Below are 57,142 nucleotides of genomic sequence, written 5' to 3'. Positions count from 1 at the left end.
ATTGCTATTGTCATATCATGATTTTTAATCGGCAATAAATTGGCAATATGGGAAATAACAAACTTTTCGTCAAATTTTTTTAAATCATCATTAATCACACTGTCTTCTTTCTGATTGGAAAATGAATCATGAATAACCATCACGTCTTTATTTAAAAATGCTAATGATTCTTTCACTGCATGACTCACGCCAACCAACTGATCTGCACGGTAATATGGCAATCGAGAGAAATAAGTTTTTTTTACTTTTTTCTCCATTCTTCGAGTAATAACGACTTTTGATGAAAAAAGAGACTTCATCAGGTTGGCAAAATGCACACTCCTACCATCATGTGCATGAATAATTAAATTTGACCGATGTTTACACGCCAGCTTTAAAACGCTATACGTTGATAGTGTTTCAATCAATTCACATTGACGATGGCACTCAGATTCAAACACGCTGCCTTTTTTAACATAAATAAACTGCTGTAAATCAGATATATTTTTAATGAGGTTCAACGTTTGCACTTCGCCGCCGCCAAATCCGGAGGCTAGATTCATATGCAGTACTACTTTGTTCTTGTTCATCGCCATTCTGTTAATTTCAATCGGGTTCATTTTTAATAAGCTACTATGTTAGTATATAAAACATCAACCACTACCTATCCTTTTCCTATGACAACACGTGTGATTTATCCTGGCACTTTTGATCCCATCACCAATGGACACCTTGATTTGATTGAACGCGCCGCTGCTATGTTTGATCATGTGGTCGTCGGTATTGCCTTCAATCCCAGCAAGAAACCCTTGTTTGATTTGGAAGAGCGCGTTGCATTAGCGAAAGCGATCACCCAACATTTAAACAATGTTGAAATTGTTGGCTTCTCTGGCCTGTTGGTCGATTTTGCCAAAGAATACCAAGCCAACATCTTGGTGCGTGGCCTGCGTGCGGTCTCTGATTTTGAATATGAATTCCAGCTTGCGAATATGAATCGCCGCTTGATGCCAGAATTAGAAACCGTGTTCCTGACGCCGGCTGAGGAGAACTCCTTTATCTCTTCAACTATCGTCAAAGAAGTCGCCTTGCACAAAGGGGATGTGAGCCAGTTTGTCGATCCTGTCATTACGGATGCCCTGCACGCCAAGCTTAACGCCTAATCAAACACCAAAAAGCCAGTGTCACCACTGGCTTTTCTTTACTGTTATTAGTCTTGGTTTTGCCTGATCGCACGAATGATTTCTGTCGTCGAGCAACCATCAACAAAATGTAAGACCTCAACCCTTCCTCCCGCAGCAATGACCTCTTGTCCTCCTGCGATGTCTTCTGGTTTATAGTCTCCACCTTTGACGAGAATCGTCGGTAATACTTCGCTAATTAATCGCAGTGGTGTTTCTTCCGAGAAAGGTACCACCCAATCCACCGCCCCTAATCCTGCAAGCACCGCCATTCGACGATCTTCTGGATTCACAGGACGCCCCGGACCTTTTAATCCCTGTACGGAACTGTCCGAGTTCACTGCAACAATCAGTCGATTACCCAACTTGGCCGCTTCATTCAAATAGGCCACATGACCGGCATGTAAAATGTCAAAGCAGCCGTTAGTCATGACCACTTGTTCGCCACGTGCGCGAGCAGCCTGTACAGCCAGTATCAATTGCGCCTCTGTCACCACGCCAAATCCACTGTCCTGGCTTCCGTGAATCGCATCCATCAACTCAATCGTAGACAATGTCGAAGTACCCAGTTTACCGACCACAACACCAGCCGCGGCATTGGCTAACTTACAAGCATCCGCCAATGGCTTACCCGCAGCTAAAGACGCGGCGAGAACAGAAATCACGGTATCACCCGCCCCGGTGACGTCATACACTTCTTTTGCTTGAGTAGGCATGTGTAAAGGCTCGGCATTATCACGCTGCAATAACGTCATGCCATGCTCACTCCGCGTGACCAACAGCGCCTTTAAATCATACTGCTGGATCAACGCTTGTCCTTTCGCGACCAGATCCTCATCAGAGCGAACGGAACCCACAACGGCTTCGAACTCTGACAAGTTAGGCGTCAATAACGTCGCGCCACGATAGCGTTCAAAATCGGTGCCTTTCGGATCGACCAGCACGGCGATATCCTGCTGACGCGCCTGTTGAATCATCAGCTGTACATGTTCCAACGCCCCTTTGGCGTAATCCGATAGAATCATCACGCGAGCCGATGGCAACGCCGATGCAAGGCGCGGCAGAATGACATCACTCGGCACCTGATGAAACCCTTCTTCAAAGTCCAAGCGGATCATCTGTTGACCGCGACTCATCACGCGTAATTTCGTGATCGTCGGGTAATCGGGCAAAGCCACAAAATCACAATGCACCGCAAGTGAGCCCAGCTTTTCGCTTAACACTTTTGCCGGTTCATCAATCCCGGTAAAACCAATCAGGTGCGCATGGCCGCCTAACGATGCAATGTTCATTGCGACGTTTGCCGCCCCACCTGGACGCTCTTCAATGTGATCCACTTTGACCACAGGTACAGGGGCTTCAGGGGAAATTCGGCCTGTTGCGCCGCCCCAATAACGATCCAACATCACATCGCCAACCACCAGCACACGGGCCTGATCATAGTCAGGAAGAGTCAGTTTCATTTTTTTCTCCGGGATGAATTTAACGCATCCATTCTACCACAAAGCTCTCGCACCTATATCCTTCGGCGCATTTGACCTTAGCGCTCAAACAAAAAGGAGGCATTACGCCTCCTTTGATTTTACTTCTCTTGTTTTACTGCCCAGCATTAACACTGGTAATACGCACGGTACCAATCCACAAAGGCCTGTACGCCTTCTTTTACTTTCACCGCGGGTTGGTAATCAGTCGCCGCGAACAAGTCTTTCGTATCGGCATAAGTCGCATATACGTCACCCGGCTGCATGGGCATGAAGTTTTTCTTCGCTTCCATACCTAGTGCGTCTTCCAGTGCTTCGATGAAGTCCATCAATTTCACTGGGCTACCGTGACCAATGTTATACACACGGTACGGTGCTGAACTGGTCGCTGGCGAGCCAGTTTCCACCGTCCAATCGCTGTTTTTCTCAGGGAGCACCGCCTGAATGCGGATAATGCCTTCTACGATATCGTCGATGTAAGTGAAGTCTCGGCGCATATCGCCGTTGTTGTACACATCAATAGTTTTGCCTTCCATGATGGCGTTGGTGAACTTGAACAACGCCATGTCCGGACGTCCCCACGGGCCGTACACGGTAAAGAAACGCAAACCCGTGGTCGGCACACCGTAAAGATGGGAATAGGTGTGTGCCATCAGCTCATTGGACTTTTTGGTCGCCGCATACAAAGAGATCGGGTGATCGACACTATCAGCGGTATCAAACGGCATCTTCTGGTTCAGGCCGTACACTGAGCTTGAAGAGGCGTACACCAGGTGCTCGACCTTGTTATGGCGACAGCCTTCCAAAATTGTCAGGTGACCCACCAAGTTACTGTCCGCATACGCCATGGGGTTATCAATCGAATAACGCACACCCGCTTGTGCCGCTAAGTGGATCACTCGGGTAAACTGCTGCTCAGCAAACAGGTTCGCGATACCGTCACGGTCTGCCAAGTCCAGTTCAATGAACGTGAACTGTGGGTGGGCGATACGCGCCAGACGCGCCTGCTTCAGTGACACCTCGTAGTAATCGTTGAGGTTATCAATCCCGACGACTTCGTGTCCCATCGCACACAAACGCTCAACCACCGCGCTGCCAATAAACCCGGCGGCGCCGGTAACCAGATATTTCATCATCTGCGTAAACCTTTCAATGATGCCTAATTAGCACAAAAAATTACTATCAATGACAAGATCATAGCACCGCCTCAGAGAGGTGGGTATGCTTGCCGAGGAAAAACGGCATCAATATTATTGAGCTATGGGTTAAGCGCCGCTGAATCCGCCCCACTTTTCTCTCGTATTACGCTTTTTCTCTAGGTAATCACGTGCGACTGATGACAAGTACTCACTACTTCTGACAATCACTGCAATACACACTGGCGCGTTGGCCGATTTTGGCCTCACTCAAAGGCTTGTCGCAGCGTGGACACGGCTGCCCCGCCTTACCGTACACTTGCAGCTCCTGCGCGAAATAGCCCGGCTTACCATCGGCGTTTTTGAAGTCTTTCAGTGTGGTGCCACCTTGCTCAATGGCAAACGCCAGCACCGCTTTGATCTCATCCACCAACACCGCTAGACGGTGTGCCGAGACCTTACCGGCTTCGCGCTTCGGGTGGATGCCTGCACTGAACAGCGATTCATTGGCATAGATATTTCCCACCCCCACCACCACGTGATTGTCCATAATGAAGGATTTGATCGCTGTGCGTTTCGCGTGGGCTTTTTCCTGCAAATACTCAGCATTGAAATCGTCACTGAGCGGCTCCGGTCCCAGCTTGGCGAATACGCGGTGTTCACTGCCTTTGTCTTGCCACAACCACGCCCCAAACCGACGCGGATCGTTGTAACGCAGTAACTCACCACTGGCCAAACAGAGATCCACGTGATCATGTTTCTCCGGTGGGATCCCTATGGGTAACACCCGCAAACTGCCCGACATGCCCAAATGAATGATGGCCGTGCCGATATCGGTGTCCAGCAACAAATACTTCGCTCGACGGTGCACGCGGCGGATCACCTGCCCCTCAATCAGATGCAGTTCTTCAGGGATCGGCCAGCGTAATTTAGGGTTGCGTACCACCACATGGGTAACGCGCTGATCCAGCACATGCGGCGTAATCCCCATGCGGCTCACTTCGACTTCCGGTAATTCAGGCATGGTTTACTCACTGACGATTGATGAATGGGTTGCAGACGGAAACAAGTACGCTTCCGCCACGGAAACAGCCAGCCACTCGCCCTGTCCGTTTTGTAATAACCAAAACTGCGGCAACTGATAGACGGTCACCGACACGGCGGTCTGCTGCCCCGCCAACTCAAATTCGACATGACGAGGCGCCGACAACTGAGACGTGAGTTGCTGCATGATCTCCGCACTCACCGGCGTGCCTTCCAACGTCAACCAATGCGACAACAAGGTATGTGCCGGCAAGGCCACCAGCGGCGCAGCTTGCCAGCCTAACGCGCTGTTTGTCAGTGTCGTTTGCGGGAAGACGACCCGCTCAGGCAGGGCATCAAGGGGCAATAAACGGGTTAACACCGCCGGAGCATCCGCAACGGATGACGATGATGACGTCGCACGGTTTTTCACCCATTCGGGTAACTGGATCATCGCGATAAACGCAATCACCGCAAAAATAATGACATTGTTCCATCCCCGACGTGACAGTCGCATAGCGATACCCTTCCTGTTAGCAGAGCGGAAATCATAGCATGGTTACAACAAGATACGAGATTGCGAGAAAATCGCTTAATGGTCAGAGGAAAAAAGCAGAGGGAGTGGCTGAAAATAAGAAGATAAAGAGGTGAAGAGGTGAAGAGGAATTTTAGGTATAAAAAAACCCAGCATAAACTGGGCTTTTATCAAAAAAACATGAAATCAATTACTTGATTTTAGCTTCTTTGTACATAACGTGCTGGCGAATTACTGGATCAAATTTCTTGATCTCAAATTTGCCTGGCATGTTACGCTTGTTTTTATCAGTAGTGTAGAAGTGGCCTGTACCAGCAGATGATACTAGACGGATCTTCTCACGAATGCCTTTAGCCATTCTTCAAATCCTCTTAAACGTTCTCGCCGCGAACACGCATCTCTGCAAGAACGACATCAATGCCTTTCTTGTCGATGATACGCATACCTTTAGCGGTAAGACGTAGTTTAACGAAGCGTTTTTCGCTTTCTACCCAGAAACGATGAGTTTGCAGGTTCGGCAGAAAACGACGCTTGGTGGCATTGCGCGCGTGTGAACGGTTGTTACCCGTTACAGGACGCTTGCCAGTTACTTGGCATACTCGGGACATTACTGTCTTCTCCAAATCGTTTCAGCTCGATATCTACCATGGTTTATTCAATGTAAAAATATTTTTTCACATCTAACCACAGCTATCAAAGGTCGCGCATTATACTAAGTCAAAACCAGTTGCTCAAGTCCCGAGCAGTCCTTTCTCAACTTTTTAGGCAAATTTTGGCTATTTTATAGCCATCCTCGCTCAGCGAATGAAGTAATTTCTCCATCACCGACAACAAAGTGATCTAGAACCCGAATATCAACCAACGCCAGTGCATCACTAATGCGTTGGGTAATTCGACGATCTGCTTGACTTGGTTCAGCGACGCCTGACGGGTGATTATGCGCTAAAATGAGCGCGGCTGCATTAAGTTCCAGTGATCTTTTTACAACTTCTCGTGGATACACGCTCGCAGCATCAATCGTTCCTTCAAATAATACCTCTCCGGTAAGCACCCGATGCTGGTTATCGAGAAACAGGACATAAAACGCTTCACGATGGCGATCGCGCAATAATTGCGTCAAATAACGACGGGTATGATCCGGACTCGTTAAGGCATCCCCTTTTTTCAAGGTTTCCTCTAAATGACGCTGACTCATTTCCAACACGGCCTGCAACTGGGCAAATTTGGCTGGCCCGAGTCCTTTATATTGGCAGAACGCGGTTTGGTCGGCGGCCAACAACGCCCGCAGCGAACCAAACTGATGCAAGAGATCCGTGGCCAGCTCAATCGCATTCATCCCTGTGATGCCAGTGCGCAAGAAAATCGCCAGCAATTCCGCATCCGAGAGTGCCCCTGCGCCCCGGGCTAATAACTTTTCTCGGGGCCGTGATTGTTCCGGTAACAGTTTGAGTGACATATCTCCCTCCTTATAGCGGCCAGCTAATACCTAGAGAGCATGATCAACAAGCCTTCCCCCTCAAGATCGCAGCCAGCACGAGAAAAACCGCCCCTCACGCCGCAACACGGCGTGCCGAACTGCCAGATACATCACAGACCCCCGCCGGATTTACCGCCGTCGATCATGGCGGTCACCTCAGGCTTGATCGGGCGCAAGGATGCATGCTTTCTTTTGGTGAGCGCCTTTTTTTGATGGTAAGGTGTGCCGCATTCATATTCCGGATATCGATAGCAGGCAAGAACAATGCAGACTCTGGCAGGGAAAAAAATACTTCTTGGGATCAGCGGTGGGATCGCCGCCTACAAATGTGCCGAACTCACGCGCCGACTGATTGAACGTGGCGCGCAAGTGCAGGTTGTAATGACCAACGCCGCCAAAGAGTTCATTACCCCTCTTACGATGCAAGCCGTCTCAGGTCGCCCGGTCTCTGACAGCTTATTGGATCCCGCAGCGGAAGCCTCGATGGGACACATTGAGTTAGCGAAATGGGCTGACTTGGTGTTACTGGCACCAGCAACGGCCGATTTAATCGCCCGTATGGCTGCTGGCATGGGTAATGACTTGCTCACCACCTTATGCTTAGCCACCGACGCACCGATTGCAGTCGCGCCTGCGATGAACCAACAGATGTACCGCAACATCGCGACACAAGAAAATATCGCGACGCTGGCCCGCCGTGGTTGCACCATCTGGGGGCCAGCCAGTGGCGAGCAAGCCTGTGGCGATGTCGGCCCGGGGCGCATGCTGGAGCCTATGCAGTTAGTGCATCAGGTCGAAGCCTTCTTCCAGCCTGCCGACTTGGCGGGTATCACGCTGACCATTACGGCAGGCCCCACCCGCGAAGCGATTGATCCGGTACGCTACCTGACTAATCTCAGCTCCGGTAAGATGGGCTACGCCATTGCGGCGGCGGCGGCACAGCGAGGCGCGAACGTTATCTTGATCAGCGGCCCAACGAACCTCGCTACACCTGCGGGTGTCGAGCGTGTGGACATTGAAAGTGCTGAGGAGATGTTCCAAGCGGCGCATACCCATGCCCCACAGAGCGATATCTTTATTGGTTGTGCCGCTGTCGCCGACTTCCGTCCGGCTCATGTCGCCACGCAGAAGATGAAAAAGCAAAGCGATCAGGATGAGATGGTGATTTCGCTGGTGAAAAATCCCGATATCATTGCCAGCATTGCGCAACTGACCGAACAACGTCCGTTCACGGTCGGTTTTGCCGCCGAAACGCAAGAGGTGGCGCAATACGCACAAGGCAAACTGCAGCGTAAAAACTTGGATCTGATCTGTGCCAATGATGTGTCGCAGCAAGACCAAGGCTTCAACAGTGACAGTAATGCCCTGCATCTGTACTGGCCTCAAGGCGATAAAGCCCTGCCACTGACCAGCAAAACCCTGCTGGGCCAGCAGTTGATGAATGAAATCATCGCGCGCTTTCACGCCCGTCAGGCGTAATCGTCTTCACTCTGCTGCTTAAATAGAAGCCCTTCCCTTCAGGTTGGGCTTTTTTGGCCGATAAAGCACTCAGTATCGCCCGAGAGTGCTTTTCACCGTCAGGCTCCACCGCTAAGATAGGCGGGTTTCACGCTGTCAGAGACAGTCTTATTTTGAAAAGGAACGGTTATTCATGGCTGGCAACAAGAAAAACAACCGCCGCGAAGAAATTTTGCAAGCATTAGCTCAAATGCTGGAATCGGCCCAAGGTAGCCAACGTATTACCACCGCGAAACTGGCCGCGCAGGTGGGCGTCTCGGAAGCCGCGCTTTACCGTCACTTTCCAAGCAAGGCGAGAATGTTTGAAGGGTTGATCGAGTTTATTGAAGACACCATTACTACCCGCATTAATCGCATTCTGGATGATGAAAAAGACACCCTGAATCGTCTGCGCATGGTATTACAGTTGATCTTGACCTTTGCCGAGCGTAACCCGGGCCTGACCCGCATTATGACCGGCCACGCGTTGATGTTTGAACAAGACCGTCTCCAGTCACGTATTAACCAACTGTTTGAGCGCATTGAAACCCAGCTTCGCCAGGTACTGCGTGAGCGCAAACTGCGTGAAGGCAAAGGCTTCCCGGTCGATGAAGGCATTTTGGCCGCTCAGTTGCTAGGCCAAGTTGAAGGCAGCCTGAACCGTTTCGTTCGCTCTAACTTCAAATACAAGCCCACGGCCAACTTTGATGACTACTGGCGTTTGCTCAGTGCAGAGTTAGGCTAAAGGTTCGAGGTTCGAGGTTCGAGGTTCGAGGTTCGAGTAGAATAAAAAAACAAAAAGCGAGCGTCAATGACACTCGCTTTTGTTGTTTCTCGGGCAGAGAAAACGCCCCGCGCTTCCTCGCCGACTCGAAACGCGTCCCTAAAGACTTACACCCCGTACTCTGCACGGTAGGCTTTTACTGCCTCTAGGTGTGCGTCCATCCCCGTTTGCTCTTCCAAGTAACGTACCACATCACCCAAAGACACAATCGAGATCACGGCACAGCCAAAGTCGCGCTCCACTTCCTGAATCGCAGACAGCTCACTCTTGCCTTTTTCCTGACGGTCAATCGCCACCAACACGCCCGCCAAATCCGCGCCATTCGCTTTGATGATTTCCATTGATTCACGGATTGCCGTACCGGCAGTGATCACGTCGTCCACCAACATGATGCGGCCTTCCAGTGGGCTACCCACCAAGTTGCCGCCTTCACCGTGATCTTTGGCTTCCTTACGGTTGAAACAGTAAGGGGTGTCGATATCGTGCTGATCCGCCAACGCCACCGCGGTGGTCGTCGCAATCGGGATCCCTTTGTACGCCGGGCCAAATAGCACATCGTACTCAATGCCCGCGTCCACTAAAGCTTCAGCGTAAAAACGACCCAGACGTGCTAAATCACGACCTGTATTAAACAACCCGGCATTGAAAAAATACGGGCTCTTACGGCCAGATTTCAGTGTGAACTCACCAAATTTCAATACGCCTTTTTCAAGGGCGAATTCAATGAACTGACGCTGATATGCTTTCATGGTTTTTCCTTATTTTATGAAACGTATAGTCATACTCGGGCTGTCAGACAGGCGACATCCGCCCCGACAGCCAAAAAAAAGCGGCTCCAATAGGAACCGCTTCAAAATCAATCCATCAACGCTTGCTTCTGCACGTTGATAATGTCTTCAATGCCCTGCTTGGCTAGCGCCAGCATCGCCAGTAATTCGTCGTGGCTGAAGGCTTCCCCTTCGGCCGTGCCTTGAATCTCGATCATCTTACCGTCTTCGGTCATGACCACATTCATGTCGGTTTCTGCTGCTGAATCTTCAAGGTACTCTAAATCACAGATCGGCTCGCCGTTGTAGATACCGACAGAGACTGCTGCCACCATGCCTTTCAGTGGGTTTTTCTTGATCATGCCTTTTGCCAGCATGTAGTTGATCGCATCCACCAACGCCACCATTGCACCTGTGATAGACGCGGTGCGTGTGCCACCATCCGCCTGAATCACATCACAGTCAATCGTGATCATTTGCTCACCCAGCACGTCAAGATCCACCGCAGCACGTAGGCTACGCGCGATCAGGCGCTGAATTTCCATGGTACGACCGCCTTGTTTACCGCTTGCCGCTTCACGGCGGTTACGCGAATGGGTCGCGCGCGGCAACATGCCGTATTCTGCTGTCACCCAGCCTTTGCCTTTACCTTTCAGCCAACGTGGTACTGACTCTTCCACACTTGCCGTACAGATCACTTTAGTATCACCAAACTCCACCAACACTGACCCTTCAGCATGGGCCGTAAATTGACGAGTAATAGTGATTGGACGTACTTGGTTAGCATTTCTTCCGCTTGGACGCATCGGGGATTCCCTTTGGCTGGCTGATATTAACCGGCGATTATAGCGATAACCGCCGATCAGTGCACGCGAAACCCTTTGCGTGACACGTACGCAAACGATCGCCGCCGTGTCGAGACAAACGTGTCAAAACAAAAGGATTAACGCACGCGAGACTCTTATTGCGCTGCTGTGTCAGTACTCACGGGCGCAGCTGCGTTCGTTGCAACAGGCGTCGCAGCGTTCACTGCTGCAGGCGCTGACATATCCGCCATCGTAGGCTCGGTCACCGCAACGGCTACCGGACGCTGACAGTCATAGGCATTACCCAGCATCGTTACCGATCCCAAGAAACCAAATGGCTGGTACAAGTACAAGGTATCCGCTTGCATCTCGTGCGCTTTGATACGCATTTCATTGAGCGTACCCCACACCATGTCGCGATCGGCGTGCATCCAGTAATCATAGAAATGGCCTTGCGAACCCAATACTGTGCCTTTTAGGGCACAACCTTGGAGTGCCTGCGTATCATCCCAGATCACCTGCACATGGCGAGAATCCGCGGTTGGAAAGGTCACACACCCTGTCAAAGACAGGCCTAATAGCGCTAACGCAAAGTACTTTTTCATGGAATAAAGGGTTCACAAAGTAAAAAATGACGGCGGAGTGTAATCGTAAGTGGCACGAAGTGCACTCAAAAAATGCACACTGTTCACACGACACCCTCACCTATCTTTTCATCGGTAGGCTACGTTATAATCAATGCACTACGACAACTGCGCCGTATCCTGTATTGCACGGCTCTTAGCGCCCCGCGTTAACAGCCAGTAAGCAGTTATCTTCTTTCTACATAAGGGCCCTCCGCCAATGATCCATAGCATGACCGCCTACGCCCGTCGCGAAGTAAAAGCTGACTGGGGCACCGCTGTTTGGGAAATCCGTTCGGTTAACCAACGCTACCTTGAAACGTACCTGCGTATGCCTGAGCAGTTCCGAGGCCTTGAGCCAGTACTGCGCGAGCGTTTCCGCCAGCGTCTTGCACGCGGTAAAGTTGAGTGTAACTTGCGTTTTGAAGCGAACCCTGCCGCTAACGCTGCGTTGAACATCAACCAGACATTGGCCAGCCAAGTGATCAATGCGGCAGAGCAAATCATGGCGCTGACCGGCGAGAAAAGCCGCATTAACCCGTTCCAAGTCATGCAATGGCCGGGGGTGATGGAAGCGTCTGAGCAAGATTTGGATGCCATCAACAAAGATCTACTGACAGGCTTTGATGCCGCGATTGAAGATTTCTTGGCTGCACGTGCAAGCGAAGGCGCCAACATGAAAGATCTGATCGTGCAGCGTTTGGATGCGATCAGCGAAGAAGCGGCCAAAGTTCGCGCCCACATGCCAGAAGTGATGGCATGGCAGCGTGAGCGTCTGCTCAGCCGTTTTGAAGAAGCGAAGATTGAGCTGGATGCGACCCGCGTCGAGCAAGAGCTGATCGTGCTGGCACAAAAGAGCGATGTGGCGGAAGAGCTGGATCGTTTGGACTCACACGTGAAAGAAACGCACAAAGTGATGAAGAAAGGGGGCGCCTGTGGCCGTCGTCTGGACTTCATGATGCAAGAGTTCAACCGTGAGTCAAACACGCTAGCATCGAAATCCATCAACACCGACATCACCGCCTCTGCGGTGGAACTGAAAGTATTGATCGAGCAAATGCGCGAGCAGATCCAGAACATCGAATAAGATCGCCTTATTCACCTGCCCGGTCAGAAATTGCCGCTAATCCTTGATTGGCGGCGAAACCACTATCGCCTCCCCCTCCACGATCGCGTCAAACAGCTTCTCTGCCGCCCATGGCTTATCGACCAAATAAGTACTCGTACCAATTTCTTCCTGCGTATCCACCACACTTGAATCAAGCTCGATGAGCATCCCACTACTGGAAAGGATCAGTTGCTGCCAGGCATAATCTGGGTGTTCTGACACTGGGACAATCCAGAGTCGTTTCTGTTGTGGCCACACCAAGTACGCCACCATCTCGTCGGGGGAATACGGCGTGATATAAAAAGTCTGTGGCCCACCCACATTCGGCTGCTGTATCACCACCTCCTGCAGTGCGGCCACTAACAGGTGATAATTAGACAATGCCCGTACCGATAGCGTTGAATGTGCCGCGGAGTCAGGCGATGCCGTCTCTGGCACCGAGTCCGCCGCCAGTCCGGCGACGGAGGCCTGTACGACTGGCGCAACGACTGCCGATGCCACGGCGACCGACATCGCCACGGTGCTTACCGTCATACCCAGTGCCACCAATAGCCGCCACATGCTGCTCCGTTGTTTCCCTGTGCCAGTTACTGTCATGGCCATCTGCTTCTCCCTGGCGTCGCTGCCTCTCCTCACCGCGATGCCAACGTCGCGGTCTACCGCAGGGTGTCTAACGTAAGGTGATGCACATTGCCAGTGCATCCTGCCGGTTTACGCCCATTTTCTGAAGGTTCACCGCGCCGTGAACAGGTGCAATGCATCCCTTTCATCACAATTGTTATCACGCCCGCAAAGTGGGCAGCGGATCCCGTATTTCGCAAAAAAGCCGCCCACGGCGTATAGTTAACGATACGCATCAGAAAAAGATGAATTTTCAAGCAATCCGCTAATTTCAATTAAGCGCAGTTCATGATAATCTGCGCGCCCTTCTATCACTGAGCGAAAATAGGCAATGAGCAAAGGTACTCTATACATCGTGTCGGCCCCAAGCGGTGCTGGTAAATCAAGTCTGATCAACGCCCTGTTGGAAACCAATCCGACCTATGACATGAAAGTATCCGTCTCTCACACCACGCGCGGTATGCGTCCAGGCGAAGAGCACGGCGTTCATTACAATTTCGTTAGCGTAGAAGAATTTACGGACCTTGCTGAACAAGGCGCTTTCCTTGAGCACGCTGAAGTGTTTGGTAATTACTACGGTACTTCACGTCCTTGGATCGAACAGCAGCTGAATAAAGGCATCGATGTCTTCTTGGATATCGACTGGCAGGGCGCGCGTCAAATTCGCAAGCAAATGCCACAAGCCAAAAGCTTGTTTATCTTGCCACCTTCAAAAGAAGAGCTGGAGCGCCGACTGAATGCCCGTGGTCAAGACAGCGATGTTGTGATTGCCCGTCGCATGCAGGAAGCCCGTTCAGAGATTTCTCATTACAACGAATACGATTATGTGATCGTTAATGATGATTTTGATGTGGCACTAATGGATTTAAAAGCCATTATCCGTGCAGAACGATTGAAGCAAGATAAGCAAACTGCTAAATATAACAGCATGCTGAATGCCCTGCTGGCAGATCAGTAAGTATTTTTGTACAATTTTCCATCTTTATTTTTATAACCACTGGAGCCCTCCATGGCACGCGTAACCGTTCAAGACGCAGTTGATAAAATTGGCAACCGTTTCGACCTGATCCAAATTGCTTCTCGCCGCGCTCGTCAAATGCAAACAGGCGGTAAGGATCCATTGGTTCCTGAAGAAAACGACAAATACACTGTTATCGCCCTTCGTGAAATCGAAGAAGGTCTGATCACAAAAGAAATTCTTGATGCTCGTGAGCGTCAGGAAGTTCAAGAGCAAGAAGCAGCAGAGCTAGCCGCTGTTAGTGCTATTGCTGGCGACAACCACCGTTAATTCAGGGAACCGGGCGCATTGTATCTTTTTGATAGCCTGAAAGAAGTCGCAACACAATACCTGCCTGAGTCTCAAATTGAGGCGCTCAGGCAGGCTTATTTGGTTGCGCGCGACGCACACGAAGGGCAGACACGCTCTAGCGGCGAACCCTACATCATCCACCCCATTGCTGTTGCTCGTATTCTGGCGGAAATGCGCCTGGATTACGAAACCCTCATGGCAGCCCTGCTCCACGACGTCATTGAAGATACCGAGGTCACCAAAGACGATCTCGATAGCCGCTTTGGCTCCACCGTGGCTGAGCTGGTCGATGGTGTCTCGAAGCTAGACAAACTCAAATTCCGCGATCGCAAAGAAGCGCAAGCTGAAAACTTCCGCAAAATGATCATGGCCATGGCCCATGATATTCGCGTGATCCTCATCAAACTGGCTGACCGTACGCACAACATGCGCACGTTGGGTGCCCTGCGCCCGGACAAACGCCGTCGGATCGCCCGCGAAACGCTGGAAATCTTCTCTCCTTTAGCCCACCGTTTGGGTATCCACAATATTAAGACAGAGTTGGAAGAGCTCGGCTTTGAAGCCCTCTATCCCAACCGCTACCGCGTCCTGAAAAACGTGGTCGCTGCTGCCCGTGGAAACCGCAAAGAAATGATCAATAAAATCCACGCTGAAATTGAGGGTCGCCTCAACGATGCGGGGATTGAAGGTACGGTACTGGGACGCGAGAAAAACCTTTACTCCATCTATAACAAGATGAAGAACAAAGAGCAGCGTTTCCACACCATCATGGATATCTACGCCTTCCGCGTACTGGTCCATGACCTCGATACTTGCTACCGCATTCTCGGCCAAGTGCATAACTTGTATAAGCCGCGCCCAAGCAAGATGAAAGATTACATCGCGATCCCGAAAGCCAACGGCTATCAGTCATTACACACCTCCTTAGTTGGCCCGCATGGCGTGCCGGTGGAAGTGCAGATCCGTACCGAAGACATGGATCAAATGGCCGATAAAGGCGTCGCGGCACACTGGGCCTACAAAGACGGCGAAAGCTCGAGTACCACGGCGCAGGTGAAAGCACAGCGCTGGATGCAAAGTCTGCTCGAACTGCAGCAAAGCGCCGGCAGCTCGTTTGAATTCATCGAGAACGTGAAATCCGATCTGTTCCCAGACGAGATTTACGTCTTCACCCCGAAAGGCCGCATTGTGGAATTGCCGGTCGGGGCGACCGCCGTCGACTTTGCCTACGCGGTGCACACCGATGTGGGTAACGCCTGTGTCGGTGCCCGTGTGGAGCGCCAGCCTTACCCGCTGAGCAAGCCACTGAAAAACGGCCAGACCATTGAGATCATCAGTGCACCTGGGGCGCGTCCTAACGCAGCCTGGCTGAACTATGTCGTGACCTCACGCGCGCGCACCAAGATCCGTCAGGTGCTGAAAACCATGCGCCGTGAAGAGTCCATCACACTGGGTCGTCGTCTGCTTAATCATGCTCTTGGGGCGCTCAATATCGACCAAGTCGATCCGGGCAACCTGCAACAAGTGCTGACCGATCTGCGTTTGGTGGATTTGGAAGATTTGCTGGCTGAAATTGGCTTGGGTGAGCTGATGAGCGTGGTGATCGCCCGCCGTCTGCTGGGCCGTGCCGATGAACTGACCGAGAAAGAAAATGACCGTCGCTTGCCTATTCGTGGCGCCGATGGCATTTTGCTGACCTTCGCCAATTGTTGTCACCCGATCCACGGTGACCCCATCATGGCCCATGTCAGTCCGGGCAAAGGCTTGGTGATCCACCGCGAAGAATGTGCCAACATCCGTGGTTACCAACGTGAACCGGACAAGTACATGGCGGTCGAGTGGAGCGAAGACTTCGAGCAAGAATTCGTCACCAGCCTCAAGGTGGACATGCAAAACCACCAAGGGGCACTGGCCGATCTGACCAACACCATCGCGGCAACCGGCTCGAATATTCAGGGCTTGGCGACCGAAGAAAAAGATGGCCGTCTGTACACCATCACGGTACGCCTGACCACCAAAGGGCGGATCCATCTGGCCAATATCATGCGCCGGATCCGAGTCATGCCCAACGTGGTGCGGGTATCGCGTCAGAAAAACTGATCCCGGTAACGGGGATATCCCTGCTGCCGACTTATACTCTAAACGCCCGTTCTCGGGCGTTTTCTTTAGGTCGCTTTCTTTAAGCACTAGCTTTAGGTAACAACGCACCATGACACCCGATCGTTTCCAGCGTATTCATGCTGTCCTTGCCACCCGCCAGCCGGATCTGACGGTGTGCATGGAAGAAGTTCACAAACCCAACAATGTCTCCGCCATCATCCGTACCGCCGATGCCGTTGGCGTGCACAAGGTCCACGCGGTGTGGCCGACCAAAGCGATGAAAGTGCATAGCCACACCTCCGCAGGAGCGCGTAACTGGGTCGAACTCGACACGCACGATTCCATGGTCGAGGCGATGGCAGCAATGAAAGCCCAAGGCATGCAAGTGCTGGCCACCAACTTGTCTGAGACCGCGGTGGATTTTCGTGAAATCGACTACACCAAACCGACCGCGATTATTCTGGGCGGCGAGAAAAACGGGATCTCCCCACAAGCCTTAGCCATGGCCGATCAAGATATCATCATTCCGATGGTCGGCATGGTACAGTCATTGAATGTCTCCGTGGCCAGCGCCTTGATCCTGTACGAAGCGCAGCGTCAGCGCCAAAACGCCGGCATGTACGATCGCACAATCACCCAATTACCGGATGAGGTGGTCAACCGCATTTTGTTTGAACGCGGTCACCCAGTACTGGCTAAAGTCGCACGCCGCAAAGGGCTGCCTTACCCACCGCTGGACGAACACGGCCAGATCGCCGCCGATGAAAGCTGGTGGAAAACCATGCAGGCGATTGAGCCGAAAAAGAAAAAAATTCTACCTTGAGAGTAAGCGGACGGACTCATGAGCGGACAACTCCTTGATACCATCGCCTTGACAGAGCTGTCAGGGGTCGGGGCCAAAATGGCCGACAAACTGGATAAGATTGGCCTGCGCACGGTGCAGGACTTGCTGTTCCATTTACCGCTCCGCTATGAAGACCGCACGCGGATCTGGCCGATGGCGCAAGTGATGCCCGGCCAACACCTGACCGTTCAAGGCGAGGTGCTTAGCTGTAACATCACCTTCGGCAAACGCCGTATGATGACGGTGAAGATCAGCGATCACACTGGCACCGCCACGCTGCGCTTTTTCAACTTCACCGCCGCGATGAAAAACAACTTCACCGAAGGCAAGCAAGTGAAGGCCTACGGGGAAATCAAACGCGGCCAATACGGGCTGGAAATCATCCACCCTGACTATCGCCTGTTTTCCGAGCCCACCGAATTAAGCGTGGAAGAGACCCTGACGCCGGTCTATCCGACCACCGATGGCCTGCGCCAACTCACCTTGCGTAACCTGACCGATCAGGCCATGACCTTGCTCGACAAAGCCGCGGTGCGTGAACTGCTGCCTGAAGGCCTGTACGACCGTCAGATGACATTGGCACAAGCGCTGCATCTGATGCACCGTCCCACGCCGGATGTGTCGCTCGATCAACTAGAGGAAGGCAAACACCCCGCACAACAACGCCTGATTTTGGAAGAGCTACTGGCACAAAACCTGTCAATGCTGGCGGTGCGTAACAACAGCCAGCAGCATGCCGCGTGGCCGTTGGCCGCACCGGACGCGTCAACACAAGACACCCTCAAACAACAACTGCTGGCCAGCCTGCCATTCAGCCCAACCGGCGCCCAGCAGCGAGTGGTGGCCGACATTGAACGCGATTTGACCCAGCCTCATCCGATGATGCGCTTGGTGCAGGGAGACGTTGGATCCGGCAAAACCTTAGTCGCGGCGCTGGCAGCACTGCGTGCCATTGAACACGGCTATCAAGTGGCCTTAATGGCACCGACCGAATTATTGGCCGAGCAGCACGCCATCAACTTTGCCCAGTGGCTCAATCCATTGGGTATCGACGTGGGCTGGCTGGCCGGTAAACTCAAAGGTAAAGCCCGCGAGAGCGAGCTCGCTAAGATTGCCAGTGGCGAGGCCAAAATGGTGGTCGGCACCCACGCCCTGTTCCAAGATCAGGTCGTGTTTCAGAATCTGGCGTTGGTGATCATTGATGAACAGCACCGCTTTGGTGTCCACCAGCGGTTGGAGCTGCGCGAGAAAGGCGCTAACGAAGGCCGCTACCCGCACCAACTGATCATGACCGCGACTCCGATTCCACGCACCTTGGCCATGACGGCTTACGCCGATTTAGAAACCTCGGTGATTGATGAGCTGCCACCGGGTCGTACCCCGATCCAGACTGTGGCGCTGCCCGATTCACGCCGTCCCGATATCATCGAGCGTATTCGTGCCGCCTGCATGAACGAAGGCCGCCAAGCCTACTGGGTATGTACCCTGATTGACGAATCGGAAGTACTGGAAGCCCAAGCGGCCTCTGATACCGCCGATGAACTGACCGCGCAACTGCCCGAATTGAACATCGGGTTGGTGCATGGCCGCATGAAACCGGCCGAGAAGCAGGCGGTGATGCAACGCTTCAAAGCCGGTGAACTGCACCTATTGGTCGCCACCACGGTGATTGAAGTCGGCGTGGATGTACCCAATGCCAGCCTGATGGTGATTGAAAACCCGGAACGCTTAGGTCTAGCGCAATTGCACCAGTTGCGCGGCCGCGTTGGCCGAGGCCAAGTGGCGAGTCACTGTGTGCTGCTCTACCATGCACCGCTGTCGAAAACTGCCCAGAAACGTCTCGGCGTATTGCGCGAAAGCAGCGATGGCTTTGTCATCGCCCAGCGCGATTTGGAGATCCGCGGCCCCGGTGAACTGCTCGGCACCAAACAAACCGGTATCGCCGAGTTTAAAGTGGCCGACTTAGTGCGCGACCAGCACCTGATCCCACAGGTGCAAAAGCTGGCGCGCTACCTGTTTGATCACTACCCCGATAACGCACAAGCCATCATTGACCGCTGGCTCGGCCAACGGGAAAATTATTCCAACGCCTGATCCTCGCATCGCCTCTGCGTATAAAAGCTCCCAGAACAGGTCGCCTTGCGGCCTGTTTTTATTTTCGCAATATAAGATTGTAAATACGCAAATTCAATCCCTGTAAAACCCACACGCAAACGATTGCCTTTTGCTGATGGATCACTAAAATAGCGCCAAATTCTATCTACCCCTTCTCTCCCGTGGCGTTCTGATCTGAGTAACAGCAATCACAGAGCTATTCAGGCCCACACGTTGACCGCCCATTCAGCGCAGTGAACAGGATAAAGAGAAACACAAGGAAGCCTTGGCCATGACTCGCCAGCACAGCACCGTTGAAACACCGCAAAAATCGGATTTGATCTACCGCCTTGACGATCGTCCACCGCTGCCGCAAACCCTGTTTGCCGCTGCCCAGCATTTGCTGGCGATGTTCGTTGCCGTGATCACCCCTTCATTGATCATCTGTCAATCGCTAGGTCTCCCCGCCAGTGACACCAACACCATTGTCAGCATGTCACTGTTTGCCTCAGGCATTGCTTCTTTTATCCAAATTCGTACGTTTGGTCCAGTTGGCTCAGGCCTGCTGTCGATCCAAGGTACCAGCTTTAACTTCTTAGGCCCTATCATTGGTGCAGGCTTGGCACTCAAAGCCGGTGGCGCTGATATTCCGACCATGATGGCCGCTATCTTCGGTACCATACTGTTTGCCTCGCTGACCGAAGTGTTTATCTCACGCGTGCTGCAACATGCCCAACGTGTGATCACCCCGCTGGTCTCTGGCATTGTGGTGACCTTGATCGGCCTGACGCTGATCAACATCGGCCTGACCTCCATCGGCGGAGGCTACGCCGCGATTGAAAGCGGCACCTTTGGTAGCTTGGATAACCTGATGCTGGCCGGTACCGTATTGGGCTTTATCGTACTGCTCAACCGCATGAAAAACCCGTACCTGCGTGTGTCTTCCATTGTGATTGCGATGGCGGCCGGTACGTTGCTGGCGTGGATCATGGGCATGGTAGATACCAGCCGCATGACCGAGAGCGAGTTCATCGCCATTCCTATCCCGATGCAATACGGCATTGGTTTTGACTGGGGCTTATTGATCCCCTTGATGATTGTGTTTGCCATTACCTCACTGGAAGCGATCGGTGACATTACCGCGACCTCTGAAACCTCAGAGCAGCCCGTGGCAGGCCCGGTGTACATGAAGCGCATCAAAGGTGGCGTACTGGCTGACGGCATCAACTCCGCTGTTGCGGCACTGCTGAACAGCTTCCCGAACTCCACGTTCAGCCAGAACAACGGCATCATCCAGCTAACAGGCGTGGCCAGCCGTTACATCGGTTTCTTCGTCGCGGGCATGTTGGTACTACTGGGTCTATTCCCTGGCGTAGCAAACTTGGTGCAGCTGATCCCTGAACCGGTACTGGGCGGCGCGACCATCGTGATGTTCGGTACCATCGCCGCCTCCGGTGTGCGTATTATCTCGCGCTGCAAACTCGACCGCCGCGCCATTTTGATCATGGCGCTGTCATTCTCAATGGGTCTGGGTATCGCCCAGAAACCGGAAATTCTGCAGTTCCTGCCTGACATTGTGAAAAGCATTCTGTCATCCGGCATGGCCGCGGGCGGTATCACAGCAATTATCCTGAACTTGGTGTTGCCGGAAGACCGCGACTAGGTTCGAGCTTCGAGCTTCGAGCTTCGAGCTTCGAGCTTCGAGCTTCGAGTAGAATCGTAAAAAAAAAGCGCGTGCCCATGGCACGCGCTTTTTCGTTCTATCAATAACAGGTTGGGTTTAGCTTACTTACGCACAATCAACGGCAGAGTGATCTGCACTTTCAACCCGCCTTCGTGGCGGTTAGACACCTGAATCGTGCCTTCATGCTGATCAATAATGCGCTTCACAATCGCCAGTCCTAAGCCGGTGCCTTCAGTATCCGTGCCCCGCGCGGTATCACCCCGTGTTAGCGGCTGGAACATCCGTGCCACCTGATCCGGTTCAATCCCCGGCCCGTCATCTTCGACGCAGAACCAGACATGCTTGCGATCCGCGGTGACGCCGCTGGAAATTTTCACCCAGCCATTACCGTAACGCAGCGCGTTCACCACCAAGTTCGCCACCGAGCGTTTAATCGACACCCCATTGGCACTGACGACGCCTGGGATCTCAGCCAAGTCCTGTTCAATCCGGCGCTCGTAACCGCCTTCAGATTCGGCCACTTCACTCAACACCACATTCAGATTGAGATCTTCCTCGTCCTGCTTCTTGGTTGATTTCAAGTAATCCATGAACTGACTGATGATCGCATTACACTCTTCGGTGTCTTTGATCATACTCTCAGCCAAATAACCGTTTTCCGGCGACATCATCTCGGTCGCCAAGCGAATACGGGTCAACGGCGTACGCAAGTCATGGCTGACCCCGGCCAATAACAAGGCTCGGTCATCTTCCAACTGCTTGATCCCCGCCGACATCCGGTTAAACGCCTTGGTCACCGCCCGAATTTCCGATGCGCCCCGCTCCGGCAACACCGGCGGGTTTTCTCCCTTCGCCACCTGCAACGCTGCTTTTTCCAGTGCCACCAACGGCCGGTTCTGGATCCGAATGAACAACCAGCCGCCAGCCAGCGCCATAAAGGCAATGATCAGGCTGTAATGGAACAGCGGCGAAAAGTCATCTTCCTGCAACTCCGACAACGGAATACGCATCAGGTAATGGGGGATCGCATCACTGCGCAGCCACAACACATAACTGTCTGCGCCCAGCACCAACCGCACTTCCGTCGGCGACTCCAGTTCACGGCTCATCTCGTCACTGAGATATTCCACCACCGTCGCCTTCTCATACTCTTTCAATTCTTCACCATGAATCGCATCGCTACCATCCACGGCGTGCAGCGTCACCCCAAGCTGCTCAAGCAATTGGCGACGTAACGGGGTGTCTAAATGAAAGGTATTGCCATCGGCCATCTCAACGTCTTCTTTGAGCATCAACCGCACTTCATAGGCGAGAATACGATTGAACTGCTGCAAGCTGGGCAGCAAAGCGTAATTGAGCACCGCAAGGTAGGAAAAAATCTGGCTTGCGATCAGCAAGCCAGCGAGCAAAATCAATGTACGGGTGAACGTACTGCGTGGGGATAACCGCATGGCTTACGCCTCGCTACCGTCCGGTACAAACACATAGCCCAGACCCCACACCGTTTGGATATAGCGCGGGCGGCTTGGATCTTCTTCAATCATGCGGCGCAAGCGTGAGATCTGCACATCAATCGAACGTTCCATCGCGGAATATTCACGGCCACGGGCCATGTTCATCAGCTTATCGCGCGACATCGGTTCGCGGGCATTGGTGACCAACGCCTTCAATACCGCAAATTCACCCGAAGTCAGTGGCATCGCTTCATCACCACGGAACATTTCACGCGTGCCCAAGTTCAAACGGAATTCGCCGAACTCAATCACTTTGCTGTCAATACTTGGCGCGCCAGGGGCTTCCACGGTTTGACGGCGCAGTACCGCACGGATACGGGCCAGCAACTCACGCGGGTTAAACGGTTTTGGCAGGTAGTCATCCGCACCGACTTCCAGCCCGACAATGCGATCAACTTCATCGCCTTTGGCGGTCAGCATCAAAATCGGCAGCATGTTATTGGCGTTACGCAGACGACGGCAAATCGACAGGCCATCTTCTCCCGGTAGCATCAGATCCAGCACCATCAGGTGGAATGTTTCACGTGAAAGCAAGCGATCCATCTGTTCACTGTTCGCGACGCTACGCACCTGAAACCCTTGTTCAGACAAATAACGTTCCAAAAGCGCGCGCAGGCGCATATCATCATCAACAACCAGAATCTTATAATTTTCCTGCATAAGTCACCTTACTTGCATCGATCAACATTATCGTGCTTTGTGCGTAGTTTACGCGACCCATCCAGCGCCTCGCTGAATTTTGCCGCTAAAATACGGGATAAATTGTTACGGTTTATGTCCACTCCGCGGCGTTTTCGCGCCGCCGTCCGCCAGCAAAAAAGACGGATTACCGTTTACTGGCCTTTTAAACTAACCTAAATTCAAACAACTATCCAAAATTATACCCACAATGCGAGGCTGATACGCGATGCCGTTCGCGCCACTCGTATTGCGCACCACCGGGTTTGTGACAGCAAGGAGCCACCAGCGACCATGAAAACCAACCTCATCACCCGTGAGGGATACACCAAACTCAAAACCGAACTCGATTTTCTGTGGCGCGAAGAACGCCCGGAAGTGACCAAGAAGGTCACGTGGGCGGCCAGTTTGGGCGATCGTTCCGAAAACGCCGATTACCAGTACAACAAAAAACGCCTGCGCGAAATTGACCGCCGTGTGCGCTTCCTGCGCAAACGGCTGGAAGTGATCCAAGTGGTCGATTACTCCCCCCAGCAAGACGGTAAAGTGTTCTTTGGCGCTTGGGTAGAAATTGAAAATGATGACGGCGAGACCAAAGCCTTTCGCATTGTCGGGCCGGATGAAATCTACGGCCGCAACGACTACATTTCTATCGACTCACCGATGGCCCGTGCTTTGCTGAAAAAAGAAGTGGATGACGACGTGGAAGTGAACACGCCTTTGGGCAAGAAAGAATGGTTCATTAATTCAATCCGCTATGACACAGCATCAGCCTGAAGCCCGTACAATACCCCCAACAGTGAGTGGCAGAGGCAACACAATCTCCGGTTAAAACTGGATTTTTGCTGATCTGCCCTTATATATAAACCATCGATACTACAATAGAGACCCCACGGATGAGCCAAGCTATCTGTCATTTGATTGCTCAGGAACTCAACGTTCGCCCCGAGCAAGTGACTGCCGCCGTTACCCTGATTGATGACGGTAACACCGTTCCTTTTATTGCCCGTTACCGTAAAGAAGTGACCGGCGGATTGGACGATACCCAACTGCGTAATTTGGAATCCCGCTTGGGATACCTGCGTGATATGGATGACCGCCGTCAGGTGATCCTCAAAGCCATCAATGAGCAAGGCAAACTGACGCCTGCCCTACAGGCTGAAATTTTGGCGGCTGACAGCAAGACCCGCTTAGAAGATCTCTACCTGCCGTACAAACAAAAGCGCCGTACCAAAGGCCAGATCGCGATTGAAGCCGGCCTTGAGCCGCTGGCTGACAGCCTGTGGACCAATCCAAGCCAAACCCCAGACGCTGCCGCCCTGGCCTTTACCGATGCCGATAACGGCTTTGCAGACAGCAAAGCCGTGCTTGACGGTGCCCGTGCGATCTTGATGGAGCGTTTTGCTGAAGATGCAGCACTACTGGAAAAAGTGCGCCGCCATCTGCTGCAACAAGCCGAACTCACCGCCCGCGTCATCGACGGCAAAGAGGAAGAAGGCGAAAAATTCAAAGACTACTTCGATTACAGTGAAGTGTTGAAAAGCGTGCCATCACACCGCGCCTTGGCCCTGTTCCGTGGCCGCAACGAAGGCATTTTGCAGCTGTCGTTGAATGCCGATCCCAATCAGGAAGCCGGTGTACGCGGCTCCTACTGTGAAGTGATGATTGCCGATCACTACGGCGTGACACTGGGTACCCAACCGGCTGACGCGTGGCGTAAACAAGTGATCAGCTGGGCATGGCGCATCAAGATTTTGATGCACTTGGAAACCGAGCTAATGGGCGCCTTGCGCGAAAAAGCCGAAGACGGCGCGATGCAAGTGTTTGCCGATAACCTGAAAGATTTGCTGATGGCGGCACCGGCCGGCCCGCGTGTCACGCTGGCACTGGATCCGGGTCTGCGTACCGGCTGTAAAGTGGCCGTGGTCGATGCCACCGGTAAACTGTTGGATACCGCCACCATCTATCCACACACCGCCCGTGCCCGTGTGGCAGAAGCCGAAGCCACCACGCTGGCACTGATCCACAAGCACAATGTTAATTTGATTGCGATCGGTAACGGCACTGCTTCACGTGAAACAGACAGCTTTGTCGCCGCGCTGCTCAAAGACAACAACCTGAAAGTGCAAACCGTGATGGTGAGTGAAGCCGGTGCCTCGGTGTACTCGGCCTCAGAATTAGCTGCGAACGAATTCCCCAATCTGGATGTGTCACTGCGTGGCGCAGTGTCGATTGGTCGTCGCCTGCAAGATCCATTGGCCGAGCTGGTGAAGATTGACCCGAAATCCATCGGGGTGGGCCAATACCAGCACGACGTCAGCCAGAGCATGCTGGCCAAGCGCTTGGATGCTGTGGTGGAAGACTGTGTAAACGCCGTGGGTGTGGATGTGAATACCGCGTCTGCCGCCCTGCTGACCCGCGTGGCAGGTTTAAACACCACCATTGCCCAGAACATCGTCAACTACCGTGATGAAAACGGCCGCTTTGACGCCCGTACCACGCTGAAAAAAGTGGCACGTTTGGGGCCAAAAGCGTTTGAACAGTGTGCCGGTTTCTTGCGTATCATGAACGGCAAAAACCCACTGGACGGCTCAGCGGTACACCCTGAATCGTACGCCGTGGTGAAAAACATTGCCGCGGCCAACGGCAAAGCACTGGATGCCATCATCGGTAACAGTGACTTCCTGCGAGGCCTGAAAGCCACCGAGTACACCGATGACAAATTCGGTTTGCCGACCGTGACCGACATCATCAGCGAGCTGGATAAACCGGGGCGCGATCCCCGTCCTGAATTCAAAACCGCGACCTTCGCTGAAGGCGTGAATGAAGTGAAAGACTTGATCCCGGGCATGGTGCTGGAAGGCGTGATCACCAACGTGACCAACTTCGGTGCGTTCGTGGATGTCGGCGTGCACCAAGACGGTTTGATCCACATCTCTGCCCTGTCTGACAAATTCGTGTCGGACCCGCGTGAAGTGGTGAAAGCCGGTGACGTGGTAAAAGTGAAAGTAATGGAAGTGGACGTGAAGCGTAACCGTATCGGCATGTCGATGCGCTTGAACGACGAACCGGGCCAAGAAAAACCGGCCCGTAAGCCACAAGAAAACCGTTCTCAAGCACCACGCACAAGCACGCCGCGTCAACAGCAACACAACCATACCCCGCGCAATAGTGCCCCACAAGGCAATGCTGCGATGGGTGGTGCCTTTGCCGCTGCCTTTGCTAACGCGAAGAAGAAATAAGCGAAAGAGTTAGCGAGTTTCGAGAATGAAGGGACGCGGGACGAAGAAAAGATAAAAGCGGAGGACGTCAGTTCTCCGTTTTTTTATGCGTGTTTGATAGCGATGAGATACGAGTGCCTGAAAGGGTCCTGTGGTCCTGTGGTCCTGTGGTCCTGTGGTCCTGTGGTCCTGTGGTCCTGTGGTCCTGTGGTCCTGTGGTCCTGTGGTCAGGATGCCGTTGAAAATTTTATATGCAAGCTATTCCGCTCTCGATTTTTCCATAGGGCCATAGGATCTTAGAACCGCACTTAACCCGCTCTTACTAGCCACTCGCCTCTGCTCTTCTACAACACCACCAAATACTCGGTCGGCGGGTTGGGAACAGTGGCTTTCGCATACTTGTGCGCCACCACGCCACGGGTGCGATCGGCATCGTTGAACGCAGCCAACTCTTCCAGTAACGCGCGGGGTAATTTGATGTGCATGCTATAGCCTAACTCGCTGTCAGCAGCCATATAGCGATCCGCCGACAACGCGGTGACCAGTTGCTCCAGCTCTTGCTGATACCCATAGCGTTTCGCCGCGATGGCATCGTGATAGTCAGGGTGTTCGCTGGGGTCCCACCCCGGTTTCTTGAATTGCTTCTCGTCACTGGTCAGGCGTTTTTCCGGCTGCGCGGCCGTCGATTCTGTCGGCGGCACAATTTTATCGCGCACGCGATTATCCCGCGCCGCTTGTTCCGTCGGCGGGTTTATCGAGGGGGCTATCGTGGGCGCCCCAACCTGAACCGGTGACACAAGCATGCCGCAATGATCCTTTCTCTCAGAGTTCGTTCACTAGGCAATCGCCAACAACACGGTCGCTACCGTACCTAAGGCCGACAACACCTGCCCGGCGGTATAAAATTCATCGCTATTGGTGCTGACATCATCCGGGTGATCCATGCCCAATGCCCCGTAGGCAAATGACTCGGCTTTCTCTTGAGTGCTCTCGCTGCTGTCGCTCTGTTTAGCGTCAGTGTGCGTCGACGTTAATGCCGCATCGGCAGCCTGCTGCTGACGCGCCGCTGCAGAAATAGAGACAGAGGAATCGGTGGCCGCTTGTGGCGCACGCGCCACACTGTCTGTGGCCGTGTTCGCATTCTGTGCGGTCGCCGCTTTCAGACTTGCCGGCGTATAAATCACGGTATTGGTTAACTTTCCGATCATGATGAAGGCTCCTGCTTTTGCTCAGCAACGCAATGGTCATACCCAACACCCTCAAGCGGCTGGGTATATCGTTATCGGCCAACGTGGATAAACATTTAATCTGATCTCCGCCGACCAGATGAGCGCAGGGTATCCGGTCACTGGCCACTCAGCGGGCAAGAAACGGCAGTAACGTTGCCACAAACTCATCAGGGTGCGAAATGAACGGCGCATGCGACGCCGAGGCAAACACTTGCCGCTGTGACTGCGGCGCTAACGCATCCAGCGTGTCAGCCACTTTCACCGGCACTAACCCATCTAAGCGACCATACAAACGCAACCACGGCATCGTCACCGCGGCCAATTGCGGACGTAAATCAACCTCCGCCAGCATCTGTAACCCTGCCGCCAACGCGGCCGGTTGCGGCGCAGGACGCGATAAGACCGCCTCTTTCAATGCACGCACATCTTGCCGTGCGGTCGGGCTGCCCATTGCCTGCAAGGCCATGAACCGCGCCACTGTGGCATCAAAATCCAGATCCAACTGCTGACGAAAATCCGCCAGCACGGTCGGTTTGATCCCCCGCCATTCGCCCTGTGCCGCAAAACACGGTGAGCTAGAGACCGTGACGAGTTGCCGCACTTTTTCCGGTGCAAGTAAAGCGGCACGGGTCGCGACCAATCCCCCTAATGACCACCCTATCCACGTAGCGGCTGTCGGTGAATGTTCAAGCAACAACTGTGCCATTTCATCAAGATGGTGGGCTGATAGGCCCTGACTGAAACCGTAACCGGGCAGATCCACCACGTGCACCCGATAATGCGCGGTCAATTGCGGTAACAGATGCTGCCACACCGCGCCGTTCATGCCCCACCCGTGAATGAGAACCAGATCATCCCCTTGGCCTTCCGTTTGCCAGTACAGTGCGGTTGTCATCTATATTTCCTTTATCTGCCCTTTTGGAAGCGACGATGGTATCCCTATTTCAGTCAATCACCAACCGCCTGCGGGCATCTCACCACTGCCCGCACTGCCAACTCCCCACCGCCTCGCGCGATCAGTTTTGGTGTACACACTGTCTGGCGCACATTCCCCATCGTCCGTATTGCCACCGCTGTGGCCAAACCCAACTGACCGACACACGCCATTGCGGGCACTGCTTGCATTCACCGCCCCCTTGGCAACGGGTATACCGGCTGGGTGAGTTCCGCTTCCCGTTGCGCCAGTGGGTGCATCAATTCAAATTCCAACGTCAGTTCTGGCTGGCGGATCCCTTAGCGGCACTCCTGGTGCCTCACATCGACAACCCCGCCCCGGTCTTATTGCCGGTGCCGCTGCACCCGATACGTCGCCTGACGCGCGGATTTAACCAAAGCACCTTGTTGGCTGCCGCCATCGCCCGACGCACCGACAGCCAGTGTTGGTCACACGTGCTACGTCGCGCCCGCCATACGCCCAGCCAACACACTTTGAGCAAGGCACAACGCCAGCACAATCTCCGCGAAGCCTTCCACTTGCGTGACTGCGCCTTACCGGATCATGTCGCCCTCGTCGATGACGTGATCACTACCGGCAGCACAGTCTCTGCGCTGGCGCAGTTATTACAGCAACACGGCGTGAAGCAAATTGATGTGTATTGTTTGGGCTATACGCCGGTTGAAAAAAATCACAAAAAAAGGGCAGATTTGGGATGAAATCATAGATGGAACGATTAAGGGATGATAGAAAGAGCATCACAGAGTAGAATAGAATTAATCTTACTAAATAAGTCAGGTATTACGTCGTGTCTATGATTACTATTACTGAAAATGCTCAACAGCACTTCGGCAAGCTTCTGGCGCAACAGCCAGAAGGCACTCACATCCGTGTGTTCGTGGTTAACCCAGGAACACAAAGCGCAGAATGCGGCGTATCCTACTGCCCGCCTGAAGCCGTTGAAGCTACGGATACAGAACTGAAATTTGAACTCTTTTCTGCGTACGTCGATGAACTGAGCCTGCCGTTCCTTGCCGATGCAGAAATCGATTTTGTCACCGACAAAATGGGCTCACAGCTGACCCTGAAAGCCCCCAACGCAAAAGTGCGTAAAGTGTCGGATGATGCCACACTGATGGAGCGCGTGGATTACGTGATCCAAACCCAAGTGAACCCACAGCTAGCAGGCCACGGCGGTAACGTCTCACTGGCTGAAATCACTGAAGATGGCGTGGCTATCCTGCAGTTTGGTGGCGGTTGTAACGGTTGTTCAATGGTCGATGTGACTCTAAAAGAAGGCATCGAAAAAGAGCTTCTTGCCCAGTTTGTCGGTGAACTGACTGGTGTGCGTGATATTACGGAACACGCCCGTGGTGAGCACTCTTACTACTAAGACGAAGACGGTCTGCGGCAGCCCTTGCGTTGCCGCCCTTCTGGGCAATGTTTCACGTGTAACACACGGCTCATGACCCCAGAAACCGTACAGACAGACAACAAAAAAGTCAGCCGAAGCTGACTTTTTTTATGCCTTGCGGATGAATAAACATCGCAAACGTTAGGATTTCACTACGGTAATGGTGACATTGCGGCGTCCCCAATTACGGGCCGCTCTCACATCTTTCCCCATGTAGATATCAATCTTATTGCGCCAGCGTTTATTCATTTTATCCAGCACGACATACTCCCCCGGTAAACCCGAGATTTTGACTTTGGTGCCGCGTTTAAAACCGCGCCCCAAAAAGTCACGAGAAATCGCAATGGACTTCATGCCAGGCTTCAAGCGGTCGCCCCAAGCAGCAATAGAGGGATTGCCATCGGTTTGCCCATGAAGTGAGTTATACGCTGTCGCGGTCACTTTGTATGATTTACCGGGTGTCGCCGCCATCGCGGGCGTCATCCAGCTCAATGTCATTACGGCGAACAACAACCCTATTAGTGCTTTTTTCATTACGCTTCCACCTTACTAAATCGGTCGCAATTTAAACAGAACAGTACGCGCTTTAACAGGCTTTTTTGCTGCAAAAACGAACAAATCCAGACGATAAGTTCTAACTAGTTGTTTGCATTGGCCGGCTCAAGAAAAATATCTTTCTTCCATTGGTAAGCAAATATGACGGCCAGCCCCAAGCCGCGCATACCCATAAAGCACAGCATCGCCGCCCACAACGCATGGTTGCCGTAATCAGACAAACACCACCACACGAAAAAGAACACGCCAATCGCCACAAACATACTGTTACGCATTTCACGGCCACGGGTAGCGCCAATGAAAATCCCGTCCAGCAGGAAACACCACATCGCGATCAACGGTACGGCCGCCAACCACGGCAAGTATTTGAAGGCTTCATGCTGTACCGCCGGAATGTTGGAGATCAGCCCGATGATGTCGCGCCCAAACCCAGCAAACGCAATCATGATCACCAGCGAGATCATCAAGCTCCAGAACGTGGTGCCGATCAAGGTGCGCCCTAACTCTTCACGGTTACGCGCGCCGATAGCCTTGCCCACCATGGCTTCCATCGCATACGCAAAGCCGTCCATCGCGTACGACACCAGCATCAAAAAGCTCATCAACACCGCATTGGCGGCCACGACATTATCGCCCAGTGTCGCGCCCTGAAACGTCATAAAGGTAAACGACAGCTGCAAGCACAAACTGCGCAGGAAAATGTCTCGGTTGAGTTTCAGCAACCGCCCCATGCCCGCGCGCACGGTGCCGATTTTCTCACGCAACGGCGGTAACGCCGCAGCCAGCCACTGACGGGAAACGAACCACAATCCCAGTATCAAACCGCTGTATTCCGCTAACACCGAGGCCGCCGCCGCGCCTTGTACTTTCCAGCCAAAGCCGAGGACAAACAGCACATCCAGCGCGATATTCACCACGTTCGTGATGATCAACAACCACATGGGTTGGCGAGCGTTTTGGGTACCCAACAGCCAGCCCATGATCACAAAGTTGGCTAAGGCCGCCGGTGCGCCCCAAATACGGATCGAGAAATATTGCTCTGCATAGACCTTCACTTCAGCACTCGCGCTACTGAACTGAAAAATCACTGACGCCACGGGCTGATGCAACACAATCAGCGCCAACGCCAATACCCACGCCATCGCAATACCTTGCAGGAACACGGTGGCTTGCGCGTCTTTATTCGCCGCGCCGTAAGCCTGTGCACTCAGGCCCGTGGTCGCCATGCGCAAAAAGCCCAATAGCCAAAAGGTCACGTTGATCATCGTGCCGCCGACCGCTACCCCGCCTAAGTACCAAGCATAATCAAGGTGGCCAATCACCGCCGCATCCACCAACCCCAGTAACGGCACCGTAATATTGGACAGTACCATGGGTAACGCTAACGCAAACACCTGGCGGTGCAACGACATATCCCGTAACGCTTTGAACACAACAACCTCGACCCTGAATAATTGAAGCGGCGATTATCAAGGCATTACCCCCAAATAGAAAGCCCCCAGCATAAAATAGCAGGGGGCTAACGATTACTCATTTAGCGTAGCGCTAACACATTGAGATAAAGCAGTTTTAACTAAAGGCGATCCGCACCCAGTGATCCGCTAACAGCACCACAAATAAGGCTAACAAGTGCCAAATCGAAAAGGTGAACGTCGACCAGGCATACCCTTTTTTCACCGCATTGTCGGCAAATTTCAACTGGCACGCATAGCCTATAAAGGCGAGGTTTAATGCGCTACTGCCGATCAGGTACAGCATGCCACTCATTCCGGTTAGCCACGGCAATAAGCCCACGATCGCCAACATGACGGTATAGAGCAACACCATGGTTTGGGTAAACGCGATACCATGCGTCACGGGAAGCATCGGGATCCCTGCCTTGGCGTAATCATCACGACGGTGGATCGCCAATGCCCAGAAATGGGGCGGCGTCCAAGTGAAGACCAACATCACAAGCAGTAAAGCATGCGGGTCTAGCTGCCCAGTCACCGCCGTCCACCCCAACAAGGGCGGCGCCGCACCGGCCAAGCCGCCAATCACAATATTCTGTGGCGTAGCATGCTTCAGCCACACGGTGTACACCACGGCATAGCCAATCAAACTGGCAAACGTCAGCCACGCCGTCAGCGGGTTAAGTTGCCACAGCACCCCAAAGCCCGCCACCATCAAACTGGTCGCAAATACCACCGCGTGATGCGTCGGCACCCGCCCTTTAGCGAGCGGGCGGTGATACGTCCGCGCCATCTTGGCATCAAACCGGCGATCCAACACATGGTTAAACGCGGCGGCGGCCGCAGATTGCAACCCGATCCCCATCAAGCCTAATAGCACCGCTTTCACCGGCGGGATACCCGGCACCGCCAGACACATCCCCACCAACGCGGTCAGCAATAACATGGCCACCACTTTGGGCTTGGTCATGGTGAGGTAATCCTGCCAGACACGATAACGTGTGACCGCTTTGAGCGTTCCTGCTTTTTCTATCGACTGTACTTTTGCCATGAGCAAGCCCTCCTTTGGCAACGGGTAACACAATAAGATGGCGCATTAGGCGCGCGCCGGACGCCACCCTCGCGCCCCTTGGCGTTGACGGTAGATCTGCACATTCAGCGCGACCACGCTGAGCAGTAACAACACGCCGGTCACGTTATGGGCGACGGCAATGGTGAGCGGCAAACTAGCGACCACGTTGGTGATCCCCAATGCCACCTGTACGCTCAGCAACAGCAGCATCCCCGCGGTCGCACGGCGCAAGGCTGGTACCCGCCATGCGCGCCATGCCAACAGCAGCAAAATGACACTGGTGATCATGGCACCAAGACGGTGAGAAACATGAATGGACACGCGCTGGGCAAAATCCAGCACCCCATATTGGTAGGTATCATGCACCGGTTGGATCAGCGAAAAGGCCGAAGGGTCAAACTGCTGTTGCCAATCCACCTCACAGATCGGCAGTTGAGTACACACCAATGCCGCATAGTTCGCCGCCGTCCAACCGCCTAACGCAATTTGACCGATCACGGTCACCAAACCGAATCCAGCCAACAGCGATAAGCCTTTCCCAACCTGACGCGTTGTGGGCACATACCCTGCGGCCGATGACACATGCACTTGATTAGCCGACGAAAAGACTGACAGGCACAACGCAAATAACAAGGCTGCGGTGGTAAAGCCCCCCAGCAAGTGCCCCATCACCACGACTGGCATTAACGAGAGGGTGACCGTCCACATACCAAGTGCCGCTTGAAAGATCACCACGACCAACAGCAGAGCCGGTAACAGCTTGGGGCGAGGCGGGAGAGGATGAGCAGGACGACGCCATGCCAATATATTAATGAGCAAAATCAGTAACCCGAGCGCCCCGGCCACATAGCGGTGTAGCATTTCATTCCAAGCTTTGTGGTGCTCCAACGGCGCATCCGGGAAACGCGCGGCAGCCTCCGCCTGTTGCACAGCGGTCTGCGGCACCCCGGCAAAGCCATAACACCCCGGCCAATCCGGGCACCCCAATCCCGCCTCGGTTAAGCGGGTATACGCCCCCAGTGCAATCACGCCCAGCGCCAGCACAAAAGTCAGTAAGACCAGATAGCGAAAACGATCACGGTGCATCCCTTTCTCCTTTCTTCCTTGTATCAAGCAAGCGACTTATCGAGTCAGTCACGCCCTCGTTCAGCCGATTTTAGAGATCTTCAATAAACGTTTCAGATCCCGCAGTACGTCTTTCCCTTGCGCCAGAATCGCGGCCTTTCCCGCCACTAACGGGTACGCCAACATCACGTTGCCCAAGGGATCAGCCAAATAAATCGCGTGTGTGCCGTACTCCAGCGTGTGCATTTGGGCCACCACCTGCGCCGACACGGTTTGTTGCGACAGGGCATTTAACTGCTTTTTCACCAAGGCGGGGTAATCGGCGGCCGGATCAACACGGAGCAACACACTGTGGACCCGATCTTTTTCCGCCCCGACCGCCAAGGGGATCTGGTGCAGGTTAAACAAGGCCCCTTGGCATTTTTCATCGCAGGCCTCAGGCAATAAATAAATCAACTGCCACTGCGGGGAGTCCCCCAACCACGCTGACGTCACGGGCGCCGCGAGCAGCTTGCCCCGATTGGTCACCCCCCCTTGATACCAATTAAGATCGAGCACCAATTTCGCCAACACCACCGGCAAAACAAACGCCCCCAGCAATAACAGTAAGGTTCCTTTCTTCTTCATGCTTTCCTCCTTTTAAGCCACCACAAAGCCAATCCCGACACGGCTAGCGCCAATAAAAACCACTGCAGGGCGTAGGCATAATGTTTCTGTGGTCCCATCACAACCGGGATCCAGTTTTGCTCCAAGGCCAACGGACTGTCGGGATCAATCTGTACAATCCACGGGGCCAAGTTGACCCCCATCAGCTGGCTCAAGGCTTCAATATTGATGTTTTGCACCCGTAGCGGGTATGCGGCATCCCACTGTTCCGGAGCAAGCGCGATTAACATCGACGGCGGGGCAATCATGCCGCGCACGGTCAGTTCACCATGGTGTTCAGGTAAGACGGGAATTTGTTCGCGGTAGGCAGGAGCAGCAATCCAGCCCAGATTCACCAGCAGCCAGCGGTCATCCACCGCAAAGGGATACAGCACGTGATACCCCACTTGGCCGCGGTAGGTTTGGTTATCCAGCAGCACCGCGCGGCTGTGATCAAACGTGCCACGCAAGGTCACGCTGTACCAACGCGGGTCGGCGGGTAAACTGGCTAAGCTGTAATACATTTGCTCACTGCGGAACTTGAGCGCGTGGCTCAAGCTTTCTTTTTCCTGTGCCCGTGACATTTGCCAGAAACCTAACTTGACCAATGTCACCAGCACCGCCACAGTAAAAAGTATGAAACCGATCCGTCGCATGTGTCTCCTTCGAGCGAGTGCTCTGTGTGCGAGTAACACGCTAAAGCCACACGGCTTTCCCTATTCTTAGCCCCTATCGGGAGGTACGCTATGCTGCTCAAAGCCTTACTCATCGGCTTGCTGATCTTCATCCTGTTCAATCTGTTTCGCGCTTTACCCGTGATGTTGAAAGGGAACGCCAATCCGTCGTCGTCCTCCGATAAACCCCTGTCCCACTATCTCGGGCGGCGCATTCTGTTTTCCGTTTTATTGTTTGTATTACTGCTGATCGCGGTCGCCACCGGCTATATCGAACCGAATCCACGACCGTTTTAAGGATCAACGCGGGGGTCTAGATCCTCGCTCCTAGCACCCAGTCCCTTGTACCTAAGACCTAGTCCCTAGACACTCGCCCCTAGAGACTCGTCTCTCGCCTCTAAAAAATGTACACAAACATAAACAAGCCGAGCCACACCACATCGACGAAATGCCAGTACCAAGCGCCCGCCTGAAAAGCGAAATGCTTCTCGGGGGTGAAATGGCCACACAGTACCCGCAGCCAGACAATGAACAGCATGAGGGTGCCGAGCGTCACATGCAGGCCATGGAAACCCGTCAGCATAAAGAAGGTGTTGCCGTACACGCCGGCATCCAACGTCAGCCCCATCTCTTCATAAGCATGGATGTACTCGACCCCTTGCAGGTAGATAAACAGGCTGCCGAGCAGCACCGTCAACAGTAAGAACAGGGTCAGGCGTGGGCGGTTATTTTGCTCTAACGCCACATGCGCAATGTGGATGGTGACAGAGGAGGTCAGCAGGATCAGGGTGTTATACAGCGGTAACCCTAATGGCCCCATGGCTTGGGTTTCGCTGCCATCCGGTGTCATGATTAAGGGCCATTGGGCAATAAATTCAGGCCATAACACGGCATTGGTCATGGCATTGTTGCCCGCCCCGCCCAGCCATGGCACGGCAATCATACGGGCATAAAATAGCGCCCCAAAGAACGCGGCAAAGAACATCACTTCCGAGAAAATGAACCAGCTCATGCCTTGGCGAAACGAACGATCCATCTGCTGACTGTACAAGCCTTGCATGGATTCGCGGATCACATCTCGAAACCACCCCACCAGCATGATCAGCAGTAAACCGACACCCGACAGCAAGAACCACGGCCCTTGCCCGTTGAACAAATTACCGACCGTGGCACCGGCGCCCAGCGCAATGAGAAATAACGCCACCGCCCCGACAATGGGCCACCCACTGGCGGCAGGCACATAGTAATTTTCATGCGGGGGCGTCACGGATTGTTCATGTTCTGAATAGGGATTCGCCATTCTTCAACCTCATTGCGTTTGCGCCAGCGTGGCCGGCTTGGCGTGAAACAGAGTATAGGCCAGCGTCAGGGTGTGAATGTCTGCCGGCAGATCAGGATCGACATAAAACACCAACGGCAGCGCTGCGTTTTCCCCAGCCCCTAACGGCTGGTGGTTAAAACAGAAACACTCGATTTTATTGAAATACTGCGCGCCCAATCCGGGACTGACCGACGGCACGGCTTGGCCAATGGTGGCTTGCGTCCCCAAATTATGGGCTTGGTAGTTCACGGTGTGGGTTTGCCCTGGGTGCACCACCAAGGTTCTCACTTCCGGCTCAAAGGTCCAGCGCACCCCGGGCGTGATGTAAGCAACAAACTCCACCGTGACTTCCCGCGAGGTATCGACACGGGCTGAGGACGTGGTCGGGGTATCGGCGGTTTTGCCGTTGATCCCCGTGATATCGCAAAACACGTCATACAAGGGCACCAAGGCAAAGGCAAAACCAAACATTCCGATTGCCATGCCCACCAGTGACCACGTTGAGCGTCGTTGACGCTGCTGTTGATCGTGGTGCTCCGTCGGATTCGACGACGTGTCCTTGTCCTTCCCTTTTCCCGTGTCCTTCTCGTTGTCCTTTTCGTGGTCCATAGCGCGCCTCCTTAGTCCACTTTCGGTGGCGTCGAGAACGTATGGTGTGGCGCCGGTGAAGGGACACTCCACTCCAAGCCTTCTGCCCCATCCCACGGTTTCGCTGCGGCTTTTTCACCGCCGCGCACACACTGGATCACCACGGCCAAGAAGATCAGCTGTGACAACCCAAACAAGAACCCGCCGATACTGACCACCGCATTGATGTCGGCAAACTGCAAGGCGTAGTCCGGGATACGACGCGGCATACCGGCCAGCCCCAAGAAATGCATAGGGAAGAACAAAATGTTGACCGAAATGATCGAACACCAGAAATGCCACTTGGCCAACGTTTCATTGAACATGTAGCCGGTCCACTTCGGCAGCCAGTAATACGCTGCCGCCATGATGGAGAAAATTGCCCCCGACACCAGCACGTAGTGGAAATGTGCCACCACAAAATAGGTGTCGTGGTACTGGAAATCCGCTGGGGTAATGGCCAGCATCAGGCCGGAAAAGCCGCCAATGGTGAACAACACAATGAAGGCAATGGCAAACAGCATCGGCACTTCAAAGGTCATCGACCCGTGCCACATGGTCGCCACCCAGTTAAACACTTTCACCCCGGTGGGCACCGAGATCAGCATGGTGCAGTACATAAAGAACAGCTCGGCGGCAACTGGCATCCCCGTGGTGAACATGTGGTGCGCCCACACCAAGAAACTCAGGCCGGCAATGGACGCTGTGGCGTACACCATCGAGCTGTAACCAAACAGTTTCTTACGGGAAAACGCAGGAATAATGGCAGAAATGATCCCGAAGCTCGGCAAAATCATGATGTACACTTCTGGGTGTCCGAAGAACCAGAAAATGTGCTGGAACATCACCGGATCGCCCCCGCCCGCGGCATCAAAAAAGCTGGTGCCAAAGTATTTGTCGGTCAGCACCATGGTGACCGCCCCCGCCAACACAGGCATGACCGCAATCAGTAAGAAGGCCGTGATCAGCCACGTCCACACGAACAACGGCATCTTCATGTACGTCATGCCCGGTGCACGCATGTTCATGATGGTCACAATCACATTGATGGCGCCCATGATGGAGCTGATCCCCATGATGTGAATCGCAAACACAAACAAACCGGTACTTTGCGGGCTGTAGGTGGTCGACAGCGGCGCGTAGAAGGTCCAGCCAAAGTTCGGGCCGCCCCCTTCCATGAACAACGAGGCCAGCAACAAGCTAAAGGCGAACGGCAGGATCCAAAAACTCCAGTTATTCATTCGCGGCAACGCCATGTCTGGCGCCCCAATCATCAGCGGGATCATCCAGTTGGCCAGGCCGGTAAAGGCCGGCATCACCGCCCCGAACACCATGATCAGGCCGTGTACCGTGGTCATCTGATTAAAGAAATTGGGCTCAACCAGCTGCAACCCAGGCTGGAATAACTCCGCGCGGATCACCATCGCCATCGCGCCGCCGATCAAAAACATGGCAAAGCTGAACATCAAATACAGCGAGCCAATGTCTTTGTGGTTGGTGGTCAGTAACCAGCGCTTTATGCCCGTTGGATGCGGGTCATGGCCATGATGGTCGGGGTGCGCGATATCATCAGCCAGTACTTGGCTCTGTTGATTTTGCGCAGTTTTTGCGTCGTCGATGTCCGTTGATTCACGCAACATGTCCGTCATTGTCACACTCTCCCTTTACAGATCCTGACCGTCCATCACCGCCTGCACTTCCGCAGCTTGTACGGTTTCACCGGTATTATTGCCCCACGCATTACGCTCATAGGTGATCACCGCGGCCAGCTCTTTCAAGCTTAACTGTGGCCCAAACGCCTGCATGGCCGTGCCGTTACGGCCATGAACCACAATACTGATGTGTTCCAATTTGGCCGCCGGATCGATAGACACCCCCTGCCCAGCCAGTCCTGGGAAGGCACCCGGCAACCCTTGTCCATTCACCTGATGACACATCGCACAACGGGTGTTGTACACCGTCTCACCCAACGTCATCAGCTCATCCATGCCCATTTCCATGTCCAGCAAACGCTGCTCTTCTTCACGGGCTTGTTGCTGCGTAACGCGGGTGGTCGCCAGCCATTCATCGTAGTCAGCCTGCGCTTTGGCAATCACCACAATCGGCATAAAGCCGTGGTCTTTGCCACACAACTCGGCACACTGGCCCCGGTAAATGCCCGGCTTGTCGATTTTGGTCCACGCTTCGTTAATGAAACCGGGGTTGGCATCTTTCTTCACCGCAAAATCCGGCACCCACCACGAGTGGATTACATCTTGCGAGGTGATCAAAAACCGCACTTTCTGCCCCACCGGCAACACTAACGGGCGGTCGACCTCTAACAAGTAGTTGTCCCGCTTTTCCCGTTTATTGGCAATTTGGGCAGAACTGGTGGCGAGCAACGAGTAGAACTCAACGTCTTGATCGAAATAGCGGTAATGCCATTTCCACTGCGAACCGGTCACTTGCACGGTCATGTCAGGTTTGGAGGTATCTTCCATCGCCAGCAAGGTTTGGGTGGCGGGTACCGCCATCACGATGAGGATCACGAAGGGGATCAGCGTCCAGAGGATTTCAACTTTGGTGCTTTCGTGGAAGTCAGCAGGTTTGGCCCCTTTGGATTGGCGGTGGTGCCAAATGGCCCAGAACATCGCGCCGAACACCACCAGACCGATGGCCACGCAGATGTAGAAGATGATCATGTGGAGCTCGAACACGCGCTGGCTGACATCCGTCACCCCCTTCGTCATGTTCAATGGCATGGATTCATTCGCGGCCATGGCAGATCCTGTCAGCCATACGCCGAGACAGCACGTCAAAAGGCGAAATATCACCAAGGCTCCCTCCCTATTCCTTTTCTATCCATAACGGCCTGATCGTCCGTGGTTATGCGGTTCGCTCAGGCACATCACACACTAATGGGTATCGGTTTGAACAACCGGCAAGATGCAGTGATTTCACCGTCTTAGCGCCCATTCATCGAAATGAACAGGATAAAAAAATGCGAAACGGTTAACACTTTGTTTACAATTAACTTAGAAAGGATCAGCGCAATGTGCAATAAATTGACGTGAAAAAGTCCCGTTTTCATCCCCCTCTCTATCATTCAAAGCAGCGAACAGGAAACACGGGGCAGGCGCAGGAAACGCAGGCAGTAAACAAGAAAGGCAGTAAAGCACACGCAGCGAAAAACAGACGGTGACACCTGAATCGACTGTTACAACTGGATCGACAGCTGCACCGGCAATAGCCGGTATTTCAACCCGGGAATGCAGGTCACCCAACGGTGTCCTTCCCGCCAACGGGCACAGGGCGTGTCTAACGGGCTGTGGCATGTCACATCCGCCGCCCACGGCAACCACTGCCGCACCTGCTGCTTGGCATTACGGAACCCATGGGCATACGTTCCCGCGACACCGAATCGGCGTGATAACGGCCAGTGACAGCGATCCCCCGCCAACACCACATTCAAGATTAACTGACCAAAATGACAGGCAACGGCGTGGAAAAAACGGGATAACGCAGCCGCATCGTGCGCGAGCAACGCCTGATCACACACCAACATCACGGGGGTGTTTTTCATGGCAGGCAACAGGTGTAACCACGCGAGATCATCAATCGACCCGGGCAACATGCGGTAGCGTTCGCTACGGTGAAACAAGCGCTGGCGCCAAAGCAGGTGTTCATTCACATCGATATCGAACCAACGGCACAAGCCATTATCGACCCGATAAAAACGGGTATCCAGTCCCCCACCAATGTTGAGAATATGGCCATTGGGGTAGCGACGGAGGAAGTGTTGGACTTGGCTGTCGCACTGCATGGCGAGCATGGCATGCAAGAGTTGTTGTTCAGTGATATTGCCGGAGAGGCAGGTAGGTTGGAGGCGACACTGACGGCAAGCCGCCGCCGCGACAGGATCGTAGAGTAAACGATCGTCAGCAAGGCTTTCTCGACTGCGCAGCCACAACGGCTGTAACAAGTCGGATGGGACATCATAACGTGAAGAGTCAGTCATTATCACCTCCATGGCTCACCATGAAATGATAATGACTCTCATTATTAATTGCAAAGATTTCGCACGATACGTGCCGATTACATCCAGTCGCAGTTACGGATCACGCCAACGGCAATCCCTTCAATTGACAGGTGCTGGGTATTTAGATCGACCACAATCGGGGCAAATTCTTCATTCTCAGCATGCAATAATACTTGCGAGCCTTTGCGCTCCAAGCGTTTCACGGTGACATCGTCTTCGACGCGGGCAACGACAACTTGACCATTGCGCACATCTTGGGTTTTATGCACAGCCAGTAAATCGCCGTCCATGATCCCGATGTCTTTCATGCTCATGCCATTGACGCGTAGCAGAAAATCCGCACGCGGCTTAAACAGCGCAGGATCGACTTCATAATGGGTTTCAACGTGCTCTTGGGCCAAGATTGGTTCACCGGCGGCCACTTGGCCGATCAGCGGCAATCCGCGCTCTTCATTGCTGTCATTGTCCACCAACAGGCGGAGACCACGCGAGGCACCCGGAATGATTTCAATCACCCCTTTACGGGCCAAAGCTTTAAGGTGTTCCTCCGCCGCATTGGCGGAGCGGAAACCGAGTTCACGGGCTATTTCAGCACGTGTAGGCGGCATTCCAGAATCTTCAATTTTTGCTTTGATTAAATCAAAGACTTCTTGTTGACGCGGCGTTAACGGCTTCATGACTCACCCTGTCTTTTTATACAGTTCACTGTGAGTATATCCAGTGTTAACACGCTTGGAAAGGCTATTGTTTAGGAAATCAGCAGTTTTGCTGTGAATTCGCCACTTCCCCTCTTCTCTCGCCATGACGGGCGCCACGTCGTCACTTGGCCGCTGTCACGATCCTGATTTACCGGGTCCAATCTCAACAAATCCGCATATAACCGCGTCAATGCGGTATTTCGCTGCTTATCGCTACGTGTTTTCTGCTAGACTTGCGACGCATTAAGAATTCGAGGCTAGTAAAAAGATATGTCAAGTTGGCAGAAAATCTACCAAAAAATACTGGATTTGCCGCTTTCTCTGCTGGTTAAAACCCATTCAATTCCTTCCGATCCGATTGCGGATCTGGAACTCGACCTTGAACGGCCGATCGTCTATATCCTGCCGTTCCGTTCGGTCACGGATCTGCTAACGCTGCGCAGCAGTACCCAAAAATTGGGTCTGCCGGATCCCCTGTCGCCACTGGACATCGGCGGCCAATCGTATTGCCGTTACGTGTACATCGCGTCAGCACCGAGTGTGTTTGGCTCTGATGGCGAACTGCCACAAGCATCGATTGACCTGTTCACTGCCCTGCTTGAGCAACACAACCAAGATCCAACCTTGGATGTTCAAGTGGTGCCGGCATCGATTTTGTGGGGCCGTAAACCGGGTAAAGAAGACAATCAAAAACCGGTGTTACGTGCGTTAAACGGACCGGAAAAATTCTTCACCATTCTCGGCCATGGCCGTGATTGTATGGTGCGCCTGAGCCCGGCGGTATCGCTGCGCTACATGGCTGATCACCACGGCACGGATGACTCCATTGCCAACAAATTGGCCCGTGTGGCACGCATCCACTTTTCCCGCCAGCAATTAGCCGCGTCGGGGCCAAAATTGCCGGATCGCCAAGCCTTGTTCAAGCGTCTGCTCGAATCGAAAGCGATTGAAAAAGTCGTGGCCGAAGAAGCGGCCAGCCGGGATGTGCCGATCGAAAAAGTACGCAAAGAAGCCATCGACATGATGGAAGAAATTGCGACCGATTTTTCTTATTCCTTGATCCGACACGGTCAACGCTTTTTGGGCTGGCTGTGGAATCGCCTGTACCAAGGCCTGAACATCCACAACGCCAAGCAAGTGCGCAAACTGGCACAAGATGGCCATGAAATTGTCTATGTGCCGTGTCACCGTAGCCACATGGATTACCTGCTGCTGTCGTATGTGCTGTTCCGAGAAGGCATGGTACCGCCACACATCGCGGCCGGTATTAACCTGAACTTCTTCCCGGCGGGTCCGATTTTCCGTCGTGGCGGCGCGTTCTTCATTCGCCGTAGCTTCAAAGGCAACCGCTTATACTCCACGGTGTTCCGTGAATACTTGGCCGAACTGTTCGCCAAAGGCTATTCGGTGGAATACTTCAGTGAAGGCGGCCGCTCCCGTACCGGTCGATTGCTGCCCGCGAAAACCGGCATGCTGTCGATGACCATTCAAGCCATGCTCCGTGGCCTGAACCGCCCCGTGACACTGGTGCCGGTTTACATCGGTTACGAGCACGTAATGGAAGTGGGCACCTATGCCAAAGAGTTGCAAGGCAAGCGCAAAGAGAAAGAGAACGTCGGTCAAGTGCTGCGTACCTTGCGTAAGCTGCGTAATTTTGGTCAAGGTTATGTGAACTTCGGCGAGCCGATCCCGCTGAACCACTACCTGAACGAACACGTGCCGGAGTGGCACAAAGATATCGATCCAATCGAACCACAGCGTCCACAATGGCTGAACCCAGTCGTGAACGATCTGGCCATTAAGATGATGACGCACATCAACGATGCCGCGGCGACCAACGCCCTCACCTTGTGTGGCGTGGCCTTGCTAGCCGGTCGTCAACGCGCCTTGAGCCGTGAAGATCTGGAACAGCAAATCGACTGCTACTTGCAGTTGCTACGCAACGTGCCGTACTCCTCGCAGTTCACCGTGCCGAACGAAGACGCGAAAACCATGGTGGCGCATGCACTGGAAATGGATAAGTTCGTGATCGAACGCGATAGCTTGGGTGAGATGGTGTCGCTGGATCGCCAGCAAGCGATCTTGATGACCTACTACCGCAACAACATCATTCACTTGTTCGCGCTGCCATCGCTGATCGCCAGCATTGTGATCTGCCATGAACGTCTGTCTATGGCTGACATTGTCGCGCAAATCACCCGTCTGTATCCATTCTTGCAGGCTGAACTGTTCTTGCGTTACCAGACTGACGAATTGGCCGGTGTGATTGAAGCCCAAGTGGATGAACTGGCACGTCAGCGTCTGGTACAACGTGATGGCGACCTCGTGAGCCTGAACAATGCCCGTATCGGACCGCTGCATTTGTTAGCTCGCACCATCACTGAAACCCTGCAACGCTACGCGATCACGTTGACGCTGCTGAACTCTGAGCCGCAACTGATGAAGAGCGATCTTGAGCAGCAAAGCCAGATGTTGGCCCAGCGCTTGAGCCGTCTGCACGGGATCAATGCGCCGGAATTCTTCGACAAAGGCGTGTTTGCGATTCTGGTCAGTACGCTACGCCGTGAAGGCTACCTCAACGAGGATTGCCATGCGGTGTCGCAGCCAGTGGAAGAGTTAGCCGAGCAGTTGGCGGCGTTGGTGTCACCGGAAGTGAAGTTGACGATCCAAGCGGTGATGAACCGTGAAGAGCGCGTTGATGCCACGGATGCCGATGCCTAAGCCGGCTTTCGCCGCATAAAAAAAGCGCCCCTAAGGCGCTTTTTTTCTGTCTATTGTTTGTTGGTTGGCCCGTTGATTAGCGGGTTAGCTGGCTGACGAGTTAGCGAATAGTTAAGGCCAGCACAGGCTGATAGCCAGTCCGAGACACACCAACATACCGACATAGTTGTTGTTCAAAAACGCTTTGAAACACGGCGCGCGCTCGCGGCCACGGATCAAATGCTGCTGATACACAAACAAGGTCGAGGCCAACAACAAGCACCAATAGTACACCGCCGATAAGCCCTGCACCGCGCCCACCACAATCAACAACACCAAGGTGGTTAACTGCAACAGCCCGACAATCATTTTATCAAAACGGCCAAACAAGATAGCCGTCGACTTGATCCCGATGTTCACATCATCATCGCGATCGACCATGGCGTACTGTGTATCGTAAGCAATGGTCCACAAAATGTTAGCCACAAACAGCAACCACGCCACCGGCGGCAAAGTGCCTGCCTGTGCGGCATACGCCATGGGGATCGACCAGCCAAACGCCATACCCAGCACGAGCTGTGGCAAGTGAGTATAACGCTTCATGAATGGGTACATCGCCGCCAGTATAACGCCCACCACCGACAACATAATGGTCAGGGTATTCATGGTCAGCACCAGCAAGAAAGAGATCAGCACTAACAGCCCGAATAAGCCGAGCGCTTCCCGCTCCGAGACCCGCCCCGATGGCATCGGGCGCTCAGCGGTACGTTTCACATGGCCATCAAAATGGCGATCGGCATAATCATTGATCACACACCCTGCCGCACGCATGAAAATCACCCCGAGCACAAACACGGCCGTGACATGGGGATCGGGCAAGCCATCAGCGGCTAAAAACAGGGCCCATAACGTTGGCCACAGCAATAACAAACTGCCAATGGGGCGATCAAAGCGGGCTAACTGCCAAAAGGCTTTTGCCTTGGTCATTTCCAACGTTCGGTCTCCTTATAAATCGGTGCATCCTGCAAAAAAAGTTCTGCCACCAGCAGTGGCTTATTATTGATCCACAAACGGGAGCGGCGCGCCCAGATCGGTGCCTCGGCGGTACCGACATTGGCAATCATCAAGGCATCGCGGCGTGCACTGCGATCGGTGAACACCCGAAAGCCCAACGGCATATCCCCGAGTTGCGCGAGATCCTGCTCTTGCCCGGTTAACGTGGTCTCTGGGATCAGTGTGCGGGCAAACACCCATGGCACCCCATCGCCCTTGAGCACGACTTTGCGCAGCAAACATGCCGAGGCGCCGAGTAACTGGCGTTCATCCAGCGCGAGGTGCTCAGGCCCTATCGTCACCTGCTCCGCTAAGGAGACCGTGAACTGGCGGCAATACTGCTCAAAACGGCGCGACAGTGAATGTTGCTCTAGCAACCAATGCCCAAAATCAGTCCCTGCGACGGAGGTTTCATCGGCCGCTACCCACTGGGCACTGTCCAATAAGGAATTGTACAACTGCTTGATTTCCGACATTTTTCCAACAAAAAATCCGCCTAACCACCGCGAAGGGGCTTGGTAGATCCCGGTTAATTTATTACCATGAAGAAACACTATTGTAGCAAGCTGTCACCGGTAGGAATATCGTTACCGTCGAAAGATAGTTATTCGCAGCATCAAAACAACGTAACCCTATGAGTAAAAAGATGAAAGCACAACTATCCGGTCTCTGTTTACTGCTTGTCAGCCTCCTTTTCCCGCTGGCAGCCCATGCTGAGAATGTGCCGGCCGCGCCTCCACAATACACGTATTACACCTTGGCCCCAGACATTACGACCAATTATGTAACCCAAGGCAAAAAAATTGGCTACCTGCGTTTGCAAGTTGATCTCATGGTGGCCGATCCATCACTGATCCCGGAGGTGGAGCACCATGCCCCGCTGATCCGCGATGCGATTATCAGCATCATCGGCGAACAACCGGAAGCCCGCGTGAAATCACTGGCGGGACGCGAAGAAATTCGCCAAGCCTGTTTGGAAACGGTCAATGAGCTGCTGATCATGGAAACCAACAAGAAACTCCTTACCGAGTTGTTGTTCACTAAATACCTGTATCAATAACCGGCCAGCTAGCACCTCACTCGCTATACAGACAATAAAAAAGCGCCCATCTCGGCGCTTTTTCGGTTCTCAGTTCTCGTTGCTAGTCGAGCATCACGCCGCATCACGGGCCTGACATTGGGTGATGTATTCCGCGACCGCTTGCTGCTGCGTCGCATCCAAATACAAACCCAACTTACTGCGTCGCCATAGCGCATCGTCAGCCTGCTGCACAAACTCTTCCGCCATCAAATAGTCCAACTCGCACGCGTATAAACCCGCACCAAAGTGCTGCCCCATCGCCGCTTCACTGCTGATATCAGCCAGCAGACGTTCAACCCGGCAACCATAACTGCTGACCCACCGTTGCAAGGTCGTGGCCTCCACCCACGGATAACGCAGGGCGAGTTGCGCGCGGTACGCCGTCAAATCACCGTCTATCTCCCCACCCGGCAGCGTCGACTGCGCCGTCCACGGTTGGCCCATAGCCGGAAAGAACGGCGCCAATTTGGCCATGGCGGATTCAGCCAGTTTGCGGTAGGTCGTCAGCTTGCCGCCAAAAATAGACAACAAGGGCGCCTGCTCACCGTCTTGCTGCAAGGTTAAGGTGTAATCACGGGTGATCGCCTGCGGTGAGTCCGACTCGTCATCACACAACGGTCGCACCCCGCTGCACGTCCACACCACATCGGCTTCTGTCAGCGGGCGGGTAAAATGGGCATTGTAGACATCGAGCAAATAACGAATTTCGTTCTGATCGATGGCCACTTCACGTGGGTCGCCGTGGTATTCCACATCCGTGGTACCAATCATCGAAAACTTATCCAGGTACGGAATGACAAACACAATCCGCTGATCATCATTTTGTAAAATGTACGCCTGCGGCTCGTCATGCACACGCGGCACCACAATGTGTGACCCTTTGATCAGGCGAATGCCGTACGGCGAAGGTAGCGTCAGTCCCTGATCGTAAAATGCGGACACCCACGGGCCGGCAGCGTTCACCAGCGCATGGGCATACCGTTCAAAACGCGCACCGGTCAGCATGTCACGCACCGTGACTCGCCACAAATCATTCTCTTGTACCGCCTGTTCAACCCGACACCGGTTACGCACTTCGCCGCCGCGCTCAGCCACTTCCATCACATTGAGGATCACCAAACGGGCATCATCCACCCAGCAATCCGAGTATTCAAACCCCTGCGTCATGTGCGGGTGTAACACCGAGGCGTCACCAAATCGGATCCCTTCACTGGCAGGCAGTGTGGTCCGTTTTCCTAGATGGTCGTACAAAAACAACCCGGCACGGATCATCCATGCCGGACGCAAATGTGGGCGATGAGGCAGACGAAAACGCATCGGGCGGGCAATATGCGGCATTTTTTTCAGGAGCACTTCCCGCTCCGCCAATGCTTCAGCGACCAAGCGAAACTCATAATGTTCCAAATAGCGCAAACCGCCATGCAGTAACTTCGAGCTGGCTGACGAGGTCGCGGAGGCAAAATCTTGTCCTTCATACAACCCAACTCGCAGTCCTCGCCCCGCCGCATCGGCCGCGATCCCTGCGCCATTGATCCCGCCGCCGACCACAATCACATCCAATATCTCGTGTGCCGCTCGCGTCGCCTCACCGTTTGCTACTGTCATTCTGCGCTCTCCGTTAGCGATCGGCGTTGTACGATCGCGGTCTGTCTTTACATAAACGCTCAATATCGAGCCTTAAATGTTCGATAACGAAAATAATAGCGAATAAAATGCGCAATATCATCCTAATAAAAGATCGCATTGGTGTTATTTTGATCGGCGCGGCATTTGTGAAAAAAAAGGGTACCCTGTGGGGTACCCTTTGATGGTCGGTTAGCACTTTGCTTGCCTTGTGGGCACCGTAAGACGTAAAGCACTAGGCGTGAGCGACAATCTCTACGGCGATGTCGTGTTCTGTCAAACAGTGGGTCAATTCCGCAGGGGGTGCCTGATCGGTAAACAGCATGTCTATCTGACTAATATTGCCCAGATTCACCATCGCGCCACGGCCAAATTTGGTGTGGTCGACACCCAGCATGACGCAACGGCTGTTTTCAATAATGGCCTGCTTCACCCGCACTTCATGGTAATCAAAGTCGAGCAACGAGCCATCGAGATCAATCCCGCTGATACCGAGAATGCCAAAGTCCAAACGAAACTGGGCAATGAAATCCACCGTGGCTTCACCGACGATACCACCATCACGGTTACGCACTTCCCCACCGGCCAAAATCACCCGAAAATCGTCTTTACCGGTCAGAATGCTCGCCACATTGAGGTTATTGGTCACGATACGCAAATCATGGTGATCCAGTAATGCACGCGCCACGGCTTCTGGCGTGGTGCCGATATCGATAAATAAGGTGGCCCCATCGGGAATGTGTTGCACCATGGCTATCGCAATGGCGTCTTTTTCCGCCAACTGCATCACCTTGCGAGCACTGTAAGCGGTATTCACGGAGCTGGATGGCAGCGTCGCACCCCCATGGTGGCGACGAATTTGATTATCGGCGGCCAACTCATTGAGATCACGCCGAATCGTTTGAGGACTGACATTAAACCGAGCGACCAGATCATCGGTACTGACGTACCCCTGGCTTTGAACAAGATCTATGATTTCCTGATGTCGTTTGCTTTGCTTCACGGCGGTCGCAGCTCCTTTATCAACCTTGCCTAGCACCTTTAACACGCCCAATGTGTAACGCGCTATCAGGTATCACAATCACCGAATGATCATCGGCTTACGGGCTTGAAAACAACAAGGCTTCGCGTAATGCGAAGCCTTGTCATCTTACCTAGTGTCAGGGGAATAAGCCAATGATGGCGATCCCACTCATGAAGTTTGCTGGCGCCATTTTGCATCAATCAATGCCAGGCCGCAGCCGGTCAGCAAACCGAACAAGTGGGCCATGTTAGCCACCGACATGCCCACGACATCGGCAAAGCCTAATACCAGCCAAACCAACATAAAGGCCGCATACGAATTGGGCAGCGACAGTTTACGCGCGGGCGCCAACCAGCCCATCCACCAGATGTACCCCATCAAGGCATAGACCACACCTGACAGGCCACCGAAGTTCGGGCCGACAAACCAGAACTGAGCAAACCCGGACACTAAGGAGGAAAGCAAGAACACTTGGATCAATTTTCCGCTGCCGCTGTGCTGCTCAAGCTGCCCGCCAAGCAACCACCACCACAGGCAGTTAAACACCACGTGTAAAACAGAGAAATGCAATAGCGCATGCGTGAAGAAACGCCACACCTGCCATTGATCCCCGTCCATGAACGGAAAATGCAGCCAATTAAACAGTGTCTGACTAAACCCCAGAAACCACAACACGGCGATCCCGAGCGCCGCCACCAGCACGGTGAGGGTAAAGGGGCCGGCTTGCTGTTTGACCATCTTGATCAAGCTGGGGCTGCGGTAGAAAAATGTCGCGGTGCGCGATTCTGCAACCGTCCATGACGCAGCTTGGTATTTTTTATCTGACGGGTTGGCCAAAAAGTGGTTCAGCTCGGCTTCGGCTTCCACCAAGTGCTGCCCGTCTTGCAGCCAAATGGCAAACATCCCTTCCGGCTCAGGAGCCAATGACAACGCAATGCCACGCGATGCCATGTAATCAATAAACGCCTGCGCCTGACGCGGGTTGGTTAATCCTGCTAAGCGGTACATATTCACTCTCCAAGGTCGCCAGCCACGCTCCGCTTCATGCCGGGAGCGTGCACTGTTACCAGCATGCCCTTCGCGAGAGAATTTGTCGAGGTGATCAGGCCATGTCCACGCACGGCAACGCCTGTCGCTTCCACGCCTCAAAGCCACCTTCTAAGCTGTATACACTGTCATATCCTTGGTGGATCAAATACTGGGCGGCGCCTTGGCTACTGATACCGTGGTAACACATCACGATCACCGGTTGCTCAAACTCCACCGTATTCATCAATGTCACCATGGTGTCATTGGTCAGGTGGAATGCCCCTTGTGGGTGAGACAACGCAAACGACTGGGGATCGCGAATGTCCACTAAGATGGCACCGCTGTCGGGTTGGATTAATAACTGTTGGGCTTGCTCGGCGGAAATCTGTTCAAACTGATCCATAAACTCGCAACTCTCTGACCGTAAGATCGGCCAACAGGATCGCTGTTGACCAAGAAAATGTGATGATCGTCCGCTTCCTGATCGTCATACTATCAGTAGAGACGGTTCCCCATTGTACCCCAGCAAGTTACTCACAACCCCATGCAAAAAGTACGGGTTATACCGCCCCGTGATAACACCCCGCAGCCCAGATCTGGCAAGGCTTGGCGATCGCGGCACCTCCGCCGACAAACCCACTATGTACAAAAAGCCACCGCCTGTGGAAAAAGCTGTGAATTGCGTTGATAATGTGTTTTTCAAAAAAAGGATCCACTATATGTAGATCGGATCCGATCAAAAGCTGTGGATAAAAGTATTACAACCCCCCCTTTCCCCGCCTGACTGTGAGCTATCTCCCAGATTTCAGGCACAAAAAAACCAGCCCTTGGCTGGTTTTTGCAAATCTAACTTTGTGGATAGTTTTTCACGCGATACTGATGATCCTCAGGCGAAGTCGCCGACCGACTCTTTCAGCTTTTTCATCGCATTTTTTTCTAACTGACGGATCCTTTCTGCCGACACTTCATAGTGATCAGCCAGTTCTTGCAAGGTCGACTTGTTGTCATCCAACCAACGGGAACGCACAATGTGCTGGCTACGCGCATCTAAGCTCGCCAGGGCATTCGACAGGCGATTGTTCGCATGGCTTTCCCAGTTATTTTCTTCATACTTTAGTGCCAAATCTGACGATTTGTCTTCCAGATAATACACCGGCGCACTGTAGCTAGATTCACGATCGTCATCTTCCGCTTGCAATTCAAAAGCCGGATCCTGTGCCGCCAGTCGCGACTCCATTTCCCGCACTTCGCTCGCATCCACCCCAAGCTGCTCCGCGACCATGGCCACTTCGTCATTATTGAACCAGCCCAAGCGCTTTTTCGATTTACGCAAATTGAAGAACAATTTACGTTGTGCCTTGGTGGTGGCCACTTTCACGATACGCCAGTTACGCAAAACGTATTCGTGGATTTCCGCTTTGATCCAGTGCACCGCAAACGACACCAAACGCACGCCCACTTCTGGGTTGAAACGCTTGACCGCTTTCATCAGGCCAATGTTGCCTTCTTGCACCAAATCCGCCATCGGTAAGCCATAGCCGGAATACCCACGAGCAATATGAACGACAAAGCGAAGATGTGACATAACCAATGCCTTTGCCGCATTAATGTCGCCATCAAAATGAAGACGCTCAGCCAACTCGCGTTCCTGCTCTGCCGATAACATCGGATAGTGGTTAACACTTTGAACGTAACTGTCCAGACTGTCAGCAGAAACTAAAGCCATTGATGTCATCTCTTGTGCCATTCAACAAACCTCGTGTGTTTTTTGTACCAATTGGAAATTGCTTGAACCCGCAATAATGCCCAGAAAGTGGGCACTATTGCAAGCGGGGCGCGTAATTTACCCCATTTGAAAAAGAAAAAACGTCAGATAGGTTCAATTTCTTTCAGGTGACGACCCGCGGATAAGCGGGCAGCCAGTAGGCCAAGGAACGCCGCGACCATCACAAGGAGCAAGGTCTCATCCCAATACAACCCGACTAAACGGAAGGAGCTGTCGTATAAGTTGGCCAACTGGGCCACGGCCTGCTCAAGCAACAATGTGATCACCACGGTCAACAACCACGCGATCGTGCCGCCAATTACACCGTACCACATGCCGGTATACAAATACGGACGCAGAATAAAGCTGTCGGTTGCCCCCACCAGCTTCATCACTTGAATTTCATCGCGCTGATTCAGCACTTGCAGACGCAAGGTATTGCCGACAATCAGGAAGACTGCAAACAGCATGAGTCCGGAAACAATGGCGGCCAAGGTTACCACCAGTTGCTTGATCGCAGACAGGCGTTGCAACCAATCGCTGTCGAGACGCACTTCCGCCACTTCCGGCTGAGTTCGCAGCTGTGCAGCAAGCTGACTGGCCGCATTCGCGGCTTGCCACTGCGCACCCGGCTGTACAATCACAACGGCAGGCAGCGGGTTGTCATCCAGCAGACTGAGCGCATGCTCAAAGCCCGCTTGCTGACGAAATTCGGCTAACCCTTGATCGGGCGAGATATATTGCACATCACTGATCTCTGGCCAGCCGGCCAGCGTGTCACGGACCTGCTCGGCTTCCGCCGCACTGATCCCTTCTTCGAGGTACAAGGTCAGTTGCGTCGGGGTATGCCATGCCTGTGCTACCAACGTCATGTTCTTGGCGAACAAGTAAAACGTGGTGGGTAAGGTCAAGGCAAACGCCAACACCGCCAGCGTGAGCACATTGCCCATGGGGCGGCGTTTCAGATCAGTCAGTGCTTGCTTACATTGCTGCCAATGCAGGCTGAAAAAGCCGGTTTTATTACGCGCCACAAGCGATCTCCCTCAATTGGCCCTGATGCAAATCCAGACGGCGGTAGTTGTAGGTCGATAACAATGACGTGTCGTGCGTGGCCATTAACACTGTCACCCCGACGCGGTTAAATTCCGCAAACAGGGCCATGATTTGGTGTGACAGCTCCGCATCCAAGTTACCGGTTGGCTCATCGGCCAACAGCAACAAGGGTTTGTTGACAATGGCGCGGGCAATACCGACTCGCTGCTGTTCACCGCCCGATAATTGGATCGGTAGACAGCGGGCTTTGTCGAGCAAGCCCACTTTATCCAACGCCGCAGAAACGCGACGCTTCACGTCTTTTTCGTTCGCCAACTCGACCCGTAGCGGCATCGCCACGTTGTCGAAGATGGTGTGCCGCATCAACAGCTTATGATCTTGGAAAATCATGCCGATGTTGCGGCGCAGGAAGGGGATCTGCTTACTGTCGATACGGCTGATGTCATGGCCGTTAAACCACACCTGACCATCACTTGGGCGCTCCAGCGCACAAATCAGTTTCAGCAGGGTACTCTTACCTGCCCCAGAATGGCCCGTTAAAAATGCCATATCGGCGGGCTGCAAATGGAAATCCACCTTTTGCAGGGCCTGACGCCCACCGCGATAAGCTTTACTTACCTGCTGAAACCGGATCACACCTTATTCCTCGTCACTAAAGAGTGCTTCAATAAATTCATCCGCCGCGAAAGGACGCAGATCTTCAATCCCTTCACCGATACCGATGTAGCGGATCGGGATGCTGAACTGATCCGCAACGGCAAAGATCACGCCGCCTTTCGCCGTACCATCCAACTTGGTGATGGTGATCCCGGTGACCGGTGCCACATCACTGAACAGTTTGGCTTGGCTAATGGCGTTTTGGCCCGTACCCGCATCCACCGTTAGCATAATTTCATGCGGCGCGGCCGGATCGACTTTTTTCATCACGCGGACAATTTTGCGAAGCTCTTCCATCAGGTGGCCTTTGTTTTGCAGGCGCCCCGCGGTATCCGCAATCACCACATCCACATTTTTCGCTTTGGCCGATTCGATCGCATCATAGATCACCGACGCACTGTCGGCGCCGGTATGCTGTGCCACGACCGGCACATTGTTACGCTCCCCCCAGACTTGCAACTGCTCAACCGCCGCCGCACGGAAGGTATCACCCGCCGCCAACATCACAGACTTGCCTTCGCTCTGGAATTGCTTCGCCAGCTTACCAATGGTGGTGGTTTTCCCCACGCCATTGACGCCGACCATCAAAATCACATACGGCTTATTGGTGGTATCCACCACCAGCGGTTGCTCGACTTTTGCCAGCATCTCACTCAATTCATCTTTCAGCAGACCGTACAGGGCTTCACCGTCCTGCAAGTCTTTGCGGCTGGCTTTCTCGGTCAGGTTTTCGATGATTTTTAGCGTGGTGTCCATACCGACATCGGCCACCAACAACTGCTCTTCTAATTCTTCAAACAGCTCATCATTGATTTTCTTGCCACGGAACAAGCCAAAGAAACCGGCCCCAAAGTTCGTTTTGGTCTTTTTCAAGCCGCGCATCAAGCGCGCGAAGAAACCTTCACTTTTCGGTTTTTCTTGTTCGACAGTCGCGGCCATAGCCGCAGCCTCAGCATTCGCCTGGGCTTCCGCTGCGGCTTGGGCGTCGGCTAATGCCTTCGCCTTCGCCTGTGCTTCTGCTTCGGCTTCTGCCTGAGCCAACGCTTGCGCTTCGGCTTTTGCTTGTTCTTCTGCGAGTGCCTCTGCGGCAGCCTGAGCCTCCGCCAGGGCTGTCGCTTCTGCTTCAGCGGCTTCGGCTTGGGCCTTTGCCAGCGCGTCTTCAGCCGCTTGTGCTTCAACCTCTGCTTGTGCGTCTGCCGCGGCTTTCGCCTCAACACCACTGTCTACGGATGCGTGTGCGTCATCCTGTTGCTTCGTTTGCTCGGTTGACTCATCAGAGCCAAAACCCAACCACGAAAATAATCCACGTTTCTTTTTTTCTGCCATTGGCAAATCCTAGAGCTTGATTGGTACAATTTGCGGCTTAAATACAGGTTAATAATACCCAACGTCCCTTTTGGCCGTGCTTCTCATAGCACATAACACAAGGGTTTGGGTATACTATCATTTTCTCAACGGTCGAAGAAATCTATGACGAGACGCAGACAACAATCCGGGAAAAACCTTTCCCCCTCTAGCCGCGAAGGATTCGTACGGATCATCAGCGGACGCTGGCGTGGCCGTAAACTGCCCGTCCATGACGTTGAAGGACTCCGCCCGACCACCGATCGCGTCAAAGAAACCGTCTTCAACTGGTTGGCGCAAGATATGATTGAGGCTCGTTGCTTGGATCTGTTCACCGGCAGTGGCAGTCTGGGCTTTGAAGCCCTATCTCGCGGCGCCGAGCACGTCACCCTGCTGGAGCTAGACAAAAAAGCCGCTGAACAGCTTGAGAAAAACCGTCAAACCCTTGGGGCAGACAACGCCACGGTGCGTCATACCGATAGCTTAACGTACCTCAAGCAACCGGGCACGCCTTTTGACGTGGTGTTCATCGATCCGCCGTTCCGCAAAGGTCTGTTACCGGAAGTGATCACGCTGCTTGAGCAAAATAACTGGCTTGCCCCGCACGCGATTATTTATATTGAAACGGAAAAAGAGCTGGGTGACTTACCGACACCGAGCCACTGGCATTTACACAAGGAAAAAACGGCGGGACAAGTCTGTTACCGTCTGTTTGAAAGAGAGGGAGCATGAAAGCACTGATCCTACTGGCCAAAGGCGCGATTGGTTTCGTCTGGCTGGTGTTGCTATTGAATATTTTTCACCCCTTCCCGGGCGTGGCGGCGATGGCGCTGTACATCATGACCGGCTTTTTGCTGATGATGCACGGCTTGCAAATGCTGATCTTCCTCGGCGCCTTTGGTGACAAACTCACCCTGTCGCGCTGGGAAAAATGGTCGATCCTGATCTTCGGCATTTTTGCGCTGCTCGATATTCGACGCAAACACATGGTATAAAAAAGCGAGGCCAACGAGCCTCGCTTTTTTTATATCTGTTTATTTTATTCCTAGCCTACGGCTATCCGGCCAGAACTTGTCACGCTTTAGTGGTTACACATGCGCTCAGGGTTGGCCATCAAGATATCGCCGTCTTGTACCACTTTACGGCGATCCAGCAAGAAGGTCAGCAACGCTTCAAGGGTTAGGCCTTCTTGGCTGCAAGTATGAAAACGCACGGCTTCCCCGTATTCCGCCTCAACCGCTTGGGTCAGGCTTTCACGAGTATAAGGCGTTTCTGCAGCCAATAGCATGTTCAATACATTGTGGGCGTGTACTTGGGTCATGATGTCTCTCTCTTGCCGATCACGGGCAATCGGTCTGCGTAATAAAAGATACCGCCAGCGTAGCGTACAACGCCATCGCGCAGTTTGACCCAAAACAATATAATGCATTTATAATGCATGTTTGTGATTTGGCATTATAACGACGGATGCTCGGCCCCGCATTGCCAACAGATCTCAAAACTGCCAGCGTTGTCTTCCCCACACTGCGGACACTGCCACTCCCACTCGGCCGCTTGCTCATAGTCTTGCAACACCGAGCGCGCCAAGCCTTGCCGAGATTGCCGCACCCACACGCTCACTTCGACCACATTGGCCGGTAACTCACCCGCA

At 53.3% G+C, this 57,142-nt stretch carries 60 protein-coding genes (2 of these 60 only partly in view); 19 read left to right on the top strand and 41 right to left on the bottom strand.

Annotated elements, in window-relative coordinates; genetic code table 11:
- Positions 1 to 569, bottom strand: the 5' portion of a protein-coding gene (locus tag L4C36_RS01040; protein ID WP_428475926.1) for a glycosyltransferase family 4 protein. The gene continues 454 nt to the left of window position 1, outside the view; the window shows 569 of its 1,023 coding nt (coding positions 1-569); its start codon is at positions 567 to 569; its stop codon lies beyond the left edge, outside the window.
- An 87-nt stretch (positions 570 to 656) separates the two neighbouring features.
- Between L4C36_RS01040 and coaD the strand changes: the two genes are divergently transcribed.
- A complete protein-coding gene (gene coaD / locus L4C36_RS01035; RefSeq protein WP_428476036.1) occupies positions 657 to 1,139 on the top strand; it encodes a pantetheine-phosphate adenylyltransferase in 483 nt (160 codons plus the stop codon).
- A 47-nt stretch (positions 1,140 to 1,186) separates the two neighbouring features.
- Here the strand turns inward: coaD and hldE are convergent, their stop codons facing one another.
- From hldE to radC, 7 genes are all read right to left on the bottom strand, one after another.
- Positions 1,187 to 2,620, bottom strand: coding sequence for a bifunctional D-glycero-beta-D-manno-heptose-7-phosphate kinase/D-glycero-beta-D-manno-heptose 1-phosphate adenylyltransferase HldE (gene hldE, locus L4C36_RS01030; protein WP_428475925.1), 1,434 nt, complete (start codon positions 2,618 to 2,620; stop codon positions 1,187 to 1,189).
- A gap of 146 nt (positions 2,621 to 2,766) precedes the next feature.
- Positions 2,767 to 3,771 carry an NAD-dependent epimerase gene (locus L4C36_RS01025; RefSeq protein WP_428476035.1) on the bottom strand — a complete coding sequence of 335 codons (1,005 nt, stop codon included), beginning with the start codon at positions 3,769 to 3,771 and terminating at the stop codon, positions 2,767 to 2,769.
- A 217-nt stretch (positions 3,772 to 3,988) separates the two neighbouring features.
- Positions 3,989 to 4,798 carry a bifunctional DNA-formamidopyrimidine glycosylase/DNA-(apurinic or apyrimidinic site) lyase gene (gene mutM, locus L4C36_RS01020; RefSeq protein WP_428475924.1) on the bottom strand — a complete coding sequence of 270 codons (810 nt, stop codon included), beginning with the start codon at positions 4,796 to 4,798 and terminating at the stop codon, positions 3,989 to 3,991.
- A gap of 3 nt (positions 4,799 to 4,801) precedes the next feature.
- Complete coding sequence (locus L4C36_RS01015) at positions 4,802 to 5,314, bottom strand: hypothetical protein (RefSeq protein WP_428475923.1); 513 nt, start codon at positions 5,312 to 5,314, stop codon at positions 4,802 to 4,804.
- A 208-nt stretch (positions 5,315 to 5,522) separates the two neighbouring features.
- Positions 5,523 to 5,690 (bottom strand): 50S ribosomal protein L33, encoded by a 168-nt coding sequence (gene rpmG / locus L4C36_RS01010; protein WP_054674906.1) that lies wholly within the window; start codon positions 5,688 to 5,690, stop codon positions 5,523 to 5,525.
- 13 nt (positions 5,691 to 5,703) lie between these two features.
- Positions 5,704 to 5,940: a 50S ribosomal protein L28 gene (rpmB, locus tag L4C36_RS01005; RefSeq protein WP_036789338.1), complete on the bottom strand. Its 237-nt coding sequence runs from the start codon at positions 5,938 to 5,940 to the stop codon at positions 5,704 to 5,706.
- 173 nt (positions 5,941 to 6,113) lie between these two features.
- Positions 6,114 to 6,788, bottom strand: coding sequence for a RadC family protein (gene radC / locus L4C36_RS01000; protein ID WP_428475922.1), 675 nt, complete (start codon positions 6,786 to 6,788; stop codon positions 6,114 to 6,116).
- Between the two features lie 285 nt (positions 6,789 to 7,073).
- On the opposite strand from radC, the gene coaBC reads away from it, so the two are divergent.
- Together coaBC and slmA are read left to right on the top strand one after the other, a co-directional pair.
- Entirely contained in the window at positions 7,074 to 8,288 is a 1,215-nt protein-coding gene (gene coaBC / locus L4C36_RS00995; RefSeq protein ID WP_428475921.1) for a bifunctional phosphopantothenoylcysteine decarboxylase/phosphopantothenate--cysteine ligase CoaBC, read from the top strand.
- Between the two features lie 172 nt (positions 8,289 to 8,460).
- Positions 8,461 to 9,051 (top strand): nucleoid occlusion factor SlmA, encoded by a 591-nt coding sequence (gene slmA / locus L4C36_RS00990; protein WP_428475920.1) that lies wholly within the window; start codon positions 8,461 to 8,463, stop codon positions 9,049 to 9,051.
- Between the two features lie 146 nt (positions 9,052 to 9,197).
- On the opposite strand, the gene pyrE is transcribed toward slmA, so the two are convergent.
- The 3 genes from pyrE to L4C36_RS00975 all read right to left on the bottom strand — a co-directional run bounded on the left by pyrE (position 9,198) and on the right by L4C36_RS00975 (position 11,268).
- Complete coding sequence (pyrE, locus tag L4C36_RS00985) at positions 9,198 to 9,839, bottom strand: orotate phosphoribosyltransferase (protein ID WP_428475919.1); 642 nt, start codon at positions 9,837 to 9,839, stop codon at positions 9,198 to 9,200.
- A gap of 107 nt (positions 9,840 to 9,946) precedes the next feature.
- Complete coding sequence (gene rph, locus L4C36_RS00980; protein ID WP_428475918.1) at positions 9,947 to 10,663, bottom strand: ribonuclease PH; 717 nt, start codon at positions 10,661 to 10,663, stop codon at positions 9,947 to 9,949.
- 155 nt (positions 10,664 to 10,818) lie between these two features.
- A complete protein-coding gene (locus tag L4C36_RS00975) occupies positions 10,819 to 11,268 on the bottom strand; it encodes a DUF4156 domain-containing protein (protein ID WP_428475917.1) in 450 nt (149 codons plus the stop codon).
- Positions 11,269 to 11,506: 238 nt separating this feature from the next.
- Between L4C36_RS00975 and L4C36_RS00970 the strand changes: the two genes are divergently transcribed.
- Complete coding sequence (locus tag L4C36_RS00970; RefSeq protein WP_428475916.1) at positions 11,507 to 12,373, top strand: YicC/YloC family endoribonuclease; 867 nt, start codon at positions 11,507 to 11,509, stop codon at positions 12,371 to 12,373.
- Positions 12,374 to 12,409: 36 nt separating this feature from the next.
- Here the strand turns inward: L4C36_RS00970 and L4C36_RS00965 are convergent, their stop codons facing one another.
- Positions 12,410 to 12,997 (bottom strand): hypothetical protein, encoded by a 588-nt coding sequence (locus L4C36_RS00965; protein WP_428475915.1) that lies wholly within the window; start codon positions 12,995 to 12,997, stop codon positions 12,410 to 12,412.
- Positions 12,998 to 13,346: 349 nt separating this feature from the next.
- On the opposite strand from L4C36_RS00965, the gene gmk reads away from it, so the two are divergent.
- The 6 genes from gmk to L4C36_RS00935 all read left to right on the top strand — a co-directional run bounded on the left by gmk (position 13,347) and on the right by L4C36_RS00935 (position 21,025).
- Complete coding sequence (gene gmk / locus L4C36_RS00960) at positions 13,347 to 13,973, top strand: guanylate kinase (RefSeq protein WP_428475914.1); 627 nt, start codon at positions 13,347 to 13,349, stop codon at positions 13,971 to 13,973.
- 51 nt (positions 13,974 to 14,024) lie between these two features.
- Entirely contained in the window at positions 14,025 to 14,303 is a 279-nt protein-coding gene (rpoZ, locus tag L4C36_RS00955) for a DNA-directed RNA polymerase subunit omega (protein ID WP_428475913.1), read from the top strand.
- 18 nt (positions 14,304 to 14,321) lie between these two features.
- Positions 14,322 to 16,424 (top strand): bifunctional GTP diphosphokinase/guanosine-3',5'-bis pyrophosphate 3'-pyrophosphohydrolase, encoded by a 2,103-nt coding sequence (spoT, locus tag L4C36_RS00950; protein ID WP_428475912.1) that lies wholly within the window; start codon positions 14,322 to 14,324, stop codon positions 16,422 to 16,424.
- 109 nt (positions 16,425 to 16,533) lie between these two features.
- Positions 16,534 to 17,247, top strand: coding sequence for a tRNA (guanosine(18)-2'-O)-methyltransferase TrmH (trmH, locus tag L4C36_RS00945; protein WP_428475911.1), 714 nt, complete (start codon positions 16,534 to 16,536; stop codon positions 17,245 to 17,247).
- 18 nt (positions 17,248 to 17,265) lie between these two features.
- Complete coding sequence (gene recG, locus L4C36_RS00940) at positions 17,266 to 19,362, top strand: ATP-dependent DNA helicase RecG (protein ID WP_428475910.1); 2,097 nt, start codon at positions 17,266 to 17,268, stop codon at positions 19,360 to 19,362.
- Positions 19,363 to 19,654: 292 nt separating this feature from the next.
- Positions 19,655 to 21,025, top strand: coding sequence for a uracil-xanthine permease family protein (locus L4C36_RS00935; RefSeq protein ID WP_428475909.1), 1,371 nt, complete (start codon positions 19,655 to 19,657; stop codon positions 21,023 to 21,025).
- Positions 21,026 to 21,147: 122 nt separating this feature from the next.
- On the opposite strand, the gene envZ is transcribed toward L4C36_RS00935, so the two are convergent.
- Together envZ and ompR are read right to left on the bottom strand one after the other, a co-directional pair.
- A complete protein-coding gene (envZ, locus tag L4C36_RS00930; RefSeq protein WP_428475908.1) occupies positions 21,148 to 22,497 on the bottom strand; it encodes a two-component system sensor histidine kinase EnvZ in 1,350 nt (449 codons plus the stop codon).
- A gap of 3 nt (positions 22,498 to 22,500) precedes the next feature.
- Entirely contained in the window at positions 22,501 to 23,220 is a 720-nt protein-coding gene (gene ompR / locus L4C36_RS00925) for an osmolarity response regulator transcription factor OmpR (RefSeq protein ID WP_428475907.1), read from the bottom strand.
- A 312-nt stretch (positions 23,221 to 23,532) separates the two neighbouring features.
- On the opposite strand from ompR, the gene greB reads away from it, so the two are divergent.
- Positions 23,533 to 24,015: a transcription elongation factor GreB gene (gene greB, locus L4C36_RS00920; RefSeq protein ID WP_428475906.1), complete on the top strand. Its 483-nt coding sequence runs from the start codon at positions 23,533 to 23,535 to the stop codon at positions 24,013 to 24,015.
- A gap of 119 nt (positions 24,016 to 24,134) precedes the next feature.
- On the top strand, positions 24,135 to 26,480 hold the full coding sequence (locus tag L4C36_RS00915; RefSeq protein ID WP_428475905.1) for a Tex family protein: 2,346 nt from the start codon (positions 24,135 to 24,137) through the stop codon (positions 26,478 to 26,480).
- 323 nt (positions 26,481 to 26,803) lie between these two features.
- Here L4C36_RS00915 and L4C36_RS00910 read toward each other — a convergent pair whose 3' ends face one another.
- The 3 genes from L4C36_RS00910 to bioH form a co-directional block, all read right to left on the bottom strand.
- Entirely contained in the window at positions 26,804 to 27,262 is a 459-nt protein-coding gene (locus L4C36_RS00910; RefSeq protein WP_428475904.1) for an ATP-dependent Lon protease, read from the bottom strand.
- 33 nt (positions 27,263 to 27,295) lie between these two features.
- Positions 27,296 to 27,667 carry a hypothetical protein gene (locus L4C36_RS00905; RefSeq protein ID WP_428475903.1) on the bottom strand — a complete coding sequence of 124 codons (372 nt, stop codon included), beginning with the start codon at positions 27,665 to 27,667 and terminating at the stop codon, positions 27,296 to 27,298.
- A 148-nt stretch (positions 27,668 to 27,815) separates the two neighbouring features.
- Positions 27,816 to 28,583, bottom strand: a complete 768-nt coding sequence (gene bioH / locus L4C36_RS00900; RefSeq protein ID WP_428475902.1) for a pimeloyl-ACP methyl ester esterase BioH — start codon at positions 28,581 to 28,583, stop codon at positions 27,816 to 27,818.
- Positions 28,584 to 28,618: 35 nt separating this feature from the next.
- On the opposite strand from bioH, the gene L4C36_RS00895 reads away from it, so the two are divergent.
- Complete coding sequence (locus L4C36_RS00895; protein ID WP_428475901.1) at positions 28,619 to 29,341, top strand: ComF family protein; 723 nt, start codon at positions 28,619 to 28,621, stop codon at positions 29,339 to 29,341.
- A 95-nt stretch (positions 29,342 to 29,436) separates the two neighbouring features.
- Entirely contained in the window at positions 29,437 to 30,015 is a 579-nt protein-coding gene (gene nfuA / locus L4C36_RS00890; RefSeq protein ID WP_428476034.1) for a Fe-S biogenesis protein NfuA, read from the top strand.
- 162 nt (positions 30,016 to 30,177) lie between these two features.
- Here nfuA and L4C36_RS00885 read toward each other — a convergent pair whose 3' ends face one another.
- From L4C36_RS00885 to L4C36_RS00860, 6 genes are all read right to left on the bottom strand, one after another.
- Positions 30,178 to 30,570, bottom strand: a complete 393-nt coding sequence (locus tag L4C36_RS00885; protein WP_428475900.1) for a 3D domain-containing protein — start codon at positions 30,568 to 30,570, stop codon at positions 30,178 to 30,180.
- 104 nt (positions 30,571 to 30,674) lie between these two features.
- On the bottom strand, positions 30,675 to 32,024 hold the full coding sequence (dinF, locus tag L4C36_RS00880) for an MATE family efflux transporter DinF (RefSeq protein ID WP_428475899.1): 1,350 nt from the start codon (positions 32,022 to 32,024) through the stop codon (positions 30,675 to 30,677).
- Between the two features lie 136 nt (positions 32,025 to 32,160).
- Positions 32,161 to 33,093, bottom strand: coding sequence for a heme o synthase (gene cyoE / locus L4C36_RS00875; RefSeq protein ID WP_428475898.1), 933 nt, complete (start codon positions 33,091 to 33,093; stop codon positions 32,161 to 32,163).
- Between the two features lie 45 nt (positions 33,094 to 33,138).
- Positions 33,139 to 34,200 carry a COX15/CtaA family protein gene (locus L4C36_RS00870; protein WP_428475897.1) on the bottom strand — a complete coding sequence of 354 codons (1,062 nt, stop codon included), beginning with the start codon at positions 34,198 to 34,200 and terminating at the stop codon, positions 33,139 to 33,141.
- A gap of 60 nt (positions 34,201 to 34,260) precedes the next feature.
- Positions 34,261 to 34,806: an SCO family protein gene (locus L4C36_RS00865; RefSeq protein ID WP_428475896.1), complete on the bottom strand. Its 546-nt coding sequence runs from the start codon at positions 34,804 to 34,806 to the stop codon at positions 34,261 to 34,263.
- The gene (locus L4C36_RS00860) at positions 34,803 to 35,480 is read right to left on the bottom strand and encodes an SURF1 family protein (RefSeq protein ID WP_428475895.1); all 678 of its coding nucleotides are present in this window, start codon (positions 35,478 to 35,480) and stop codon (positions 34,803 to 34,805) included. The genes L4C36_RS00865 and L4C36_RS00860 overlap by 4 nt, the downstream gene beginning before the upstream one ends.
- A gap of 90 nt (positions 35,481 to 35,570) precedes the next feature.
- Here L4C36_RS00860 and L4C36_RS00855 point away from each other — a divergent pair, with 90 nt between their 5' ends.
- Entirely contained in the window at positions 35,571 to 35,795 is a 225-nt protein-coding gene (locus tag L4C36_RS00855; RefSeq protein ID WP_428475894.1) for a DUF2909 family protein, read from the top strand.
- Positions 35,796 to 35,895: 100 nt separating this feature from the next.
- Here L4C36_RS00855 and L4C36_RS00850 read toward each other — a convergent pair whose 3' ends face one another.
- The 6 genes from L4C36_RS00850 to lexA form a co-directional block, all read right to left on the bottom strand.
- The gene (locus L4C36_RS00850) at positions 35,896 to 36,798 is read right to left on the bottom strand and encodes a cytochrome c oxidase subunit 3 (protein WP_428475893.1); all 903 of its coding nucleotides are present in this window, start codon (positions 36,796 to 36,798) and stop codon (positions 35,896 to 35,898) included.
- Positions 36,799 to 36,807: 9 nt separating this feature from the next.
- Positions 36,808 to 37,428, bottom strand: a complete 621-nt coding sequence (locus tag L4C36_RS00845; protein ID WP_428475892.1) for a cytochrome c oxidase assembly protein — start codon at positions 37,426 to 37,428, stop codon at positions 36,808 to 36,810.
- Between the two features lie 11 nt (positions 37,429 to 37,439).
- Positions 37,440 to 39,095: a cytochrome c oxidase subunit I gene (gene ctaD / locus L4C36_RS00840; protein WP_428475891.1), complete on the bottom strand. Its 1,656-nt coding sequence runs from the start codon at positions 39,093 to 39,095 to the stop codon at positions 37,440 to 37,442.
- Positions 39,096 to 39,110: 15 nt separating this feature from the next.
- Positions 39,111 to 40,205, bottom strand: coding sequence for a cytochrome c oxidase subunit II (gene coxB / locus L4C36_RS00835; RefSeq protein WP_428475890.1), 1,095 nt, complete (start codon positions 40,203 to 40,205; stop codon positions 39,111 to 39,113).
- A 437-nt stretch (positions 40,206 to 40,642) separates the two neighbouring features.
- On the bottom strand, positions 40,643 to 41,443 hold the full coding sequence (locus L4C36_RS00830) for a class I SAM-dependent methyltransferase (RefSeq protein ID WP_428475889.1): 801 nt from the start codon (positions 41,441 to 41,443) through the stop codon (positions 40,643 to 40,645).
- 77 nt (positions 41,444 to 41,520) lie between these two features.
- Positions 41,521 to 42,141, bottom strand: a complete 621-nt coding sequence (gene lexA, locus L4C36_RS00825) for a transcriptional repressor LexA (RefSeq protein ID WP_428475888.1) — start codon at positions 42,139 to 42,141, stop codon at positions 41,521 to 41,523.
- Positions 42,142 to 42,432: 291 nt separating this feature from the next.
- Between lexA and plsB the strand changes: the two genes are divergently transcribed.
- Positions 42,433 to 44,883 (top strand): glycerol-3-phosphate 1-O-acyltransferase PlsB, encoded by a 2,451-nt coding sequence (plsB, locus tag L4C36_RS00820; protein ID WP_428475887.1) that lies wholly within the window; start codon positions 42,433 to 42,435, stop codon positions 44,881 to 44,883.
- 111 nt (positions 44,884 to 44,994) lie between these two features.
- Here the strand turns inward: plsB and ubiA are convergent, their stop codons facing one another.
- Entirely contained in the window at positions 44,995 to 45,849 is an 855-nt protein-coding gene (gene ubiA, locus L4C36_RS00815) for a 4-hydroxybenzoate octaprenyltransferase (RefSeq protein WP_428475886.1), read from the bottom strand.
- Complete coding sequence (locus tag L4C36_RS00810; RefSeq protein ID WP_428475885.1) at positions 45,846 to 46,391, bottom strand: chorismate lyase; 546 nt, start codon at positions 46,389 to 46,391, stop codon at positions 45,846 to 45,848. The genes ubiA and L4C36_RS00810 overlap by 4 nt, the downstream gene beginning before the upstream one ends.
- A 170-nt stretch (positions 46,392 to 46,561) precedes the next feature.
- Here L4C36_RS00810 and L4C36_RS00805 point away from each other — a divergent pair, with 170 nt between their 5' ends.
- Positions 46,562 to 46,975, top strand: coding sequence for a flagellar basal body-associated protein FliL (locus tag L4C36_RS00805; protein WP_428475884.1), 414 nt, complete (start codon positions 46,562 to 46,564; stop codon positions 46,973 to 46,975).
- 93 nt (positions 46,976 to 47,068) lie between these two features.
- On the opposite strand, the gene glpD is transcribed toward L4C36_RS00805, so the two are convergent.
- The 8 genes from glpD to ftsY form a co-directional block, all read right to left on the bottom strand.
- Entirely contained in the window at positions 47,069 to 48,601 is a 1,533-nt protein-coding gene (gene glpD, locus L4C36_RS00800; protein WP_428475883.1) for a glycerol-3-phosphate dehydrogenase, read from the bottom strand.
- Positions 48,602 to 48,854: 253 nt separating this feature from the next.
- Complete coding sequence (locus L4C36_RS00795) at positions 48,855 to 49,622, bottom strand: DeoR/GlpR family transcriptional regulator (RefSeq protein ID WP_428475882.1); 768 nt, start codon at positions 49,620 to 49,622, stop codon at positions 48,855 to 48,857.
- Positions 49,623 to 49,811: 189 nt separating this feature from the next.
- Positions 49,812 to 50,651: a rhomboid family intramembrane serine protease GlpG gene (gene glpG, locus L4C36_RS00790; protein WP_428475881.1), complete on the bottom strand. Its 840-nt coding sequence runs from the start codon at positions 50,649 to 50,651 to the stop codon at positions 49,812 to 49,814.
- A 94-nt stretch (positions 50,652 to 50,745) separates the two neighbouring features.
- Positions 50,746 to 51,075 (bottom strand): thiosulfate sulfurtransferase GlpE, encoded by a 330-nt coding sequence (glpE, locus tag L4C36_RS00785; protein ID WP_428475880.1) that lies wholly within the window; start codon positions 51,073 to 51,075, stop codon positions 50,746 to 50,748.
- A gap of 483 nt (positions 51,076 to 51,558) precedes the next feature.
- Positions 51,559 to 52,419: an RNA polymerase sigma factor RpoH gene (rpoH, locus tag L4C36_RS00780; protein ID WP_428475879.1), complete on the bottom strand. Its 861-nt coding sequence runs from the start codon at positions 52,417 to 52,419 to the stop codon at positions 51,559 to 51,561.
- A 122-nt stretch (positions 52,420 to 52,541) separates the two neighbouring features.
- Positions 52,542 to 53,468: a permease-like cell division protein FtsX gene (gene ftsX / locus L4C36_RS00775; RefSeq protein ID WP_428475878.1), complete on the bottom strand. Its 927-nt coding sequence runs from the start codon at positions 53,466 to 53,468 to the stop codon at positions 52,542 to 52,544.
- Entirely contained in the window at positions 53,458 to 54,126 is a 669-nt protein-coding gene (gene ftsE, locus L4C36_RS00770; RefSeq protein ID WP_428475877.1) for a cell division ATP-binding protein FtsE, read from the bottom strand. The genes ftsX and ftsE overlap by 11 nt, the downstream gene beginning before the upstream one ends.
- A gap of 3 nt (positions 54,127 to 54,129) precedes the next feature.
- A complete protein-coding gene (ftsY, locus tag L4C36_RS00765; protein ID WP_428475876.1) occupies positions 54,130 to 55,473 on the bottom strand; it encodes a signal recognition particle-docking protein FtsY in 1,344 nt (447 codons plus the stop codon).
- 144 nt (positions 55,474 to 55,617) lie between these two features.
- On the opposite strand from ftsY, the gene rsmD reads away from it, so the two are divergent.
- Both rsmD and L4C36_RS00755 read left to right on the top strand, forming a co-directional pair.
- Positions 55,618 to 56,223: a 16S rRNA (guanine(966)-N(2))-methyltransferase RsmD gene (gene rsmD / locus L4C36_RS00760; protein WP_428475875.1), complete on the top strand. Its 606-nt coding sequence runs from the start codon at positions 55,618 to 55,620 to the stop codon at positions 56,221 to 56,223.
- Positions 56,220 to 56,486: a DUF1145 domain-containing protein gene (locus tag L4C36_RS00755; RefSeq protein ID WP_428475874.1), complete on the top strand. Its 267-nt coding sequence runs from the start codon at positions 56,220 to 56,222 to the stop codon at positions 56,484 to 56,486. The genes rsmD and L4C36_RS00755 overlap by 4 nt, the downstream gene beginning before the upstream one ends.
- Before the next feature lie 86 nt (positions 56,487 to 56,572).
- On the opposite strand, the gene L4C36_RS00750 is transcribed toward L4C36_RS00755, so the two are convergent.
- Positions 56,573 to 56,815 carry a YecH family metal-binding protein gene (locus tag L4C36_RS00750; protein ID WP_428476033.1) on the bottom strand — a complete coding sequence of 81 codons (243 nt, stop codon included), beginning with the start codon at positions 56,813 to 56,815 and terminating at the stop codon, positions 56,573 to 56,575.
- Positions 56,816 to 56,946: 131 nt separating this feature from the next.
- Positions 56,947 to 57,142, bottom strand: partial view of a putative signal transducing protein gene (locus L4C36_RS00745; RefSeq protein ID WP_428475873.1) — the 3' portion only. Its footprint extends 125 nt past the window's final position; 196 of the gene's 321 nt are visible here — the last part of the coding sequence; its start codon lies off the right edge, out of view; the stop codon is at positions 56,947 to 56,949.

The sequence above is a fragment of the Photobacterium japonica genome (assembly GCF_050337005.1).
Classification (GTDB): Bacteria; Pseudomonadota; Gammaproteobacteria; order Enterobacterales; family Vibrionaceae; genus Photobacterium; species Photobacterium japonica.
This window is presented reverse-complemented; position numbering and strand designations above follow the sequence as displayed.

Coding starts and splice junctions, on each gene's coding strand:
- coaD (WP_428476036.1), top strand. CDS start 657: ATGACAACACGTGTGATTTATCCTGGCACTTTTGATCCCATCACCAAT.
- hldE (WP_428475925.1), bottom strand. CDS start 2,620: ATGAAACTGACTCTTCCTGACTATGATCAGGCCCGTGTGCTGGTGGTT.
- L4C36_RS01025 (WP_428476035.1), bottom strand. CDS start 3,771: ATGAAATATCTGGTTACCGGCGCCGCCGGGTTTATTGGCAGCGCGGTG.
- mutM (WP_428475924.1), bottom strand. CDS start 4,798: ATGCCTGAATTACCGGAAGTCGAAGTGAGCCGCATGGGGATTACGCCG.
- L4C36_RS01015 (WP_428475923.1), bottom strand. CDS start 5,314: ATGCGACTGTCACGTCGGGGATGGAACAATGTCATTATTTTTGCGGTG.
- rpmG (WP_054674906.1), bottom strand. CDS start 5,690: ATGGCTAAAGGCATTCGTGAGAAGATCCGTCTAGTATCATCTGCTGGT.
- rpmB (WP_036789338.1), bottom strand. CDS start 5,940: ATGTCCCGAGTATGCCAAGTAACTGGCAAGCGTCCTGTAACGGGTAAC.
- radC (WP_428475922.1), bottom strand. CDS start 6,788: ATGTCACTCAAACTGTTACCGGAACAATCACGGCCCCGAGAAAAGTTA.
- coaBC (WP_428475921.1), top strand. CDS start 7,074: ATGCAGACTCTGGCAGGGAAAAAAATACTTCTTGGGATCAGCGGTGGG.
- slmA (WP_428475920.1), top strand. CDS start 8,461: ATGGCTGGCAACAAGAAAAACAACCGCCGCGAAGAAATTTTGCAAGCA.
- pyrE (WP_428475919.1), bottom strand. CDS start 9,839: ATGAAAGCATATCAGCGTCAGTTCATTGAATTCGCCCTTGAAAAAGGC.
- rph (WP_428475918.1), bottom strand. CDS start 10,663: ATGCGTCCAAGCGGAAGAAATGCTAACCAAGTACGTCCAATCACTATT.
- L4C36_RS00975 (WP_428475917.1), bottom strand. CDS start 11,268: ATGAAAAAGTACTTTGCGTTAGCGCTATTAGGCCTGTCTTTGACAGGG.
- L4C36_RS00970 (WP_428475916.1), top strand. CDS start 11,507: ATGATCCATAGCATGACCGCCTACGCCCGTCGCGAAGTAAAAGCTGAC.
- L4C36_RS00965 (WP_428475915.1), bottom strand. CDS start 12,997: ATGGCCATGACAGTAACTGGCACAGGGAAACAACGGAGCAGCATGTGG.
- gmk (WP_428475914.1), top strand. CDS start 13,347: ATGAGCAAAGGTACTCTATACATCGTGTCGGCCCCAAGCGGTGCTGGT.
- rpoZ (WP_428475913.1), top strand. CDS start 14,025: ATGGCACGCGTAACCGTTCAAGACGCAGTTGATAAAATTGGCAACCGT.
- trmH (WP_428475911.1), top strand. CDS start 16,534: ATGACACCCGATCGTTTCCAGCGTATTCATGCTGTCCTTGCCACCCGC.
- recG (WP_428475910.1), top strand. CDS start 17,266: ATGAGCGGACAACTCCTTGATACCATCGCCTTGACAGAGCTGTCAGGG.
- L4C36_RS00935 (WP_428475909.1), top strand. CDS start 19,655: ATGACTCGCCAGCACAGCACCGTTGAAACACCGCAAAAATCGGATTTG.
- envZ (WP_428475908.1), bottom strand. CDS start 22,497: ATGCGGTTATCCCCACGCAGTACGTTCACCCGTACATTGATTTTGCTC.
- ompR (WP_428475907.1), bottom strand. CDS start 23,220: ATGCAGGAAAATTATAAGATTCTGGTTGTTGATGATGATATGCGCCTG.
- greB (WP_428475906.1), top strand. CDS start 23,533: ATGAAAACCAACCTCATCACCCGTGAGGGATACACCAAACTCAAAACC.
- L4C36_RS00915 (WP_428475905.1), top strand. CDS start 24,135: ATGAGCCAAGCTATCTGTCATTTGATTGCTCAGGAACTCAACGTTCGC.
- L4C36_RS00910 (WP_428475904.1), bottom strand. CDS start 27,262: ATGCTTGTGTCACCGGTTCAGGTTGGGGCGCCCACGATAGCCCCCTCG.
- L4C36_RS00905 (WP_428475903.1), bottom strand. CDS start 27,667: ATGATCGGAAAGTTAACCAATACCGTGATTTATACGCCGGCAAGTCTG.
- bioH (WP_428475902.1), bottom strand. CDS start 28,583: ATGACAACCGCACTGTACTGGCAAACGGAAGGCCAAGGGGATGATCTG.
- L4C36_RS00895 (WP_428475901.1), top strand. CDS start 28,619: ATGGTATCCCTATTTCAGTCAATCACCAACCGCCTGCGGGCATCTCAC.
- nfuA (WP_428476034.1), top strand. CDS start 29,437: ATGATTACTATTACTGAAAATGCTCAACAGCACTTCGGCAAGCTTCTG.
- L4C36_RS00885 (WP_428475900.1), bottom strand. CDS start 30,570: ATGAAAAAAGCACTAATAGGGTTGTTGTTCGCCGTAATGACATTGAGC.
- cyoE (WP_428475898.1), bottom strand. CDS start 33,093: ATGGCAAAAGTACAGTCGATAGAAAAAGCAGGAACGCTCAAAGCGGTC.
- L4C36_RS00870 (WP_428475897.1), bottom strand. CDS start 34,200: ATGCACCGTGATCGTTTTCGCTATCTGGTCTTACTGACTTTTGTGCTG.
- L4C36_RS00865 (WP_428475896.1), bottom strand. CDS start 34,806: ATGAAGAAGAAAGGAACCTTACTGTTATTGCTGGGGGCGTTTGTTTTG.
- L4C36_RS00860 (WP_428475895.1), bottom strand. CDS start 35,480: ATGCGACGGATCGGTTTCATACTTTTTACTGTGGCGGTGCTGGTGACA.
- L4C36_RS00855 (WP_428475894.1), top strand. CDS start 35,571: ATGCTGCTCAAAGCCTTACTCATCGGCTTGCTGATCTTCATCCTGTTC.
- L4C36_RS00850 (WP_428475893.1), bottom strand. CDS start 36,798: ATGGCGAATCCCTATTCAGAACATGAACAATCCGTGACGCCCCCGCAT.
- L4C36_RS00845 (WP_428475892.1), bottom strand. CDS start 37,428: ATGGACCACGAAAAGGACAACGAGAAGGACACGGGAAAAGGGAAGGAC.
- ctaD (WP_428475891.1), bottom strand. CDS start 39,095: ATGACGGACATGTTGCGTGAATCAACGGACATCGACGACGCAAAAACT.
- coxB (WP_428475890.1), bottom strand. CDS start 40,205: ATGGCCGCGAATGAATCCATGCCATTGAACATGACGAAGGGGGTGACG.
- L4C36_RS00830 (WP_428475889.1), bottom strand. CDS start 41,443: ATGACTGACTCTTCACGTTATGATGTCCCATCCGACTTGTTACAGCCG.
- lexA (WP_428475888.1), bottom strand. CDS start 42,141: ATGAAGCCGTTAACGCCGCGTCAACAAGAAGTCTTTGATTTAATCAAA.
- plsB (WP_428475887.1), top strand. CDS start 42,433: ATGTCAAGTTGGCAGAAAATCTACCAAAAAATACTGGATTTGCCGCTT.
- ubiA (WP_428475886.1), bottom strand. CDS start 45,849: ATGACCAAGGCAAAAGCCTTTTGGCAGTTAGCCCGCTTTGATCGCCCC.
- L4C36_RS00810 (WP_428475885.1), bottom strand. CDS start 46,391: ATGTCGGAAATCAAGCAGTTGTACAATTCCTTATTGGACAGTGCCCAG.
- L4C36_RS00805 (WP_428475884.1), top strand. CDS start 46,562: ATGAAAGCACAACTATCCGGTCTCTGTTTACTGCTTGTCAGCCTCCTT.
- glpD (WP_428475883.1), bottom strand. CDS start 48,601: ATGACAGTAGCAAACGGTGAGGCGACGCGAGCGGCACACGAGATATTG.
- glpG (WP_428475881.1), bottom strand. CDS start 50,651: ATGTACCGCTTAGCAGGATTAACCAACCCGCGTCAGGCGCAGGCGTTT.
- glpE (WP_428475880.1), bottom strand. CDS start 51,075: ATGGATCAGTTTGAACAGATTTCCGCCGAGCAAGCCCAACAGTTATTA.
- rpoH (WP_428475879.1), bottom strand. CDS start 52,419: ATGGCACAAGAGATGACATCAATGGCTTTAGTTTCTGCTGACAGTCTG.
- ftsY (WP_428475876.1), bottom strand. CDS start 55,473: ATGGCAGAAAAAAAGAAACGTGGATTATTTTCGTGGTTGGGTTTTGGC.
- rsmD (WP_428475875.1), top strand. CDS start 55,618: ATGACGAGACGCAGACAACAATCCGGGAAAAACCTTTCCCCCTCTAGC.
- L4C36_RS00755 (WP_428475874.1), top strand. CDS start 56,220: ATGAAAGCACTGATCCTACTGGCCAAAGGCGCGATTGGTTTCGTCTGG.